Genomic DNA, 47,130 nt, shown 5'->3' with positions numbered 1-47,130 from the left:
CCAGAATGATTGCGCTTATCTTTTTCATAAAAAAGCCCTCCGAAATCTATGGTTTCTTGGATAAACAGTTTGATGCAGTACTTGTGGGAGCGTTTGACCATTGGTGTTGCCTATGATGAATCAAAGTACGCTTGTTCTAGTAATGATTGGAAGATGCTTAAAAGGCATTACACAATTAACAATCGCTGAATTTTGTTTGAAAAAATAATATTCTATGAAATTTATCGGTAATTAAAGAACTATATAATCAGTTTAGTAAAAACATCCAAATTTTACAAATAAATGATATACTTGACTAGTAGTTCTAACAACCTATGAAAGAAGGATTGGAAATGAAGTGTTCAAAATGTGGCACAGAAAATGACGAGCATGCTAAGTTTTGTCGAAACTGTGGTCAATTGCTCAATGTGGAATCGTCCGAATCCACGTCCCGCGTGCAGGAAGAAACTGCGGCAGCAACATCAGCAAAAGGTGGATTGACAATTAGTACGGGTGGGTTCTCCGAGTTCTGGACTTATGTAAAAGAGGCATTGAGAACTCCGGGCAGCTACGATAACCAGTTGAAGAATGGAATTATTTCGCTTATTTTGTTTTCCGTTTTACTGCCGATTTCCATTGTTCACGCACTTAATCAGTTAGTTCACAATTTAAGCAGTTCGATCGGTGGTTCATTAGGTTTGGGCAGCATCGCATCCACAGCATTTGATAATTCTAAAATACTCGGTGTTGAGACGACTGTGAAGTGGATCATTGCACTGGCGGCAAGTCTTGCATTTTATGCGCTGATCATGTACCTCTGTCTGAAGGTTGCCAAAGCGGATGTATCATATAGTACAATCATTGAAGAATTTGGTTCGATGAGTGTTCCATTATTCGTTGGTTCAGTGTTACTATTCCTGCTTTCGTATTTGAATTTAAATCTCTTTTTTGGGGCATTGGTGATTGTTTCTATTGGCGTGCAAGTCATGTTTTTCTTCACGATGTATAAACTGAGCAAGGAAGCGGTCCTTGATCCTTTTTATCTGGCGTTGATCTGTCACTCTGTCTATAATATCGTAATCTATTTTGCATTAAAGTCATATATTTGGAGTTTGATCAGCAATATATCAAATATCCCCGGTTTTTAATCATTTACCCAACTATTATGAAAGAAGGTTGAGTCTCGTTGGCATTACATTGTACACAATGCGGGAAAGTTCTTGAGGATGGGGCCAAATTTTGCACGAATTGCGGCCATCCAGCCGTACAAGTGTCAGAGAATGAACCGGCTGCAGCATTAGCTCAAGCTGAAGTTGCCCCCGTGCCTCAGCAAAGTCCCCCGACTCGCTACGCAGAAACCTCTGCAAGAACGTTAACTATTCGTAAACGCATCTACATTCCAATCATTATTATCGCAATCTTACTAGCTGGTTTATATTATACGGGAAAGGTATTGGCTGATCCGCAGAGAACGGTCGAGTCTTTTAAAAATGCGGTGCGTGATCATAAGGCACATCAGTTAGCTTCAATGATTCATACAAATGAGAACACCAAAGTGACCGATGAACAGGCGAAAGCCATGCTTTCTCTTTTTGAGAAATATCCTGAAACGTATTCGGCATCATTGAGTGCAATGGAAAGCAGTGCCGGGCACTCTGGCAAACAGCCTAATGGTTCTACTGCATTATACCGGTTGAAGAAGCACGGAAAGAAATTTCTGCTTTTCGACAACTATGAAATCAGCACCAAAGTGGTTCATCCCAAAGCGGTTACCAACTTAAAAGGAATGAAGGTCGGTATCAAAGGCATTGGAAAGACGAGAACGGCAGACAAGGCTTCCGGTGATTCACCGGAGACAGTTGTGTTAGATGCTGTCATTCCCGGTTATTATACGCTTGTCGGTAAATCCAAGGATATTAATACATCAAAATCATTTGCTTTTGTATCTTCATCGGGGAAAGTTGATTTCACCGCCATTTATCTTCCTGTTACTGCAAACATACCAAGTGCCGAGCTTTTTATGAACGATCAGGATACAGGCAAGAAACTCGGAGAGCATACGACGGTCGGACCTTTCAAAAAAAACGATACTCCATCCTTTTATGCAGTCTATACAGTTAATGGAAAATCAATCAAGAGCGATACGGTAACAATTACAAAAGATGATTCGGATTATGACGATGGCACATTAACACTGGAAGATGCTCAGGAAGGCGTAGAACTTTATTTTGAAGAAGCCGATAGTGAAGACTTTTATTCGCTTGATCAGGAAGATGCCGATAGTGAGGCAAATCGCGATGTGCTGGAATTCTTTTTCCAGCAATATCTTGACTCACTGGGGAGCGCAATCTCCAACCAGGCTACCGACGAAGTTTCCGATTATTACGAAACAGGTTCGGATTTTACCAAATCTGAGATGAAAAGCATTGAAAACCTTGGCGATAAAGAAATTACAGAATCCAATCAATCGTTTACCATCGATAAATCAACCTATAAAGATTCGGATACATTTAGCGTCGATGTTACCGAAGATTGGAACGAATATTATTATGACGATGATAACAATGAAGTTGACAAGGATTTCACATTAAAAAGCAATTATTCAGTTAAACAAACTGCCCCCGGTACGTTGAAAATTGTCGGACATAAAACACTCAGTAAAAGTGAAAACTGATTCCTCTAAGAGGTGATTCCAAATGGCTGATCGTTTTTGTCAAAACTGTGGTCATACATTGAGGCCCGATCAGAAATTTTGTGGGAATTGCGGCAAGGGGATCGCCGCACTAATAGAACCTAAATCACAGCGTGCAGCAGAGTTCAAAGATTCACCCAATCAAAATACTCAGAAAAATTTTTGAAATTCAGCGATATCCCTTTAGTGAAAATTATCCGAGGTTGATCCCTCGGTTTTTTATTTGCTAAGCCCTCATTTATGATCAGTTATTCCTGATATTTCTATTTGGTTGATTATCCTCTGGATGATCGCATTGGGTTTGGGAGATGGCAGTAACAATAGGAAAACCTCACATTTTCTTTCTTTGACCAGAGAAGCAACATTAAATTTAAAGTAAGCGTCAAAATAATCCACACCGTAAGCGTCAAATAGCCCACCTCTTTGACTGGATGCGGGTTATTTATTTACTGAAATTATCAATTTAACCAATTGCACGGTTAAGGATGCTTTCTAGCATATCGTTAAACCCAGTGTAAGATTTGATGAAATCTCTACTAGGTTTGCATGGCTCTACAAAGTCATCGATTTCAATAGTGCAAACAAACCAGGCAATACTTGATTCAATAAAGTCATTATTTTCATCGTTATCATTTTGAGTTCAACAAATCCGTCAAAATCTAATCCATTTCTTTTCCCTGGAAAGCCTTCATATTCTGTAAATCACAGCACAGACCAACTTGGATGCTTTTTGGTAGCAATCACTGCAACGGGACGATTTGTTTCAGCCACTCCAATATGGTTAGTGCTCAATATGCCACTGCTGCCATAATTTAATAGAAACCATTTATAGTTTTGTGGCAAAGCTACCCCCCAACGCTTGCTCGATTTCACTAACTATATGTTCCCTTCACCCCGCCTGTAAAAAAAACAGAATCGTTATTTTCATGATCTTTCGTTCTAATTCTATTTTATAAGATTTTACTTCTTATTTTTCCACCTTGTCTATTAATGTTTTCAATTTTATGAGATTGGGGTGATTTTTTGCGTTTATTTTATATAAATCATTTAAGTAGTTGAATGAACCTGTTAATAGCTCATCTCTAAATTCAGTGAATAATACAAGCCTTCCGCTCCAAGAAGGATAAGTCACTTTGTTTGGAATAGTGCAGACAACGGCATGGATTCCTTCAGGCTTAGTTGCATGGGCTTCACTAATTAGCAGCTTATCATTGCTTGTTCTCTTTAGCTCAATCCATACATGAGGTGTTTCGATATCACTTATGTATACCTGATTTTCCCTTTGAATAAGGTACAGTGCTTCTAAAAAATAGATAAACCACCAGTATACTGAAACAGAAAAAGCATCTACGTCCTCTGTGAGCATTAGACCATACTCTGCATTACCAATTTGTATTTGAAAGTATCCATCTGCCCCCCTAAGCTTATTTACTTCGTTTACTACATGTTTAAATATCTTATAGTTTATGTGAAACATTTTGATCCCTCCGGTTAATTGTGGATGTTTCTAATTTCTTGAACAGTGAACTTATGACTTCCATACACTGTACCAAAAGTACCATCAGAATGAATATATAAATTCAAAATTTCACCATTTATCTTATAGATTAAATTGCCTGTCTTGCCCTGACGTAACAAATCATTGTAAGCAATCTCCGAATACTTACTTATTTCCTCCATACTCCATTTAGGATTAAAAAATAATCTATTATTAATTATTTTTTTCAATTGAGCATCAGTTAGATAGTTGATTTGTCTTCTTAATATGTTGATATTATGCCTGTTTTGAATGTGTTTTATATTTTCTTGACTCAGAGGATGAGTAATTACTAGTCGGTCATTTTTGTTCGGTTTACTGCTTTTCGTTTCTTGCCCAGAATTTTCAACCTTTCTCGTCGACGCTTGCTGTATCAAGTCCGTCACATGATCAACTTGATTGGTGAGCGAGTCATCACGATCGGGCAGCTTCTGCAATTTGCTTCTCAATCCCCTTGCATCGATAACATTGTAAGGAATCGTACCGTTCGCAAATTGTGTGCGGGGAAATAGAGGAGTGCTCCATTCATTAAGTTTATTATTCATTGATTCAGTGTGCTTTGCCAGTGTTGTTTTTGTTGCCCTGCGTACTTTGCTGGCGGCTTTGCCTATTTTTCCGGCCTTGGCAGCTTTACCAATTTTATCGACGCCTTTGGTTCCTGCAACTGAGGTGACCAGCGTGGCGAATGCGTAGCTGATCCATCTTGATCGTGTATAAGCATCCCCATGAACCATATCTTTGTCATAGGACTCAGCGATCGCTTGGGCGATAAGTGCTGAAGTTTGTCTCCAATTCCATAGTGCCATAACCGTGTTTGCCGCGGCTTTTAGAGGATCTCGGGCCATATCGATAAATCCATAGACGACATCTTTGCCCGTGTCAATTAAGCCTTGTGTAATCCCACGATTAATTCGATCATTTAAAAAATGCATACGAACATCAGGGGGCAGGCAGGCTTCGGCAGTCATTATTCGCGCTTGTTCCTGCTGCTTTTTGATCTCCAGATACTTCTGTGTTTCCTTTTGCATTCCATCCTGAGCCTGATAGATTTTGCTGTCGTGATAGGCGGTGACGTTGAAATGCATCGGTTGGACGTTTGCGCCTTGGCGGGTCGCATTGATGAGTTCCCCATACAGGGCTTGAATGTGCGGCAGATCATCCGCGATTTGACGGTATTCGTTGGTCAAGGACTGATCGAGATCCTGAACGTTGAGAACCATCTGCGCGCGTTTTTTGTCAGCGGCATCCAATGCCTGATCGATGTCATGGCTTGAGAAGGCATTGATCGGTACAAGATCGGAAATACTGCTTAGAATCTTGGCAATGCCATTCCGCTGCTCGCGTACCATTTCCTTGGAACGTGCATAGCCCATGGACAAGTCCTCGTTCAAGAAGGGCACATGAACTTGCGTGCCACTGCCAAGATTTTTATCTTCGATGGTACCGGCAATGCCATGGAAATAGGCAATCTTTTTGTCAATCAGCCGTAACCAGGCGTCGACGACGTTCACCTGGGCAGCGTAGAATGCCTTGAGTGCATCGGCTCCGTGACCTTGAAAATCAGAGCCGAGTCCTGCAATCTGCCGGAATGTGGTTTGCAAGTTATGGAATTGATCGCGCAACGTCTGGTAGTGTTTGGCATGTGCATTTGCCGACTCGATCAGTGACTCGGCATTATAGGTTTGTGTATCGCTGGCGGAGCCTGAGCCATCCCTGTTTATTCTCATTGAATCACCTTCGCAAATAAGAGACATTGAGGGTACGCGGAAATGTGATGTGGCAATAGGAGTAGTTTTTGCGTGAAGAGATAAACTATTTTGGTTTGTTTCTAGTATACAAAATGTGATCAATTCTTGAACACGGCCGAAACTCCTGAAAAAGCAATAGAATTTTATTGATAAGGGGGTTGTCGACAACATGCGACAAGAAATACCCTGCCGACAGGCCTATTAGATAGCTGTTCAGCAGTGGGTGCCAGGGAACATACATCTGTTCCAGTTAGAGGAAAAGTTTTTACTCCTGAAATGAACCGTTCAGCATTGAGCGCGTTAACTCTAAATTGTCTATTCATTTCAACAGTTCAGAGCAAATTTGGACGCAATGACACCTTTCCATACGGTATCCGCAGGGAATGAAGCTGAATCGAATGATTTGTACAAAGATAATGCTTTTGACAATTCGCATTATCCATGCTCCTGCGTCTTCGTTTAAAATGTAGAATAGGGCATTTTCATGTGACCTGCGAGAAAATGAGCGAGGTGATGGACATGAGTTACAAACCAAAAACAAAAGAGACCGATAATAGTGTCATTGAATTTATTGAATCGGTGGAAAATCTGAAAAAACGTGAGGATGCGTATCGGTTACTTGATCTTTTCACTGAGATCACCGGGTATGAAGCGAAAATGTGGGGGCCGAGCATTATCGGATTTGGCTCGTATCATTATAAGTACGCGTCCGGACATGAAGGTGATGCCCCGCTTACCGGGTTCTCTCCCCGAAAAGCGAAGATCAGCCTGTATTTGATGATGGAAAACAACGATTATGAGCACTTTGCACAGAAATTTGGCAAGCATACGCGGGGAAAAGCCTGTATCTATGTGAATAAGCTTGCGGATATTGATCGTGCAATACTGAAAGATATGATCAGGACATCAGTCGCTTTTTCACAAAAACAGAATCGATGAATCGGGCAAATGCTCTGTTTCTGCTTGCGTGCAGGCCTTGTCTGTATTTGCACAATTTACAGCGTCAAGCTGTACATTATTTGATGTGGTCAGATACACTGCAGGAAGCGCCTTTTTGATGGGTAATTATGCAATGCGATATAAAATTAAGGCTAAGTTTACTGTGTAAATTGAACTTTGACAAATCGGCGAATTTCGCTCACACAATTTATAGATCCAGTTGTATTTTTGCTATACTGGATGTACAACCATGGACAGGTGCCATGGCTTGAACACTTTTGGTGAAAGGAGGAAAACGCATGAGCGAAAAAGTGCTTCTGCAAATCTTAGACAAGCTGACAGGCATGGACGCACGGTTCGATCATCTGGAAATGCGTCTGGATCGAGTAGAGGCGCGTCTGGATCAGATAGAAACGCGCATGGATCGAATAGAATCACGCATGGATCAGATAGAAACGCGCATGGATCGAATAGAATCACGCATGGATCAGATAGAAATACGCATGGATCAATTGGAAGAAAAGCAGGATCTGATGCAGGAACAGCTCAATGAAACAAACCGTGTCCTTAAAGCAGTGTATGACCGCCAGGAAGTATCGGATGCGAAACTGGTGGCACTGAGCAGTGATGTCGACAGTCTGCATGGCTATGTCAAGAAGATCAATACAAAGGTAGACCTCAATCAGAAATCGATGGACAAAATGCTCGAAAATCAAGCGGCTATCTTTGAAATGCTTGGCGAACATGATGTCGCAATCCGCACACTGAAGAAGAAAGCAAGATCAACGTAACATGCAATTACCCATAGAAAAATTCCGCCTTAAAGCAAGCGATTTACTCCAGTCCACCGGCAGCGGTGATCAAATTCCAAAATTCAATAGAAAATATAAAATGCCGGTGGCCGCCTGAAGGCCCCGGCTGTTTTCATACTATAAGAAAGTATATAAATTTAAAGAAAATAGTATAAGTGCGACGGCGGCTTTGCCTTCGCCAGAGGCTTGGCAAAGCCAGGTTTTCTAATGACAGCGATCCGTGAGTGTTGTCTGCTGCGAGCTTATCCCGGATCGTTCCCAACTATTGTGTGGCGCATCGGGAAGCACTCTGATTGTTTGATGAGGGAGCTGTTTTCGTTTAATCATCCGGCAGGTGTTCCTCCAGCTCACTCATTTTCATTCATTGGCTTAACCACCCGATACAGCCGCCATTGATCACTGTACGTTTTATCTAATTTGGCAAAGTCTGCCCCTTGCTCATAGAAGCTTTTATAGCGTTCGTTAACGGCATTAAGTGCGGCGACTCCATCTGGTTTCGGTACGAGTATGTAGGTCACATGTTCATTGACCGGATCGTTCAGTTTCTTTTTAAAATCGAGATCGCTGGTGATGATCAGCTGCTTCGTCTGATCCATGTCGAGTATGATTTGAAATCCATTAAATGAATCGAGAAGTAATGAGGCATGGCTGTCCATGCGTAAGCGATCGTCGAGATCTTCGGCGATCTTCTGTGACAGCAGGTTACTTGCGTATGTGGCACTTTTCTTATAATGAATCGCCTGATATTCCTCGGGCGACAGACGCTCATTATTCATGGCGTAGCCCGTTGTATAGGCGGAAGCACTTAAGAGGATCAGCGTGATGCAGCCACCGAGTATATAAAGGCGTCTGGCCTGTTCTTTCAGTTTCTGAAGTTCATAAGGAAGCCAGGCGAGTGTGATGACGAAGGGATAGACAAAAAAACGCAGCCATCCGTATGATGCCCCCTTATGTAGCATGTAGACCTGCATGAGCGGTATCGACATCAATAAGAAGAACAGGCAGAGAAAACCTGCTTTGAAAACCCGCCGCCTCAAAATACGAATGATGAGTACGGCAAGGAAAGGAAGAAGAAACGGGAGACTCCTTTCGGCGACGAAAAGGAGGGTATTTCCATAGTCACCGATGACGGGGCCAATGGTTGGATTTTTACTCAATCCTTCAGACTGCGCCAGATTGGAATAATTGGAACGCAAAAAGAACAGGCCATCACCCATAATGGCCCAGTTGAGCGCCATCCAGATGATTCCGGTATAAAGGGCGGGCAGGAGGGCGATCCATTCACTGGCTTCCCATTTATTATAAGTATAGGCGATTCCATAATGCGCGGCTTCGCCTTTCCTCCGCCTGCTCCAGATGATGATAAAAAGCGAGAGCGCCAAAGCCGCACCGAATACGACGGACTCATAGCGGGTAAGCAGGGCAAGGGCGAGTGCAAAACCAATCATAATCATCGACGTAACACTGCGCTTTTCATCCAGCCAGTCGGTAAAGGCAATGATGCAGAACATAATGAAACAGATGAAGAGCATCTCGCTCATACCGTTGGAACCATATAGAAAAAGAAAGGGGTTGAATGAGAATAAAAGCACAAAGGCGAAGCTGAACAGGAACGGCTGCTTTCTGCGCAACAGGGCTTTAAAAAGCAGCACGGAGGTAAATGCTGCGAATAAAGCAGTAAGTATAATACCGGCAATTCCTTCGGAGGCCAGCACTTTGCACCATGGGTTCAGCAGCAGGATCGGGATCGTGAGCAGGCTGGGCAATGGATTCCAGACGAAACCAATTGCGCCGAGGTGCGGATCTCGGCTGAACAGGACATAATAGCTATTAGCAACGCGGCTGACAGCGTCACCCGGGATAAAATGGTTCCAATGGGCCATCCAGATTCCAAAGGACAGTTCAAGAATAAAAAGTATCGAACCAAAATAATAGGGGATATGCTTATTTCTGGACATGCTGCGCCACCGTTTCTACCGTATTTGCAGGTACACTTGCTTTCTTAGGAGAGAAAGTCCATCGATCATTCATCACATAATTCCAGATCACTCCGGTCACGATTCCCAATAAACCACTGAACATTGGACGAAAGTGAATCATGTAGTAGAGAAAGGACAGAAAACCGCTCGAAATACACAGACCACCGGCGGCAACTGCGGCATAACGAAGAAACTGGATCATTTGCCGGTTTGCCTGACGCACGGATCGTGATTTCCAGGTTAAGGTACTGTTTAGCACATAGTTGGACGCCATGCTGATGATGGAGGAGAGCATAAAAGCAAGCACAACCGGACTTCTCAAGAGCAGCATTACTTTATATATGGCCAGATTAACGATCACACCGCTTAAGCCAATGGCACAAAATGAAAAGAATTTGCGGTCTTCTTCGCTGATCATCACCAATCGCGCGAGGTGAATTAAATAGCGTAACTGTTCACTTCCGCTCATTTTTGAGCTTCCGAGATCTCTTGCGTGGAATTGATAGGGAATCTCCGCAATGGATGTAATATGGGCACGGACAATCAGTTCGATCATGATCTTCCAGCCGATGGGATGATAGACGTTTCCCTGAATGGCGGATCGTTTTACGGCGAAAAATCCGCTCGTCGGATCGGTGATTTTCCGCAGCCTTTTTAATGCCAGACGGGCGATTGTTCGGGCTGTCCAGGATACAAACTTCCGATAGAAGTTAAGCCCGCCGTCACTGCCTCCCGGGACAAACCGTGAAGGGACCACCATTTGGAAGCCCTCACTCAGTTTGTCGATCATGGCAGGAATCAGTTCAGGAGGATGCTGAAGATCGGCATCCATGACGACAAGGTTATCACCGAGAGCGCATTTAAGTCCGTCTGTGACTGCGGTTGCCAGTCCCCGCCTGTTCGTCCGATGAAGATAATCGACAAAAGGGTCCTTATTACTTAGCTGCTCGAGTAGTTCCGGAGTGTTGTCTGTGCTGTCATCGACGAAGAGAATCTCGAACGACTTACCGGTTGGCTGCAGTGCCTCTTCTATGCGCTTGGCAATGATGCGAACGTTATTTCCTTCATTAAAAGTCGGAATGATCACGCTTATGTCCATAGTGCTTCCCTCCCTTATTTATAGACTGTTGCTTTTCGTTGTGTCATAGCGCTCCTGATCGAAACCGTGCACGGTTTTCTCCCAATAGAAAGGCTTCCTGATTAGCTGCCAGAGCGCTTTTATTGAAGCGATGCTCATCATCGCCCAATAGATTGGTGTCAGCAGGGCATAGCGCACGAGACCGTAGGACAGCCATGTTTCTTTTTTCCGGTACAGTTCATGAACGACCCAATAGGTGCCGGCGATGTTCGTGTAGATAAAAAGGAAATTGCCGAGAATCAGCTGGGCGGCCGCTAAATAATAAATGATGCCCGGAAAGAATGCGGTGATCCATCCGGCATGCGTCGCGTACCAGAGAACGAGCAAGGACCAGAAAATCGGATTCAGCATTGGCAGAAGCGGCGAGGACAGAAGCATGAACTGCGCGCCCCAGAACCCCTTGATCCCAAGTTCCTGATGAAGTTTAATTGGATGGCGCATGTGCACCAGCCAAGTCTGCATATAGCCCTTAATCCAGCGTGAACGCTGATGAATCCAGTTCATGAACCGGCTGTTCGCCTCTTCCAATGTGCGTGAGTCGACGACCCGGGTCGTATAATTCTGCTTATATAACCGGATGCCAAGATCAGCGTCTTCGGTCACATTATAAGGGTCCCAGGCACCGAGTTTCTTAAGTACATCCGTTTTAAAATGATTGGATGTCCCGCCGAGCGGTATCGGAATATTGATCTGCATAATGCCCGGGAGCAGCAGTTCAAACCAGTTGCTGTATTCTTGCGTGAAAAACTTTGTCAGCAGATTCTGCCTGCTGTTAAAATAGTTCAGTTTTGCCTGAATGCAGGCGGTATGCTCCGGGCTCTGCTGAAAGGCGAGAAACACTTTTTTCAGTTGATCAGGATCGGGACGATCTTCAGCATCATAAATCACCACATATTTTCCTCTGGCGCGAATAAGTCCGTAATTGCAGGCTTTCGGCTTGGTCTTCGGCTGGCCTTCAGGAATGATAATCATCTGAAAGTAGCTTGGTAAATGAAGCGATTGAATCACTTCCTGAGCTTCAATGTCATCTTTTTCGATAAGCAGCCGAATGTCCAGCTTGTTTTTGGGATAATCCAGTTGATCCAGATTGTGGACTAACTGCGGAACGACATTGCTTTCTTTGTACATGGGAACCAGAATGGTGTACAGCGGGAGTGCACGCTCATCAATGTCCTGGATCTGTTTCGCGTTAAAGCGAATCTGGGCGTTTTCTTTTGTTCCATAGAGAATCATGATGAACTTTGTAACCGTCATCGAGAAGTACATCAGCTGAATGACAACATTAATGATGACAAGCGTATAAAACCAGTTCCATAACAAAGCGGCGGCAATGACGATTCCGATCACGATCATGCAGATGATCTGTGCAAAAGTAAATGTCTGACTGGCTGAATTTTCCGGTTGTTCTTTTTTTAATTTTTCCGTGCTTTCATGAAGCTGTTCTTCCTGATAAATCTGATCCCAGAGGAGTTCCATCTCCCATGGGGAGGCAAGTACCTGGGTGACCGGAGTATCGATGATTTGGGCAAGCTGGTGGATCGCTTCGTCATTGAGCAGTGCGTCAACAGCGATAATACACTGATCAACGGATCGTCTGATTGCAATGGCTTTAAATCGCTGCGCGACAGCTTCGGGAAGCTTGGCGTTCATGACCTCCTGCTTGTTATAAGCCATGAGCCTTCCCGTCTGATTTTGGACGGCAAGTGCTTCTGTGAGCTGTGCAGGCGTAATCAGGTTCATCGAGATCAGGATTGAACCAATGTCTCCTCCGACGGATTGCTGAACACGCAGTGCTTCTTCCAGTTGATCCCGCTTGAGGTATCCGGCACGCACTAGCTGTTCGCCCAGGAGAAGACGTTTGAACGATTGATCAATAATGTCCTGTATCTGTGAGCGGTCCACGTAACCGAAACGCACCGCGATGTCGCCGAGCCTGCCGCCATGAATCCGCTGTTCTTCCAGGCACTTGTTCAGTTGCCTGGCATTGATCAGGCCGAGGAGCAGGAGCCGTTCACCAATCCGCAACGGCGGAAAATCAGGCGGATCAGCGTTCGCATTGTTCCGAATCCATTGCTTGATCAGCGTCCATTTATGCGGCTCCTCGCTTAGTTTCTGTTCAATGCGTTCATAGGCGGCTTCAATTTCAGCCTGCAATTCCTGCACATGCAAACGCTGCTGTTGTTTGTTCTCGTTGTTTTCAATCGTTAGCTGCTGAATTTTCTCTCTGTTCGCTGTGATTTCTGTATCGAGTCTTGAGAGCTGTCCCTTTTTTCGCCAGATCTCTATGTTCATTTTGAGATGTCCTTTGGAAAGTGATCGACTCCGCGCTCAATCTGCAGGAGATGTTCACGTGTTGCCTGCAGCTTTTTTATCGTCTCTTCATAGCGGGCCCGCGCGCGGGCTCGCTCGTTCTTAAGCGCAAGTATCTGGAGTTCCAGCTGCCTGTTTTCATCCTGCAATTGTGCGACTGTCATCTCTTTTAAACCGACTGCCGAATAAGTGAGCAATGATTTCTTTCCTCCTTTTCTATGTGTTCCTGCATCTGTCATTTTGTGAAAATAAACGCTCATGATGATTTGTCTTTTTATTCTAATTTATAAAAATAGACAAAAACTGAACAATTTGGGTGATTAATGTCATAGCTGAAAAGGAGTGGTTTCAGAGGTGCGAATCTAAGGTGAAAGTTAAGTGTTTTTTATAAAAAGTTATGTTTAAATCTAATGTTGTTCTTCTGACCAAAGGCAATGGGCATGTCGCTTTGCGGAACTGGCAACGCTGATTTTTGATTGTTTGAGGAGGCCTGCGGGTACACCCCGTGGCAAGCAGACACAGGGGCAAAAAGTGATGAAAAGTAACAGCAGATTCTAACAAAGCCATATAAAAAAGGAGTCATACACTGGACGAGATATATAATCTCTAATCCAATGAGACTCTTTCAGGCTCTGGCTCCTTTGTAACGAAACCGCTGTTTCACAAAACTGGATAAAAATAGTGTGCCCGGATTAGCTGGGAGACAGGTGTTTTTTATAATGCCCGCGCTTTCTGGAATCCTGAGTGAATGGCATCGGCAATTCGTCCGGGTTTGACAGCATCGCCAATGATTTTTACGTTTGGTAATGTTTCCATTAATTCTTTTGCCAGCTTATTGTGGCTTTTCACGCCCAATGATAAGATCACGGCATCTGCCGCGATGATTTCTCGAACATTGTTTTTTTGGACGGTGGTTACAGTATGGTCATTAATTGAAACAAGGCGCCGGCCCGTCATATATTTGACGCCGCCTTTTTTCAGGCGTTCGGTGACATCCCAAACATTCGGAGCGAAAGCGCCCGGCGCAATATTTTCGGCCATCTCAATAATGGTCACCTGATTTTTTTGCTCGACAAGCATTTCGGATGTTTCCAGTCCGGTCATGCCTGAGCCAACGACTACAATTCTTTTATTGCTGAAGACCAGTTTCTTTTCCAGAATCGGGGTAGTTGTATAAACGAAATCCTGATCGGCACCTGGAATGCCCGGCTTAAACGCAAAGGCGCCGGTTCCTATAAACACAGCATGCGGATGATAGGCAGCGATTTTTGCTTTTGTGGCTTCGGTTCTGTAGAGAATCTCAGCACCGGCATGAACGGCCTGTTTTTCTAAATCGATGTATGACCAGGCGATTTTTTCTTTTAGTGGCGGGGCTTCTGCTAATTTTACCTGACCGCCCGCTGAATTTTCTTTTTCAAGGACCGTCACATCAAAATCTCTCTGGGCCAGTTCTCTGGCGGCTGTTAATCCGGCGGGACCAGCGCCGACAATAACCACCTTCCGCCTCTTTCCGTCTCTGATATTCTCAAGCGGGAACCCTGTTTCGTGACAAGCACGGGGATTCACCGCGCATTTGGAAGGCTGTCCCTTGGTCATGTTCTCTTCGTAGCATTCCTGACAGACCAGACAGGAAATGCATCGTGAAATCAAATCAGATTCACCCTTCTTCGCTTTCTTCATCCATTGGGAATCTGCGAGCATCGGTCGGGCGAGGCCTATAAAGTCCTGCGTCCCGGAAGCCAGTATTTCTTCAGCCTGCTCGGGTGTTCGGATAACACCAACAGCAATGACTGGGATGCTGACGGCTTCTTTGACAGCCCTTACTAAATCCTGCCGCCAGCCTGCAGGGTAACTCACAGGTTCACTGATCAATGCCTGAGTATCTGAATTCGCAATCGTTACATTGATGGCATCCGCACCGTAGCGCTCAATGGCTTTTGCCAGGCGAACGCCTTCGGGCAATTTAATACCTATTTCCGGATAGCCGATTTTTTCATAAAATTCATCTACAGTCAGACGTACGGAAATCGGGAAGTCCTTGCCGCAGCGTGTGCGAACTCCCGAGATGATCTCTTTGATGATTCTGGTGCGATTCTCAAGGCTTCCGCCATACTGATCGGTTCTGATATTGGTATATGGGCTCAGAAATTGGCATAGCAGGTATCCATGGCCGGCATGTAGTTCGACTCCGTCCGCACCGGATGCTTTGACGCGCTCTGCAGCGTCAACGAATTCGTTAATTAAGTGTTTGATTTCTTCGATTTTCAGTGGCTCGATTCTTTGGTTGCCGAAGGGTGAAAAACCTAATCCAGCGGGAACATTGCTTGGAGCCTTCAGTGGTGGCATATATTTATTCATGAAACGAACCATTTTCGGGTCATTAATCGTTGAGCGATTCTGTTTTCCCATGATTTTATAAAAAAGCTTCCAGTAGCCAGGAATCACCTTTGCTAATTTGTTGCCGATCGGCCATAGTGCAGGAAAGACAGGCACGTTCTGCCTTCCGGGATGATGAAGCTGAACAAATATTTTTGCACCTTCCTGATGAACAGCATCTGCCACCTTTTTAAAAGCTTTCACGTGTTTTGCTGAAGCCATCGATAATTGTTTTCCAGAGACAACTCCGTCTTTTTCGTTAATCCGTGTATATTCCGTAATGATCAAGCCGATGCCGCCTTTTGCGCGCTCCGCGAAATAGGCAAGCGATTTTTCACTGGCTGTCCCATCCTCGTTTGCCAGTCCGACACCCATTGCTGTCATGACTCCTCTGTTTTTAATGATCAGTTGGTTGATTTTCATTGGTGAAAAGAGTAAAGGATAATTCATCTTCCCCGCTCCTTTTATGGTTGTTTAAATTTAGACACTTGCAAAATTCACAATTGAATGATAAAGTGTTTTCGAAATTGATGCAAGGTTCATCTTTTTAATAATGTACAAGTTTAGACATTTTTAATGAAATGAGCAGGTAAGGAAGGTCAACCATGAAATATGATTTATCTAAGAAAGTGACACGCGGCGCCCAAAGAACGCTGGACGCTTTTTCGAAGACAATGTTTTCTTTATTGTCTGAAAAATCATTCGAAGAAATCAGAATTAATGAACTTTGTGATATCAGTAATTTTCCAAGAGCCACTTTTTACAATTATTTTGATGATAAATATGATTTGATTAATTATTGCTGGTATGTTTTAAGCCAGGAAATTCATTTGGACGAGTTCACAACGATGAACCCTGATGATTTGCTGACGGTATACTTTGATCGAATCTTTGATTTGCTTCAAAAGGAAAAGAATTTGCTGAACCAAATCATTCGTCACAATTCCTTGACGGGTACCTTAACAAACAGTTTTATTTATTATTTAAAAAAGAAAATGAGGTCTATTTTCTATCGATGTTTGAAGACGCATAAAAGTGATGTCCCCATTGAATTAATGGCCGATCATTACAGTAATACGATGCTGCTGATTCTTGAGTGGATTTTCTTTAAACAAAATATCATCACGAAGGAGGAGGCACATCACTATTTGGATTATTTCTTGGGAGAACTATAGACTGATTTTTCTAGGAGAGGATAGTCATGAAAATAGCCATTATAACAGGCGCATCTGCCGGTCTGGGCAGGGAATTCGTTAGGGCAACGGTTGAAAGAGAGAAGACTGTAGAGGAAATCTGGCTGATCGCAAGAAGAACGGAAAAATTGGAAGAATTGGCCCGCGCCTATCCGCAAACCCGATTTAAGATGCTGCCATTTGATCTGACGGATACAGAATCATTCGCAGTGTTCAGCGAAACATTGGAGAAAGAGCGCCCTTCAATTGAATTGCTTATAAATAATGCGGGAATGATTGGTAGCGGTGCATTTGGCGATATTGATTTAAAGCGACAAGAAAACATGATTGCATTGAATATGAAAGCGCCGATGGAACTGATCTATCGTACCCTGCCCCGCATGAAAGCCGGAAGCCGAATCATCAATGTCTGTTCCGTAGCCGGTTTCGCTCCTACCCCCAATATGATTACTTACAGCGCGACAAAAGCCTGTCTCTTTAGCTTTACGAAGGGTTTGAGGCAGGAACTGAAAGAGCGGAAAATCAACGTTTTGGCATTATGTCCCGGAAATATGAAAACCGAAATGTTTTCGGACCCAACCAGTCCATCCGAGCATAAAAGTATCGTGAATCTCCTGCCGTTTCTGGATATGGAGAAAGTGACAAGAAAATCACTGGAATTAGTTAAGCGCGGCCGAGGCATCTATACACCGCACATTGTCTATAAATGCTATCGATTGATCGCCAAATTCATCCCTCATGAATGGTTGATGAAGATCTCAAAAGTATAGGTCAGTGAGAAAAGCGAACGGCTTTTCAGAGATTAAAAAATCGCGGAAAGTATGAGCTTAAATGAGAGCACTGTTGACTTGCTGAATTTAAGTGCGGAAACGAAAGTCCTTCGGCCCCCTTCAGCAGATCAGACTCATGCCAAATCCTCGTTATAAATGATTAAAACTGCTCTGATGAAGAACAGTATGTTTCACAGTATAGTGTTATTTTTGAGCATTCATTGTCTCACTTTGTCTTCATTAAATCTTCCTTCAGCGGCGCGAGTTTCTTTCGCAGTAGGGGTATAGTACTATTTATTCGGGATTTCCTGCTCACCAGTTGTTTGAATCAGTGTCTTGATACACTTGACACCTCCATTCCATTGCGGTATTTTGACAAATGATACTGATAAAACTTTGAGATTGTTCGAAGATATTATTAAGATATTGTGTTTTTTTGACGTGATCAATGAGTGTAGATGAATGATTGCTCAGCGGACCTCTATCATATGCGTGATGTACGTTAAAGGAGAAATGGACAGAATGAGTAGGTTGAAGAAGATTATAAAAAGAAGATTGCGTTTTATATTTAGTCCACTTCTAAATGGATTAAAAAAAAATCATAAAATAAGAAGAATTTATGCGAGATATTATGATCTGACCACCATTAAAAAGAACTTTATTCTCTATGAAAGCAGAGATGGCCACAGCATAACAGATTCTCCGTATGCGATTTTCAAATATTTATTAAGGCATGATCCCGAAAATAAATATACGCATATTTGGAGTATCACGGAAGGTGATCCAGAACTAAATGAGGTGGCGAAAGAATATTCTACGCTGCCGAATGTTCATTTTGTGGTGCGAAATTCACGTGACTATTTGAAACTATTGGCGGAAGCAGAGTTTTTAATAACAAATTCGACCTTTCAAACCTTTTTTGTACCTAAAAAGGGCCAGAAATATATTAATACATGGCACGGAACACCACTGAAGACGATGGGATTTGATATTCCTGGGAATCCGGCACACTCACAGAATGTACTTCGAAATTTTCTGGAGACGCATTATCTTCTGAGCCCAAATGCGCATACAACTCAAATGTACGCGAAAAGTTACAAGTTGGATGGATTGTACAATGGAGAGATTCTGGAAAGTGGATATCCACGGATTGATTTGACACTAAATATGTCTAAAGTGGAAGTTTTGGCGAAATTAAAGAAAATGCATGTGCACATTGATCCAACCAAGAAGATCTTCCTTTATACACCGACTTGGAAGGGGTCAAATGTTAATCACGCCCAAGGTAACATTCAACAGATCATTGCTGAGCAAAGTTTTTTGGAACAAAAACTCGGTGATCAGTATAACGTACTCATTAAAGTGCACCCATTCCTGTATCCGAAAATCAGAGATCAAAAGGATTTGCGGGGAAAACTGATTCCGGATGTCACTGATACGAATGAACTGCTCAGCATTGTGGATCTGCTTGTCACCGATTACTCAAGCATTTTCTTTGACTATCTGGTTACCGATAAACCAATCATTTTCTATTGCTGGGATAAAGATCTTTACGATACTGAACGCGGCATGTATATTAAGGCGGATCAATTACCCGGACCAACTGCATATAACGTCTGGCAATTAGTTGATCTGGTTCAGCATGTTAAGGACATCCAGGAAAAGTATAAAGAAGCTTATCAGAAAATGAAAGATCGTTTTGTCAGCTATGAAGACGGACATGCAACCGAACGCTATGTGACCTACATTTTTGAACATAAGCATGCGGAACGGATCAATATCATCCGTTTAAACAGCAATAAGAAGAAAATACTGGTTTATCCTGGCGGCATGAAGAACAATGGGATTACCTCAAGTTTTATTAACCTGACGAATAATATAGATTACAAAAACTATGATGTGACGCTGTTCATGAATACGCCGCGTCGCGCTGAAGTGCTAAATAACCTGAACAAGGTCAATCCAAATGTGCGTATGCTGTTCAAACCAGGGATACCAATTTATAAACTGAACGAGATTTATCGAGACAAGCTGATACAGAATCGCTCTTTAAAAGGTTACTTGAAAATTTTTTATCCTAAGAAAGCATATAAACGTGAAGTTAATCGTTTAATGGCAAATCAAACGTTTGATATCAGCATTGATTTCAGCGGTTACAGCTATTTTTGGGCAAAGTATATTGTTGAAGCTAAGGCATCAAAAAAGATATGTTTTATGCACAATGACGTTAAAGCAGACAGTGAACGAACGATTGGAAACAGGCATCCTCACTTAATAAATTTGCGGGGCATTTTTTCACTTTATGATAAATTTGATAAGCTGTTAAGTGTATCAAAAGCAACAATGGAACTGAACAAGAAAAAATTGAAACAATATGCTCCTGCGAGCAAATTTGACTATACAGTGAATACAATTGATCCTCAGAAAATACTGAATTTAAGGGTACAGAAAGAGGCATCTACCGCAGAGGCTCTGCATATTAAAACGGTCAAATTTAATGCTCAATTCACAAAAAATTGTTCGGAAATCAGTATTTGGCCGGAGCTGGACAATATAGCGCAAACTTCTCCGGTGACACATCGTGTTCTGAAAAATGACTCTGTGTTTGTTATTGCAGAAGCCGTGGAAAATGATGAACCGAAATACTGCAAGATATTGATCAATTCAATTTATGTTGGCTGGATCGAAAAGCGCTGGATTAATTATCTTCAAGATGAAATTCTTGATCAGCGAATACGCCATGCCTATGGATCGATTCAATGGCCGGGAAATAACTATTTGTGGTCCAAGCCATATGACGTTCCGGGGTGTACACGCATTTCCAATGTGAAATTTTTAAAGAATGTGCTGGTGCGAATTAAAGAAGAGGCTATTACGACAACGTCAACTTACAACCTGATCGCGGTTAAAAATCAAGAACTGGGCTGGCTGGATGCGAACTCGATTCAGTATCTGGGTGAAGCGAAGAATGTTAAGGAGCGTTTGCAAAGGACAGCTAGAGAATGGATCAATCACATAAAACATCATAAAGTGATCACTGCTTTGTCGAATCGTACACTTGAAGAAGAACGCCTGTCTCTTTATGGCAGAGTTGTTGAGCATTCGGATCGCTACACGATTTGGAATAAACCCTACCCGAACTATGGCTATAAAGAAGTGTGCAATGCAGCTGATTTTGCTGGAGTAATCGTAAATATCACAAAAAAATGCATGACCAGAGCGGGAATTTTCTACTTTTGTAACTATGGTCAGAAAACACTGGGGTGGCTAGATGCGCAGGCGATTCGAACGTTTGATGAATCTGAACTGATTGATGTTGCAATTGAGGAAAAAGTTGTGCATTATTCTGTAAAGCCAAAACGAGAATCCGATCATCTTGCTTGGGCAAAACCTGTAGGATTTACAAAAAACGAGAAAGTCACTTTATTAAGTGATGCAACTGATTATCTCGTCAGGAAAGAAATTCAGACAAATGAAGGAACAAGTCTTGAATTGTATGATGAGGGCGGTTTGGAAAAAATTGGGTATATTCAAAAAGATGAAGTAACGATCAATGAAAACGAATTGACCGATATTAATGGTGAGTTTATTGGTAAAATTGACTCCAATGCTTTCAACTTTATTTCAATGGGACGTTTATCACCAGAGAAAAATCAAAAAGAATTAATTAAAGCTGTTGCGAAACTGGCAAAGGAACATTCAAATGTTCGTCTCTATATTTTAGGCAGTGGACCTTTAAAAAACGAACTGCTTTCACTTATTTCGGAACTTAGTATGGAAGATAAAATCTTCTTATTGGGTCAAGTTGATCAGCCATTTAGAATTATGCGACAATGCGATTGCTTTGTATTGTCTTCTATTTATGAAGGTCAGCCAATGGTTCTTCTTGAAGCAATGACGCTTGGAATGAAAATCATTGCTTCGAACATTGTTGCCAATGCCTATGTCCTGAATAATGGGACCTATGGATTGCTTACGGAGGGTACCGATGCTGAAAGCATCTATAAAGCTTTGAAAAAATTGTATGATCATCCATCAATGAAATTTCAGTCATTTGACTATAGAGTGTATAATAATCAGGCAATTAATGAATTCTATAAAAAAATTAATGAATAAATGAAGAACGCGAATAATCCATTTACGATTAGTAATAAACTAAGGACGGAATCGCTAAATTACTTGCAAGTTATTCGTTATACCTAAGAAAACCATAAAAGAAAAAACTAATAAGTAAGTTTAAAGTTGCGGTGATCGGACACGGTATTTTGCGTGCTCATCTTAATCATCAGGTATAGGATTTCGCAGAATCAAGTATAATCCATTCTGCGAATTTTTATTTTATAATTATATGCAAATCACCTACTGATCTGGCACTTTAAATCATATGCAGATGTTTTTAAGAACGGAATATTAATCCATTATCTCCTTACTTTCAACTCTTCCTTCAGCGGCGCGAGTTTCTTTCGCAGTTCTTTTTTCCATGAGCGGACGGTGTGTTCGGAGACTTGCTGGGATGCGGCAATTTGCCTGGTATCCCAGTCATCGAACAGGGTAAGTTTGAGGTAAAGAGCCTGGCGGGGACTGAGGCAGGGGAGGTAGTCTTCGATGAGGCGGAGCATCTGTCGGTTGATTGGTTCATGAGTTTCGTCGGGAATGTCGTAATCGTTTTCTGTGTCGCTGACGGAATAGTCTTTGCTGGTTGTCCTGTAGTATTTGCGAAGATAATCAGAGAGGCGGCCGCTCATGGTCTTGGCGGCAAAGGCGATGAAGACGGACTCGGGATTTTTCTCGTGATCGACTTTTGCCATATCAAAATGCTGATTGGCTTCAAAGAAGGCAAAGCTTGCGATCTGGATCAGATCGTCGTGATCAGCGGGGCATAGATAACGGTTGTACAGACGGGCATAATGGCTGACTGTTTTTAGAATTTTCGGTTCATATTTCTGCATCAGTCTTTCGAAGGCGCAGGACTCGGACTCGAACGGGACGGCAAAGTAGTCGGTAAACGGCATAATGGTGAGGCTCCTTTCGGGGATTCAGTTTTTAATATGGCTGAACGTGATGAGGGATGGGATGGTGCGAGGGTTAGCGAAACATGGTGAACGCTTCTATATGTTATATAGGGGACGCAATAACTAAATGGTGATCAAATAAAAAATATATAATCAGAGTGAGCCGATGGTCGGTGCGGATGCTGTTTGCTTTTTATTTCATTTTGGCGGTTCACAGGGAAGGCCCGAATTCATGCCAACGAACTGAGCGGAGTGGCGAAAACATCCATTCCATAAAAGCGATAGAATTGATGCTTAAATCCGGTCACTTGAGAAAGAGACATACAAAGTGCCTTCTGGCAGATACAAATGTGTACCGTGCAGATCAGAAGGTGTGTGCTTGCTTTTTGATGTTTAAGGTAAGGCCAATCTGCAGCAAGATGAAAAGTCCAGGCATTCTCCTCAGATGATGATTTACCATGAAATGTTTTTCGGAGCGAAAGGAATAACCGGGCACCCATAAAGTGGTGAATGCAGTGCATCCGGTCGAGGGTGGTCCTTCAAAACATATATAAATTATATATGGAAACGAGAGGGGGTGTATATCCTTTTAGTAATGGAATTTATGGCTATTTTTAAGTATTTTCGCAAGACGATTGTTTCAGCAAACAGCCCGCATCAGAAAATGATGCGGGCCTGAAGTGTTTTCGAAATTGGACAAGACCTGGGCGCGGGGCGTTCCGTGCGTTCATTCTGTTGCAGTCATTTTTTGCTGTTCATATAAATGAATCAGTCTTTTTGGATCAAGCAGCTTCAGAACCTTGCCTGGCACATCGGGGTGCTGCGCGGCTAATGTATGGATCGACACACCGGTGTCCATGGATTGCTTGATCAGTCGGCAAGTTCGGCTGTAACCGATATATGGAGTCAGAGCAGTTGCGATCATGGCGCACTGATTCGCTTCTTCCGCGCATCGGGCGGTGTTGGCTTGAATGCCGTCAATACAATTGATGCGAAAGGTATGCAACGTTCTCATCAGAAGTCTTGATTCGGCGGTTAAGTTGCGCACAATGATCGGTTCGAAAGCGTTAAGCTCCAACTGACCGGATTCGGCGGCAAGCGTGGTAATCGTGTCGTAGCCGATGACTTGGAAAGCTACCTGGTTGACGAGCTCGGGGATGACGGGATTCACTTTGCCGGGCATAATTGACGAACCCGCCTGCTTTTTAGGCAATATCAGTTCGTTAAAGCCGAATTGGGGACCGCTTGAGAGCAGGCGGAGATCGCTTGCCATCTTGGACAGTGTGATGGCGAGTAATTTATACGCATGTGAAAGCTGTGCAAAGGCGTCAACATGCTGAGTGGCGTCAATTAAATTGCCAGCTTGCCGGAGCTCTTCCTCGAATAGTCTGCTGACTTCAGGAACAATATGGTGACAATAGTATTCAGATGCATTGACCGACGTGCCAATGGCCGTGCCGCCAAGATTCACGGTTTTCAGCGCGTCGCGGCTATGGTTGATTTCGTTAAGATTGCGGGCGATGGCGGAAGCAAATGCTTTAAATGTATCGCCGACCGTAGTAGGCAGCGCATCCTGCAGCTGAGTCCTCCCGAGCTTGACTACCTCTTTAAACTCATTTGCTTTGTGATTCAGACTGTCAAGCAAGTGCCCCGTCTCTAAGACAAGGAGGCGGCTCAGGCGCAGCAAGGCTAGCTTGCCTGCTGAAGGAAAGACATCGTTGGTCGACTGGCATCGATTGACATCGTCATTCGGATGCACAAGCGAGTAGTCACCCTTCTCGCCGCCAAGGATCTCGATGGCCCGATTGGCAATCACTTCGTTGGCATTCATGTTTATTGAGGTTCCGGCACCTCCCTGAATGGCCGGGACAATGAATGCATGATCCAGTTTTCGCTCAAGCATCTCACCGCACGCCTGGCTGATTGCTCTGGCCTTATCTTTGCTCAGTGTCCCGTCTTCGTAATTGATGATTGCCGCAGCTTTTTTTATAATGGCAAGGCCATTAATCAGTTCTGAATCGATCATCTCTGAAGTCACATCGAAGTTCTCTTTTGCCCGCAGTGCATGAATACCGTAATAAGCAGATTGAGGGATCACTCTTGTACCGAGTGCGTCCGTTTCCTTTCTCACAGTTGACGGCTCCTTTTTGTTCATTTTCTGGATAGCATTAAGATAATCCGAAATGAATGAAAAGGCGACGCTTTTCGGAGAACTTGTTCGATAAAAATTTTTTCTCATACATATTCTTAATTAAATCATTTAATTGGTTAAAAAAAATAACAAAAACAAAATGCAAGTGTAAGATAATCTAACAATACTTTTTGCATTCGATGAGCATGTGTCTATAATAATAGTCGAATGATGAAGGAGTGACTTGTTTAAAAATGGATTCCATTGATCGGAAGATTCTTAACCGGCTCCAGCAAAATGCCCGTGTGTCGCTTAAAGCGCTGGCCAAAGAATGCTACATTTCCTCGCCAACCATTTCTGCGCGCATGCATCATATGGAGCAGTCGGGCATGATTAAAAACTATTATACATTGATTGATTATAAGAAAGCAGGATACCCTATTAAAGCATTCATTAATATCAAGGTGGATCCGGTGGACAAAGGTGAGTTCTATAAATATATTGAAGCGGTTCCGAATGTGCTTGAATGCAATTGTGTTTCCGGTGAATTTTCCATGTTGATTAAAGTCATATTCGAAAGTACGGAATTACTGGATACATTTATCAATTCACTGCAGCGGTTCGGCAAAACCAATACACAAATTGTGTTCTCGACACCAGTGGATGTACGTGGTATGCGTTTGAACGAATAAAACAGTTTCACGACGATGATGGATGACCAAATAAGGAGCTGAAATCCGAACAGGGTTTCAGCTCCTTATTTGAATTGGTTCATTATGCCTGAAGCAAGGGCATCACTTTCCGAATTTTGCGTCCTGCAGGGATTCTTCGTACATGGCAATGTATTTTTCAGGTCGCCAGTCTGTTCCCTGGACAGAAGGATTGTCTTTGAACAGGAATCGGGTCGCCAGTGACAAGTCGATGGTTGCCGTGAACATTTCGGATTCACAGGCGATGCCGTCCGTGAATTTATGTCCGGCAAAATAATAAGGTTCCCACGTTTTTCGACTTGGGCCGATGATGCTGCTGCCGCCCCAGAATTCATTGTAAAGATCCGTACCGCCCAGGTTGGCGGAAGCGATATATATGCCTTCTCTGATAACCGCGGCCTCGAGAGTGGCACTTCCCAATGCTCTGCCATGACATTTGGCAAGAGCTGTACTGTTGATGTAAAGCCGGCAGCCTTTTGACGCATAATAGCGCATCAGTTCAGGAAAACAGTAGGAGTCGTAACAGATGGCGCATCCGACAGGACCCCATGGGGTTTCAAGAATGAACGGTTTGTCACCGCGCTTTGCCCAGTTCGGTTCAGGAGCTGGCAAGTGCATTTTTCGATAAGAGCCAACCAGGCCTTCGGGGGAGAAAATGGCTAAAGAATTATAAAGAATCGTTGGACTTGCGGCATCTTTTTCAGGCATGCCGAAAACAACATAAACACCATACTGCTGTGTCAGTTTTTCGATTTCATCTGTTGCCTCGCCGGGAATCGTTTCCGAAAGCCTGAACTGCATTTTTTCTTCAAACGGCTTTTCCGCTTCATCATCGTAACCGGTCAGTGCCATTTCGGGGAAGACAATAAAATCACTGCCTCTTTTTGCGGCGCTTTCGATATAGCCCTTAATCCGATTCAGATTCTTTTCCTTATCGCCCCAGACCGAGTTGAACGTAACAACAGAAAGATTCAAAACATCCCTGTACATGCATAAACGCGCTCCTTCGTAACTGGATTTTTTTCAAGTTAAGTATAGCACATATAATTTTGAATAGACGGAAAATTTTATTTAGATTGAATAATCCGATATATTTGTGCCGAACTTTTCTCTGCTGCGCATTCAGTCTGTTTCACAAACGCGAGAATCCGTATCCATACGTTTGCGTGATCATTGTTTTTTGCTTTTTATGAAAAACCATGGATACCAGTAGGCCCCGATAAGATTCACAATGAAAAAGTCCATTAAGAGACCTGCGGCATAGTATGCGGGCTTGTTTCCAAATATATAGTATGGAATGATCCAGATGAAAATGGCCATGATGAGGAGATTGACAAAGCAGGAGTGCCTGGGATGCTTACGGAAGTATTTTTTCGGTTTTTTCACTTACGCCGCTCCTTTTTGCTGAATAAATTCTTTCACTCTATCATTCTATCAATGATTTTCTTCCATGTCTTTGAAGGTCAATCTAAATACCGCGATTGCTCATGCATTTAAAAGAAACAGGGCCATTTGCCGATAAGAAAGCGAACGCTAAATTAAGGAGGCAACAGAAGGGTTTTGCAAACGAGAAAGATAACAAGTCATCTAAGTCTTAATGTTTTTCTGTCTATTTTCCTGATTCTTGTCGTCATTATCCCTGATTTGCTGATTGGAAGCATTATCTATTATGCTGTGAAGCAATCCAGTCAGACGCAGCTGAACGAAAGTACGACAAACAGTCTGAAGATTATTGATAAGAATCTGACCCAGTTTTTTGAGGGGAAGACGGAAATGATCACAACATTAAGCCAGAGGCTGTCAGGAAGCACCGACAGGGACGATGCACAGATGGTGCTGGATGCGGTCCAGAGTGGGGACAAGGATGAAGCTGCCCTGTATCTGGCAGATACTGAAGGTAACCTGACCTTCCTGCCAGCATATGTTAAGATTCCGAAAACGCTGGATCCGCGTACACGTCCATGGTATAAGCTGGCGATGAAAAATCCCGATCATCCGGTTATTACGCCGCCTTATCAATCTTCGGACGGGTCCAGGGCAATGACGGTCACGATTGCCCAGACAACTAAGGATCATAAAGCGGTCATCGGCATGGATCTTGAACTGGGCAAGCTGAACGATCTGGTCAACCAGGTGAAGCTTGGACAGTCTGGCTACGCCTTCCTGCTTGATTCCACCAATAAGTGGGTCGTCAATAAGAAGGCGAAAGCAGGCGGAAAAGCGTCTTCGCAGCTGGCCAGGCAGCTTACGGGCAGAAAGGCTCGCCTGCTCACCTATAAGGATCAGAATATCCACAGAATCATGAATACGTTCACCGGATGGACAATCGGTGCAAGCATTCATCGGAATGAGGTCAATCGAACGGTCAATCCGCTCATGATCACGATCCTTCTGATTATCGTGATCAATTTAATGATCGTCATGGTTTTTGCGGCATGGGTCAGCAGAAGATATATACTGAATCCCTTTAAAAAGATGGTTCAAACACTGGATCAGGTCAGCAGTAATGATCTAAGTGCGGGTGTAGACGCGAGCGTGCGGATGAATAGAGAATTCACACAGCTGGGCAATAGTGTGAATAAAATGATTGATTCTTTGAGAAGCGTGATGAAAACATTAAGCAGCAAATCTGAACTGCTGGCCGCTTCCTCAGAGGAGCTGACGGCCTCCACCGAGGAAAATAAAGCGACGACCGATGAGATTGCGCATTCCATTGAAAAAATTGCCACAGCTTCGGATCAGCAGGCAACAGGAATCAAAAAACTGACGAGGAACGCTGAAGAAATCAATCAGGCGCTCGTGTCCGTGACCAAACAGACGGATCATCTGGCACATCAGTCCGAAGCGGCAGGTCAGGTGGTTAAAGAAGGCCGGCAGAAAATCGCATTCACATCGGATCAGATGGTGACGATCAGAAAAACGGTTGCCGACCTGTCAAAGGTAATCGATAAACTGAGTCGGCAGTCTGAAGAAATCAGCGGTATTATTCAAGTGATCAATGACGTTGCGTCACAGACTCAGCTCCTGTCGCTGAATGCATCGATTGAAGCTGCCCGGGCAGGAGAACATGGCAAGGGATTTGCAGTGGTTGCACAGGAGATTCAGAAACTGTCCGCAGAGTCTTCGGGGAATGCCGATAAAATCAGTGTTATTGTCTCAAACATTCAGAAGGATACGCAGCAGGTTGTCCGGTCAATGAAAAACGGCCTGCAGGAAGTTGAGAAAGGAATCGGTGCTGTCGACGAAAGCAACCAATCGTTTGAGAGTATTCAATCTTTTGTAAATCAAACGATCGAAGAAATCGAAAAGATGTCACAGTCCATTCAAAAGGTCGCCGATTTTACGGAACAAGCGACATCCGCGTATCATCCGATTGAGTCACTTGCCGAGCAGACCTCTGCACAAACGCAGCAGGTGTCAGCAGCGACGGAAGAGCAGGCAGCATCGATCGAAGAAGTAGCAAACAGTGCGGCTGAACTGAGTGCAATTGCTGATGAACTCAATCATATTGCTCAAGCATTTAAATTAGAAAAATAAAGAAGTAAGTGGACGCATCCCAAGAGGCTGCTGTATGAGAAAAAGGCAGCCGATTTTCACTGTGACTTGTCCGGCAAGCAAAAAGCAGCCATCTCTGAAAAGGGACGGCTGCTTTGTTTTTTCAGTCGAACGAGAGATGTACGGTCTTACGAAACCGTCTGATCAAATGGAATGCATGAAAAAAAAGGTGACTGACCAGGTGCAAGCGATGATCCGGGCGTATACCGTTTTTCTCGTCCGGAGAGGTTGGGTCAAGGCAGGGAGGCTTGTTTCGAGGAACCAGACGTGTAGAGCGGCCGGTTGACGGAGAGTAACTTTTTTGCGTTTCGAAGGCTTGCGAACGTTTTGCGAAGACAATGGGAATCAATTCGGAATGATTCGCCGGGGATTCATTGATAGTTTATTGCGTTAACGCTTTGACTTACCTCCTTGAACCAATAATACTAAATATTTTTATAAATAGAAATATTTATTTTGAAAATTTATCCAATAATTACCGTACTGTTCACAAAACAGACAAAACAGGTCTATATTCGTGTATCCAAAGACCTTCATCTGGCGCGGGATTCCACCCTAACTTCATGATTAATGCTGCACGCTTTTTCGTTTTTCATTCAATCTTTATTGATATTTTTGCTTGTGATATTTGTTCACAAGACTTGCAACGTGGGCAATGACTGTTTGGGATTGACTGTATGAATAACCATTTGTCATGATTGCGAGCGTGTACGGATGACGATCATATACAATAGCGACATCATTGGATACCCCGAGCTCCGGCATCCATCCTGCCTTATGGGCAACGGGCACTTCTTTAATACCTGCGGGAATGGTTTCGTTGTATTTTGTATGCTTCAGATAGTCAATCAGCTGACGGGCATTGGCATCCGTCTTTGCATCATTGTACAATCTTTCAGCGTATGTGCTCAAATCTCTGGCGGAGGTTACGTTAGCGCCGCCCGGGTATGCATACTGCCCGCCGATATTTTTTATGTATTGAATGAAACTTGCTTTGCCTACACGGTCCCGGAGCATGACAAACGCGATGTTGTCACTGTAAATGACGGCCTTCTGAATCAGATCGCAGATCGTAAACCGGGTGCCGACACGCTGATATTGAATTACGCCGCTGCCGCCATTGTATTGGTAACCGTGATAGGCCAGTTTCTCGTCAGGATCCAGTCGATGTCTGGAAATAAGATCCATGACCTGCATGACGAGCGGAAGCTTTATGGTGCTGGCCGCCCGTCTTGCACGATCCGGATTGATCAGATATTCTTCACCGGTGATCAGATCATGGTAGACAAGCGTGACTTCACCGCCCTGTGATTTTATATACGCTTCAATACTTGTGCCGGCCGAATGGCTGAGCTTAGGCTGCACGTAAGCCGGCATCAGATCAATTGCGAAACCGGACAGAAGCCAGAATGTGGCCAGCATCAGACAGATTAATAGTTTCAGAGACTTTGCTGTCTGCGTCATAGACATCCCTTCCTTAGCAATACACCAGATAATTCCATTTATACACTATTTTTTCAGCTCGCTCAATTGCTTTTTAAAAGATTCACTGTTAAAAATATATAAATTTTAAGTATAGTATGGGTTTCACCAGTTTCGCTGAAGTATCTTTCTGTGTACAGTCATCCCCAAATATGAAAAGGCGTATCTGCTCATGATGCGTGATTTGGGATAAAAAAAGATGGGTGAGCTGTCTGCGTAGGGTCCTGCCTAATTCGGCTTAAGTCACGCGGTTTGGCGTAACTTTTTTGAGATTCGGTAGAAGTTTTGTGGCATTCGGAGGAAGTTCTGCGGATTTCGGAGTAACTTTATCATAGTTCGGAGGAAGTTCTGCAGAGTTCGGAGTAACTTTATCACAGTTCGGAGGAAGTTCTGCGGTTCGGAGTAACTTTATCACAGTTCGGATGAAGTTCTGCGATGTTCGGAGTAACTTTATCACAGTTCGGAGGAAGTTCTGCGGTTCGTAGTAACTTTTTCGTAGTTCGGAGGAAGTTCTGCGGATTTCGGAGTAACTTTATCATAGTTCGGAGGAAGTTCTGCGGTTCGGTGGAACTTTTACTGTTCGGTGGAGCTTTTTCACAGTTAGGTGGAAGTTTTACAGTGTTCGGTGGAACTTTTTCACAGTTAGGTGGAAGTCTTGCGATGTTCGGAGTAACTTTATCACAGTTCGGAGGAAGTTCTGCGGTTCGGAGTAACTTTATCGTAGTTCGGAGGAAATTCTGCGGATTTCGGAGTAACTTTATCATAGTTCGGAGGAAGTTCTGCGGTTCGGAGTAACTTTTTCGTAGTTCGGAGGAAATTCTGCGGATTTCGGAGTAACTTTATCATAGTTCGGAGGAAGTTCTGCGGTTCGGAGTAACTTTATCGTAGCTTTCGTGTTCTTGAATCATCAATCTGATATTTTTTGTCTCAATTTTGTTACCGCAACGCATGAGACTGACATGATTCTGGCTATTTCTTCATCAGTCAAAGGATGATGAGCATCTTCATTTTTTATAATCTCAGAAATAAGCATCATTCGTTCGCCGTCCTTAATAGGGAATTAAGTGAATTCAGGTATCTTTTAGTGACCATCAGATCGCACAAATGATGGATGCCATCATTTGAAGTATGTTAAACGGCTAATTAAAAAGGGATACATCTATCCTCATTCAAGGATGTAACGGTTTACATTAAATAAAATAAAAAATGTTAAAGACTCAATTTAATTTTAACTTTGTTTCCATTGAAGCGAAATGGTGAGTATATGGCGGACATTTTTATACTTGATTGATTGGTTAATTATTTGTGACGAAAATCACTGAATGGTCTTGTCATTTTTGGCATGATCGCGTACAATTTAAGATAATGATAATCATTATCAGTTAAATAAAGACGGTGAGGTGATTTTCTTGGTCGGGCGCGAAGCAAATCGCAGTTGGATCGGGCGGTTTTATTTGCCGGTTCTGCTGCTGCTTCTCTTTTTTATTGCCGTATCGACCGTTTATTCGGTATCTATCGGGCAGGTACATATTCCGTTCAGGCAATCTATGAATATCTTGCTTCATGTGCTGACCGGCGGCAGGCTGGGGTCATTGAACGGAATCGAGGAATCTTATTTTAATATTATCTATCAAATCAGAATGCCGCGAGTGATTTTTGCTTTGCTGATCGGCATGGGGCTTTCTTTGTGTGGAGCGGTCATGCAGGCAACGGTGCAGAATCCGCTGGCGGATCCGTATATTATCGGCATTTCGTCTGGTGCGTCGCTTGGCGCGACAGTCGCCATTTTAATCGGGTTCGGATCAGGTACGCTGTTCGCCAATTTCGGCATTGCCTTTGGCGCTTTTGCGGGTGCCGCAGTGACATCCGTGGCGGTGCTTTTGCTGTCAAGTATCGGCGGCAAAGCGACATCGGTGAAGCTTATTCTGTCCGGTGTCGTTGTCGGCGCGTTTTGCAGTTCGTTCTCCAATCTGGTCATTTATTTCGCTAACAATGCTGAAGGCGTTCAGCAGGTGGCGTTTTGGTCGATGGGAAGTCTCGCACAGTCGAGCTGGGAGAAAATTCCTATATTGTCCGTTGTCGTTCTGATTGGCTGCGTTCTTTTCCTTTTTCAGCATCGTGTACTTAATGCCATGCTGCTCGGAGATGAGTCGGCAGTGACGCTCGGCATTAATCTGAGTGTCTTTCGCAAGCTCTATATGATTCTCGCGGCGCTGATCACGGGAACGATGGTGGCTTATGCGGGCACAATCGGCTTTGTCGGTCTGATTGTGCCGCATATTTGCCGAGGGCTGTTTGGCGCGGATCATAAGCGGCTGATTCCGGCAACGCTGCTTGTCGGCAGTCTCTTTTTGATCTGGGCGGATATCCTGTCGCGTATTCTGATTCATAACGTTGATCTGCCGATCGGGATTATTACTTCGGTCATCGGTTCCCCACTCTTTATCTATATGATTGTGAAAAAAGGTTACAATTTTGGAGGCTGAGCAATGAAACTTGCGGCAAAAGAACTGCAGGTGAGGCGTGGCAAAAAAGAAATTATCAAAAATGCTTCTGTATTTGTGAAGGATAAACAGTTTGTTGGGTTGATCGGGCCGAACGGCTGCGGCAAATCAACATTGCTGAAGAGCATCTATAAAAGCCTGACACCTCATAGTGGTACGGTTTTTCTGAATAACCTGGATGTCCTGAGCAGTTCGGAGAAAAAGGTATCGCAGCACCTGGGGGTCGTCGGGCAGTTTAATGAAATGAGTTTTGATTTAACGGTTGAACAGATGGTACTGCTTGGGCGAACACCACACAAAAAGTTGCTGGAGCCTGATCAGTCGGCTGATTATGCGATTGTTGAAGCGGCACTTCGCCGCACACGGCTGCTCGACTACCGCACGCGAAGTTATCTGTCGCTGTCCGGCGGAGAGAAGCAGCGGGTCATTCTCGCACGGACGATCGCACAGCAGCCGGAATTGATGATTCTTGATGAGCCGACCAATCATCTCGACATCCGTTATCAGTTTGAGATCCTGTCCTGCGTGAAGCAGCTTGGCATCAGTGTCCTGGCTGCGCTCCACGATCTGGATCTGGCGGTTATGTACTGCGACTATATCTATGCTGTCAAAGACGGTGAAATTTACGCGCACGGGAAACCGGAGGACGTACTGACCCCGGAAACCGTTGAAGCCCTGTATCAAATCAAATGTCAGACATATATCAATCCAGTAACGCATCGACTAGGCTTTGCCTATGGAATCTGAGGAGGAAGAGATCAAATGAAAAAGAAGAGCCTTATTGCCGGATGTCTGGCAGCAATCATGCTGCTTGCCGGCTGCGGAAGCAATGCATCGGATGGAGCGGAAAAAACAGCTGAGAGCAGCAAATCACATTATCCGCTGACGATCCATAATTATGCAAAAGCCGAAGGCGGGACAACGTGGAAGAAGAAAGACGAAGTGTATAAAAAAGAGCCTAAGCGTGTGATGGCAACCACCAGAACGGTGGCTGAACTGCTGCTTCATCTTGGACTGAAGGACCGAATTGTCGGTGTTGGCGGTGACTTCGGCATCGGAGATTCCTCGGTTGAAAAGCAATATAAAACGCTGAAGAAGCTCAGCAGCTCCTATGTCGGCAAAGAGGCGGCGATTGGCACGAATCCGGACGTCATTGTGAGCCGCGGCGATCTTTTTGACAATGCAGACTGGGGCGTTGGCACAGTTGATTCACTGAACAGCATGGGCGTCGGCACCTATGTTCTGGAATCCTCGATTCCGGGCGGTTCCTATGATTCGATCTACAAAGACATTGATCATCTTGGGGAAATTTTCAACGTTCAGGACAAAGCCAAGGCATTTGCCGGTCAGTTAAAGAAGAAACAGAAGAAGATCACTTCGGAACTTTCTAAAATTAAAAAGACCCAGACATTTGCCTATCTGCACATGTCTGACCCGAAGGAAGTCTATGTCTATCCGGCAAGCAAAGAAACATTCTTCAACAATGCCTTTAAGATGGTCAAGCTTGACAATGTCTTCAAAAACGAAACCGGGAATGTCAGCGTGGAAACACTGGTTAAGACGAATCCGGATGTGCTGATTGTTCTGGACTGGAACAACGACGGAGACAAGATGAAAAAGGCGCTTTACACCAATCCGAAACTTGCCAGCATGAAGGCGATTAAAAACAAAAAGGTATACACCATGGATTATAATTATCTGTTCAGCTACAGTTACAATACGCTGGACGGGCTTGAAAAACTGGCAAAAGAAATGTATCCGAATTTGTATCAATAATCAACATTTATTTGCACGAAAACCGTCGCACAAATCAGGCGACGGTTTTTTTCTGGTTGAAGGACATCATGCTGTACGGCACGTCCAGGAAAGAGTGAAGAGAAGATATGGAATGATCGAAGCAGGAGAATCCTGGCGTCTCAATGTATTGATATCGGGCGCATCGGGTCAAGTATTCTCCCTTTCCGTCACATGTATGAATCCTCAGGCTTTATGGTAATAATCAGGAATAATGACATGTCTTTGGAAAAGGATGATTCGGTGATCTATATTTATAATGACTTTGGTGGAACGCATACAACAGCATTGGCCGCAGCCTATCATCTAAAACAGATTCCCAGTGATCGCAAGCTCACGACTGAAGAAATTCTGCAGGTTCCGTACTTCAATCAGCTGAATGCGTCGGATATGGGCGTGATTTTTTTCCACGGCACTGACGAAGATGGCAATTCAGTTTACACTGTAGGACGTGGGGCATCGAAGCATTTGCTGCCGGCCATGAAAAATATCAGCACCTTGCTGCAGGAGAAATATGGAGGCGATGAAAAAATCATTTTTTCCAACACATCGCCGACGGTGCCATTTACCATGACTGTCGGCGGTCTGCTATCCCGCTGGCTGCATCTCGATTTTCTCGGCGTTCCGCTGCTTGTTATTGGTGCCAGGCAGTGCTGCCAGAATGTGCTCCGGCTTGTTGCCTATACAAAAAAAGAAGCGCGCACATCTCAGAAAAAAATCATTGTCCTCAACAATGATTCATTCAAGCCATAAACAATACATTCTTTTTAAAGATCCAAGTGCCTGTGTGACGGGAAGTTGACGTTGCTCTGCAATAAATCAACAGAACAATGGCCTGACTGAGCATCAGAACGGAGGTGCGCTGGCATCCGCGGCAACTATGCGGCTGCAGCAACGATACAGTCCAAAAGATACAAATCCAAATCATGATCGGAGATTGAGAAAGGGACGATGACCGGTAAATCGCGGAGGAATGACCGGTAAATTGTGAAAAATGGCCGGAAAACTGCGCTGAATAGCTGATGGGCCGTGAGGGATCTGATAAACCGCGCTAGATGGGATGGACCGGTAACTCATACTGGAACGACGCTATTGTGCCCAAAAATCCGGATGCACGCCATATGTAATGATCGATTTTCTAAATCAATTGGACTCATGCTCAAGATTAGATCGCGCAGTGCCCGATTGGTCCAAAATAAGTGCTGCCTGACGAATAAGGCGCCGTTTGACTCTAAGCGGTGCTCTTTCTATAATCAATTCATGGACATCATTTGGGGAGGGCGCTTTATTGAATCCGGCTGGTCTTTTAAATAATCCTTTTTTGAATAAGGGCACTGCATTTACTAAAGAAGAACGAAAAAAATACGGCCTGGAGGGCCTGCTTCCGCCACGTGTGCAAAGTCTGGAGGAACAGGCTGAACAGACATACAGACAGCTGCAGACAAAACCTTCTCAGCTGGAGAAACGCCTCTTTTTAATGGAAGTATTCAATGAGAACCGTGTGCTGTTCTTCAAACTGTTCAATGATCATGTCGTTGAATTTATGCCGATTGTGTACGATCCAACGGTTGCGGAGACGATTGAAAACTATAGTGCGCTGTTTGTTCAGCCGCAAAATGCCGTGTTTCTGTCAATCGATGATCCGGATATGATGGAAGAAGCATTGAGAAATGCGGCGGATCATCGCAAGATTCGCCTGATCGTCGTGACCGATGCGGAAGGCATTCTTGGAATCGGCGACTGGGGCACTCAGGGTGTGGATATCTCAATCGGCAAATTGATGGTTTACACCGTGGCGGCAGGCATCGACCCAAGCCAGGTGCTTCCAGTTGTTCTCGATGTCGGAACTAATAATCGACAGCTGCTTCGGGATCCTCTGTATCTTGGCAACCGCCATGAACGGATTAAAGGAGAGCGCTATGTTGCATTCGTTGATCAGTTTGTTGAAACGGCAGAGCGTCTGTTCCCTAATTTATACCTGCATTTTGAAGATTTTGGCCGTGATCACGCAGCCAGTCTTCTCAACAAATACAAAGATCAGATCACGACATTCAATGATGATATTCAGGGGACCGGCATTATTGTGCTGGCCGGTATCCTTGGAGCGTTAAATATTTCCAGACAAAAAATGACGAATCAAATCTATATGTGTTTTGGCGCGGGTACGGCAGGCGCCGGAATCACGAAGCGCATCTACGATGAATTTTTGCAGCAGGGGTTGTCTGAGGAAGAGGCAAAACGGCATTTTTACATGGTTGACAAACAGGGACTGCTCTTTGATGATGATCCAACATTGACACCGGAGCAACGGCCATTTGCTCGAAAACGTTCCGAATTCAGCCATCCGGAAACGCTCACCAGTCTGCAGGCAGCGGTTGAAACGGTGCATCCGAGCATCCTTGTTGGCACATCGACGCAGCCAGGTGCGTTTACCGAAGCGATTGTCAGAGAGATGGCTGCGCACACCGAACGACCGATTATTTTCCCGCTCTCTAACCCGACAAAACTGGCCGAGGCAAAGGCGGAGCATCTGATCAGGTGGACGGATGGAAGGGCGCTTGTGGCCACGGGCATTCCTGCGCCGGATGTTGTCTACAAAGGGATCACGTATCAGATCGGCCAGGCCAACAACGCGCTTGTCTATCCCGGTCTTGGACTCGGTGTGCTTGCATCGGCCGCTAGAGTGTTGAATGATGAAATGATTTCAAAAGCGGCCCACTCGCTTGGCGGTATCGTCGATCCGGACATGCCAGGCGCGCCTGTCCTGCCTCCGGTTTCCAAACTGGCAGCATTTTCTCAAACCGTTGCGCTTGCGGTTGCCGAGAGCGTCGTCGAACAAAAACTGAATCAAAAACCGATCTCCGATGTCAGGCAGGCGATCGAAAATGAGAAATGGATACCCCAATACGCGGATCTTGACGGGAAAATCTGATCGAACAAGTGCCGTTGAATCTCCTTCGATGATTCAACGGTTTTTTTGATGCGATCAGCCAGAGCGGAGGTGCGCGGCTGGCTGCTGACGAATGAACCCTATCCCTAAACTAAATACGTGCCTCTCCTCCGGAATCCTTCCACGCCTTCTGCGGATGACTCAAATCCTTCTGTTTTCCTGAACATTTTTTCAAAAATCAATACAAGCGAGTGATAACGTCTCAATATTGTCATGAAAAAGCTATTGCTGAATGTGTTCATTTATATTACAATGATAAAACAATTAAAACATATCAGTTAACTCGGAATAAGGGAGGCTATATCATGCGGAGAAGGCTATTGTCCTTTAATAAACTTGTTCAGCAGAATATTTCAGAGATTTTAAACGAGAAATCCACGCTGCAGGCATTGGAAATAAAACTTGATCAAAGATACACGGATAAAAGCAAGGCTTCTGAAAAACAAAAATCACTTTTTCGATAAAACAGTTGTACGAAGCCTCTGAAACTGTTAACGAAGAGTTGAAGATTCGTAGCGAAGCAGCTGGAATTTGTAACGAAGCCCGAGAAAACAGTAACGAAGTATCGAACGGAACGACGCGCAGCACTGCTGCGGTTCTTTTTTCTAATCAAGTAATTTTATATGGATAATTATTAATAAAACAAGAGAGACATAGGGGGAAGAATAATGAGTAAAAAGATGGTGCTTGTTTTTTTGACGTTAGTTTTGCTGCTGACAACGGCTGCATGCGGAAACGGATCCGCTTCATCCAAGAAAAAGGCAGAGAAGGTTACAACCGTGAATGTAGGGACGGAGGGTGCATATCCGCCATACAATTACGTAGATAAGAACGGCAAAGTAGACGGTTATGATATTGCGGTCATGAGAGCGGTTGACAAAAAGGTTCCATCGCTTAAATTCCATTATGTTCCGACGGCCTGGGACAGTATTTTTGTCGCTCTGGAATCCGGTAAGTTTGACATTATTGCAAGCGACCTTGGCAAGAACCCGGAACGCGAAAAGAAATATCTGTTCTCGGAGCAGCCTTATCTGTATGGCAATTCGCAGATCATCTATAAAGCTGGCAGAACGGATATTAAATCGTTGAAAGATCTCTATGGAAAGAAAGTGGCAGCGGGTGTCGGTACGAACACGACCACTGCTTTGGAAAAATTCAATAAGGCAAACGGTAATAAAATTAAAATTAAATATACGGACGGCAATATTAACAATGCACTCCAGGAAATCGATTCGAAGCGTGTGGATGCAACAATCAGCAGCATCATTACTACAAACCTGACGGCTAAGAAACTGGGCATAAAGATTAGCGGAACAACAGCTCCTGAACTTGGCATCAGCCCAATCCATCTGCTTTTTGTAAAGAATGACACGGGAAGAAAATATCAAAAACTGATTGACAAGGCACTTGTTGCGCTGCGCAAAGATGGAACATTGAAGAAGCTGTCTATTCAATATCTAGGAAAAGATTACACGACCAAAGCATCTGCAGAGGAGCAGTAAGCGAACGCTGCGTTCTTTTCAATACGGGATAATGAGATCCAAATGTGATAATAACTTACCTTGCAGGCAATTTTCGCCTTCCCGTTTGATGGTATTTACATTGTAAATGTTTATAAAAATAACGGCGGGATACGATTAACTTCATTGATCAGATGATACAGAGGGGCTGTCTCAAAGTTTTTTTGCGATGGGATAGGCTCCTTTGATGTGAAGATTGTGCTGATACGGAAGACGGGAATCCCACGGGACTTTGTTCTACTATAAGTATATAAATTTTAAGGAAAATAGTATAAGCGCAGGCGGCAGCTTCCCCCGAAGCCAGGTTTTCTAACAAGTAAAGAAAGTATAAGATTTTGACCCATATAAAAACCAATAACCAGTGTCTTGTCGAGAATCAAAGCGGAGGTGCGAGACGCCTGCGGGATCAGCGAGCCAGGGGAGACCCCGCAGACACGAGTCTGCTCGAGGAGGCTCCCGGATCGCCCGCGGCAAGCGAGCAACTGAAGCGCCGATTCAGTACCGTAAAGACACGAACCCAGTTCGATTACACAGAGTAAAAGGAACTTCCACTAAAGGCGTGCATGTCCTGTGCACAATGTGGAAATCACCGCATCCTGCGGAAGTAAGGATCGGGCTATGTCCGGTTTTTCTAATACTATAAGAAAGTTTAAAGTTCAGTGGATTATAGTATAAGTGCAACTACGGTCTTTGCCTTCGCCAGAGGCTTGGCAAAGCCAGGTTTTCTAATGAATGATTTCAGATCGCCACGGAAAGATTATTGCGGTGTGGCATGAGGCACAGGTAGGCGCCTGGCCAATCTGCACCATTTTTTTCAAATTTTATCGAGTCAGAGGAATCAACCATATGGGAAAAATTTTTGATCCGACATTTATGATCCATTCTTTTCCGGAAGTGCTTCAGGCATTGCCGACGACTTTATTTATCGCTTTTGTTTCCGGAGTGATCGGACTTGTGATCGCGTTCATTATTTCGTTCATTCGTTATGCAAACATCAGAGTGCTCAGCCCGATAGCCCGGGCGTATATTTCATTCATCCGCGGAACTCCGGATTTAGTACAGATCATGCTTGTGTATTATGGCATTCCGCTTCTTCTTAAGGCACTCAATGAGAAATTCGGCACATCCTTTGATGTGAACGGTGTGCCAAGCATTGCCTTTGCTATTATTGCACTGGCCATCAATGCGGGTGCCTACATGTCGGAAACGATGAGAAGCTCGTTGCTTGCGGTTGATCCGGGACAGCTTGAAGCGTGCTATAGTGTAAATATGACCAGGTTCCAGGCACTCCGGAAAGTAATTATTCCGCAGGCGATCGGCATCGCCATTCCACCGCTGTCCAATACGCTGATCTCGCTGATTAAGGAGACGTCGCTCGTCTTCACAATTTCGATTGTCGATATCATGGCGCAGGCCAAAATTGTTGGCTCGCGATCTTTTCGTTTCTTTGAAGTCTACATTGTCGTGTCTGTCATTTACTGGGTCGTCTGTGCCATTGTCGCTTTCGCGCTTTCCAGAGTAGAGATTTACGCACGTCGGTATGAAAGGAAAACAAACTCGTGATTCAACTGGAGAATATTTATAAATCCTATAAAAACAATCGTGTGCTTAGCAATATTAATCTTACCGTGAATAAGGGCGAAGTGGTGACCTTAATTGGTCCGAGCGGTGCGGGCAAAACGACCTTGCTGCGTTTGCTTAACTGGCTGGAAGTGCCGGATTCAGGGAAAATTTCGATTGGTTCGGCAACCATTGACGCTTCAAAATATACGAAGCAGGAGATTAGAAGACTGCGCAGCCAGAGCTCAATGGTTTTTCAGCATTATAATCTCTTTAAAAACCGGACGGTGATTGAAAATGTTGCGGACAGCTTAATTGTCGTGTCAAAGATGAAGAAAAAGGATGCCGACGAGAAGGCGGAGGATTTACTGAGAAAAGTGGGTATGGCTGATAAACTGCAGGATTATCCCGCTAATTTATCTGGCGGGCAGCGGCAACGTGTCGGCATTGCCCGGGCGCTTGCCGTTGATCCGAAAGTCATGCTTTTTGATGAGCCGACAAGTGCCCTGGACCCGGAATGGGTCGGCGAAATTCTTCATCTGATCAAGAAAATCGCAGCGGAAGGTATGACCATGATTCTTGTTTCCCATGAAATGCGCTTTGTGCGCAGTGTTGCTACGCGAATCATTTTTTTGGAAAATGGAGAACTGGTTGAGGACTCCAATCCAAAGGATCTTTTCGAAAACAGCAGGAATGTGCGTACCCAGGCGTTTTTACATAAATTAACCTACGAGGAGGAATGAACAAAATGACCGTTCCATTCGAACCCGCTTCTGAAACACTGCAGGCAGCACATCAATGGTTTGCCTGGTTCCACCGGCATCCGGAGCTTGCACTTCATGAATTTGAAACGACCAGGAAGATCATAGAGGTATTGCAGAACTATTCGATTGACTTGCTGCCAAACCCGCTTCAGACAGGTGTGTTTGCCAGAATCGGCGGATATCGCCCTGGTCCTAAGATCGCCCTTCGTGCTGATATTGATGCACTGCCGATTAATGAGGTCACGGGCCTGCCATATGCATCTGAGGCACCGGGCCGGATGCATGCATGTGGCCATGATTTTCATCTAACGAATCTGCTGGCTACAGCAATTGAACTGAAGAAAATCGAACGGGAGCTGGAAGGGACGGTCCTGCTTATTTTTCAGCCGGCCGAGGAGGCGGAGCATGGGGGAGAGCAGGTTGTTGACACCGGGATTTTAAATGGTGTTGAAGCGATTTTCGGTCTCCATGTTAAACCCGAGCTGCCTACCGGCGTTGTCGGCATCAGATCCGGAAATTTTAGTGCGGCGGTTGACCGCATTTACGTGACCTTCCATGGCAAGGGGACACATGCCGCCCACCCGGACAGCGGGCGTGATGTGATTGTGGCTTCGGGTGAATTTATTGTGTCGGCACAGTCGATTGTCAGTCGAAATATTGATCCGTTTGAGCCCAGTGTTGTTTCGCTCACACGTATTGAGTCGGGAACAACTTGGAATGTACTTCCCGATACGGCGTTACTTGAGGGAACAGTCCGCTCTTTTCATAAAAAGGTTCGGGACAAAGTGAAACAGCGGCTTCAGGAAATAGTCAGCGGAATTGCCGCGGTTCACGGAATCAGCGGCGAGCTTCGCTGGGTGGATGGTGCACCGGCGGTTGTCAATGATGAGCGGCTGACAAAGCTTGTGGAACGTGTGGCGAAGAATCAGGGAATTAAAGTGACTGATGTGGCGCCAAGCATGGGGGGTGAAGATTTTTCCTGTTACCAGCAGGTAATTCCAGGCGTTATTTTTAACATTGGGGTTGGCTGTCCTTACCCTGTTCATAACAGCAAATTTAAGGCGGATCTTCGTGCTCTTGAGGCCTCCGTTCCATTGTTTGTTTCACTTGTTCATTCCTATTTTGAAGGGAGTGCTTCTGATGGACAAACGCTTCTATCCTGATTTCTTTAATGATGTGTTTGGACCGATCATGCAACCGGGATCAAGCGGCAGCTTCGCGGGCACAAGCAGAGTCGGAAGAGTAGCACGTCGTACGATCAAATCGCCGCTTCGTCAGGTAACGATTGCTTTTAACCCGGGTGACAGGCGCCACCTGCGCAATCTTGGAAATATGATGGATGACCGCGGTTATCTAGGTGGCTTGCAGGACTTTGCAACGGATGATGTCCGCCTTTTTGACGCACACAGACTTGCAAGGAAACAACAGATTTCGTATGAATTTACGGCATTGCCGGAAGAAAACGGTTATCCCGGCAGTGTGCAATTTGATCTGGTCAGTGTGGGCGGAGAGACAGGTCAGCTGATCGGACAATCTATTGGCGGCGGAATGATCATGATTTACGAAATAAATGGTTTCTAGATTCATTGGCAGGCGGATACGTTCGGACTGCTCATTTTTGATTCGGGCAGACGTTATGGTGAATCAGTTGCCTGTCTGGTCGAACGTTATCGCGAACTATTTGTTGCCCGTAAGGAATTAACCAGCAAGTCTGGCGATCGTGGGTACTTTCTTGAATTCTCTGCACCGCCTTCTGATCAGATGCTTCAGTCCTTACTGGATGATCGGGACTTTCTTTTGCTGCCTGCACTGCTGCCTGTGGTTACTACACTGAAACGCAAACCGCAATTGTTTCATACGGTCGATGAGTGGATCAGCATTTCCCGTGAACGCAATCAAAGTTTCGTGCAGACGGCCATTGATTACGAGCATGCTTTTTCCGGATGGAATGAAGCAAAGATTATGGCTTACTTTGAAAGAATTGCCGATATTCTTGATCATCAGATTCATGCGCTTGAGCGGCTCGGCTATGAAAAGGTTCAGGATACGCCGATGCTGCCAATATACGGAAAATTATGGCACCGACACAAGCAGAAAACGCTTCCGCTTGTTGATTCGCTGACATCGAGAATTATGGACTATGCTTATTCAACGAATGCTAAAATTCCCGGTGTTGTGATTGTGCCCGGGCCGATGGGTACCGGCGGCGGTTATTTGTATTCGGCGCTGGAAGCGGTTCGTGAAGTACGCGGCTTCACTCATGAGAAACTGATCGAGGGACTGGTCGTTGCCGCGGGTCTGGGTGCGATTGCTTTTACACACGCTCATGCTTCCGGTGAATCGGGGTGTGTCGGCGAATCGGGGATCTGCTGCGCGATGGCTTCCGGGGCGGTGACGTGGATGGCCGGAGGTACGGGTGAACAGGTACAACATGCGGCATCCATGGCATTGCAGGCGAATATCGGCATTCCGTGCGATCCAATTCCCGGAGGGCTGGAATTTCCGTGTCTGACGCGCACCGTGCGGGCTGCAGTTACCGCACCGATGTATGCCGATATGGCACTTTCCGGAATAGACCCGCTAATTCCTTACCATGAAGTGCTTTTTGCTATTGAAAGGAATCGACGGGAAAACGGCAAGGCGGTCAACGGGCCGTTATGCGGCGTTAATTGCACACTGACAGCACAGAAATGTGCTCTGTTTCTCAAGAATGAGGTGATGGGCGACAGGTTTAAATATACAGCGCCTGCCCACTAAGGTTCCACCTTTCATTGGCCGGAAATGAACGAGAATTGAGACTGCCGAACGGCGTCATTGTTGCCGTGATTCTGCTGCTGTTCATTGACAAACTGCACATGCGAATCTGCGATTAACTATGAAAAGAGCAAGCAAAAATCCCAAGTGATCAGAGAACACTTGGGATGTGATGGACCGCACCGGCGATGTCTGCAAAAGTTTAACGAATGACCGACATGCAGCATGTCCTGCCTGAACATGCTGCATGTCACGTGTCTGAGATCAGCTGCCCGCTGCAAGCAGTGAACGATAAAGCCCGATAATTTCTTCAACAGTTGTTGCTCTTGGATTGCCGCCCGTACATACATCGGCAAGCGCGTCTTTGGCGATTAGTGGAAGATCTTCTTCTTTTACGCCAAGTTCCGTAATATTCTGCGGAATACCGACGTCTTTGCCAAGCTGGCGAACGGCGGCCACCGCAGCGTCGCGCACTTCTTCCAGAGGCAATTCACGTGCGTCCGGGACACCCATTGCAATGGCAATGTCGCGGTACTTTTCACCCGTATAATCTTTGTTATATTCCATGATGGTCGGGAGGAGCGATGCGCAGGCAACACCATGCGGCACGTTGTACCATGCACTAAGCGGATGGGCCATACCGTGAACCAGTCCAAGACCTACATTGGAGAAGCCCATGCCGGCGATATATTGACCAAGAGCCATTGCTTCTCGGGCTTCATGATCACCTGCAACGGAATCTCTTAAGGAGCGTCCGACAATCTCAATGGCTTTGAGATGCATCATATCGGTCAGTTCCCATGCACCTTTTGTGATATACCCTTCGATGGCATGAGTTAATGCATCCATGCCTGTCGCCGCGCACAGTGATTTCGGCATGCCCATCATGAGATCACTGTCGATGAAGGCAGCTACCGGAATGTCATGCGGGTCAACGCAGACGAATTTTCGCTGATTTTCTTTATCGGTGATTACATAATTAATCGTTACTTCTGCCGCTGTTCCGGAAGTGGTCGGGACAGCTAAAATTGGAATGCTCGGTTTCCGAGTACCCGGTTCTCCTTCGAGACTGATAATATCTTCGTGTTCGGGATTTGCGGCGATAATGCCAATCGCTTTGGCTGTATCGATTGATGATCCTCCGCCGATTGCCAGTATATAATCAGCACCAGCTTCTTTGAAGGCCGTTAATCCGTTCCGCACAACGTCCATGGTCGGATTAGCGACAATCTGGTCGTAAATAGAGTAATCCAGCGTCGACTGATCCAGCAATTCGGTGACTTTGGTCGCGACATTGAATTTAATTAACGCTTTATCCGTGACAACAAGCCCTTTTTTGAACGCACGCTTTTTAACTTCTTCCGGAATTTTACTAATGGCACCGCTACCAAAATAGGATGTTTCATTAAGAATCATTCTGTTGACAACCATACTTACTCCTCCTCATTGTGATTTCATTCACAAAAATATGGACAGAGAAACTTAAAAATGCCAGATTGACACATGAGCAAAACAAAGGTCAAAAATCATGAAGTAACTCAATCGGTAATCAACCCACTTTTTATTGTGGACTATTTTTAAGAGGAAATCAACTCCTTTCAGTGTTTTGATAAAAAATGATAGTTGGTCATCCCTTTAGAATTTTTTATACCTTGAATTTACACTTTAAGTGCAACCAGGACTTCGCCTTCGCCAGAAGCCTGGCGAAGCCAGGTTTTCTAATACTGTATGCAATGCCCAGGTCTGTCTGAAGAAGGGCACATGCTCTGCAGACTATGATAGATGCTGCTTCTTTTCCTCGCTTGGCAGATAACCGAATGCCTCTTTAAACACTTTGTAGAAATGCGTTTTGTTGGAAAATCCCGATTCATGGGCAACGTCACTGATTGGAAGATCGGTTGCATTCAGAAGCAGCCGTGCCTGGTAAAGACGGCGTCTGGTTACCAGCTGCGTGAAGGTAACGCCTAATAACCTTTTGATTAAATTGCCAAGATAGGTTTTATTATACCCAAGAAGATCCGCAGCTTGCGCTAAAGTGATGTCCTTGTAATGATCTTCAATGAGCTGAAGGACGGGAATCATTTTCTGATTCTTCAGGGGAAGCCCTGAGAATTCTGAAAATGCATGCTCAGTCTGGTCAAATGTCCGTGCCAGCATCGTAAACAAAATCGGCAGGTACAGCACGGCAAGCGTACCTGAATACTGATCGGCTGAATAGTACTCGGAAATTATTTTTTTCAGGATGGCCTGCACTTCTTCCAACGTACCTGTATTGAATACGATGGATACATTGGTGTTGCTTTTTCCTAATGCCAGGTTGAAAAGATACTGAATAAGCGGGCTTTGATTTGATTTTACCTGGTTCAGCCAGTCAACAGTGACAATGCTTTTATTGAACAGAATGTTGATGAGCAGATCACCTTCACCGAGTGGTTTAATCTCATGTCCTGTACCTACACCGATAAGGAGCAGATCGCCTTGTCTGAGTGTGACTGGATGCCCGTTGACGATCTGCTGGCACGAACCATGCAGCATGTAATTCAGTTCGGTGAACTGATGTGTGTGCAATGGATATTCTGCAAACCGATTATGCTTACTGATGTACAGATCCTGTTTTCTGAAAAAAAAGTTGTTTAATAACTCTAACTGACTGTTGACGATTCGTGTTGAAGAGGCAGGAATATCGGGTACATATTTCCCGCTTTCTTTCTGCAGTTTCTCGATGTCAGTCATGTGCAGCATTTTGTGCCTGATTTCTGAGGCTTTTGGTTTGTTCATCTTTTTTTACACCTGTTTATGTTTATTTGATACGATTTACCTTTGATGTTGTTATTGTACCACATTGGAAAGCAGTGTTTAATAATAAATGTAAGCGCTTGCTAAAATTGATGTATTGGGAGGAAGATTTATATGAGCGACAA

35 protein-coding genes are annotated in these 47,130 nt (G+C 44.5%); 22 read left to right on the top strand and 13 right to left on the bottom strand.

The window, feature by feature from the left end; all coding sequences use genetic code 11:
- Positions 1 to 332 precede the first annotated feature (332 nt).
- Genes M3N64_RS12640 through M3N64_RS12630 form a run of 3 tightly spaced genes read left to right on the top strand, consistent with a single transcriptional unit; the run spans position 333 to position 2,837 of the window.
- Positions 333 to 1,127, top strand: a complete 795-nt coding sequence (locus M3N64_RS12640) for a zinc ribbon domain-containing protein (protein ID WP_249102885.1) — start codon at positions 333 to 335, stop codon at positions 1,125 to 1,127.
- Positions 1,128 to 1,165: 38 nt separating this feature from the next.
- A complete protein-coding gene (locus M3N64_RS12635; RefSeq protein ID WP_249102863.1) occupies positions 1,166 to 2,653 on the top strand; it encodes a zinc ribbon domain-containing protein in 1,488 nt (495 codons plus the stop codon).
- Between the two features lie 22 nt (positions 2,654 to 2,675).
- Complete coding sequence (locus M3N64_RS12630) at positions 2,676 to 2,837, top strand: zinc-ribbon domain-containing protein (RefSeq protein WP_249102861.1); 162 nt, start codon at positions 2,676 to 2,678, stop codon at positions 2,835 to 2,837.
- 801 nt (positions 2,838 to 3,638) lie between these two features.
- Here M3N64_RS12630 and M3N64_RS12625 read toward each other — a convergent pair.
- Positions 3,639 to 4,148, bottom strand: coding sequence for a hypothetical protein (locus tag M3N64_RS12625; RefSeq protein WP_249102860.1), 510 nt, complete (start codon positions 4,146 to 4,148; stop codon positions 3,639 to 3,641).
- Between the two features lie 14 nt (positions 4,149 to 4,162).
- A complete protein-coding gene (locus M3N64_RS12620; RefSeq protein WP_249102859.1) occupies positions 4,163 to 6,127 on the bottom strand; it encodes a ribonuclease YeeF family protein in 1,965 nt (654 codons plus the stop codon).
- Between the two features lie 348 nt (positions 6,128 to 6,475).
- Here M3N64_RS12620 and M3N64_RS12615 point away from each other — a divergent pair, with 348 nt between their 5' ends.
- Both M3N64_RS12615 and M3N64_RS12610 read left to right on the top strand, forming a co-directional pair.
- A complete protein-coding gene (locus M3N64_RS12615) occupies positions 6,476 to 6,895 on the top strand; it encodes a DUF1801 domain-containing protein (RefSeq protein WP_249102858.1) in 420 nt (139 codons plus the stop codon).
- A gap of 299 nt (positions 6,896 to 7,194) precedes the next feature.
- Complete coding sequence (locus M3N64_RS12610; RefSeq protein WP_249102856.1) at positions 7,195 to 7,686, top strand: coiled-coil domain-containing protein; 492 nt, start codon at positions 7,195 to 7,197, stop codon at positions 7,684 to 7,686.
- Between the two features lie 368 nt (positions 7,687 to 8,054).
- On the opposite strand, the gene M3N64_RS12605 is transcribed toward M3N64_RS12610, so the two are convergent.
- The 5 genes from M3N64_RS12605 to M3N64_RS12585 form a co-directional block, all read right to left on the bottom strand.
- A complete protein-coding gene (locus M3N64_RS12605) occupies positions 8,055 to 9,665 on the bottom strand; it encodes an ArnT family glycosyltransferase (protein ID WP_249102855.1) in 1,611 nt (536 codons plus the stop codon).
- On the bottom strand, positions 9,652 to 10,785 hold the full coding sequence (locus tag M3N64_RS12600; protein WP_249102853.1) for a glycosyltransferase: 1,134 nt from the start codon (positions 10,783 to 10,785) through the stop codon (positions 9,652 to 9,654). Before M3N64_RS12600 ends, M3N64_RS12605 begins: the two co-directional genes overlap by 14 nt.
- Positions 10,786 to 10,803: 18 nt before the next feature.
- Positions 10,804 to 13,116: a cyclic di-GMP-binding domain-containing protein, MshE-related gene (locus tag M3N64_RS12595; protein WP_249102851.1), complete on the bottom strand. Its 2,313-nt coding sequence runs from the start codon at positions 13,114 to 13,116 to the stop codon at positions 10,804 to 10,806.
- Complete coding sequence (locus M3N64_RS12590) at positions 13,113 to 13,331, bottom strand: hypothetical protein (RefSeq protein ID WP_249102849.1); 219 nt, start codon at positions 13,329 to 13,331, stop codon at positions 13,113 to 13,115. Before M3N64_RS12590 ends, M3N64_RS12595 begins: the two co-directional genes overlap by 4 nt.
- 517 nt (positions 13,332 to 13,848) lie before the next feature.
- Positions 13,849 to 15,960: an NAD(P)/FAD-dependent oxidoreductase gene (locus tag M3N64_RS12585; RefSeq protein WP_249102847.1), complete on the bottom strand. Its 2,112-nt coding sequence runs from the start codon at positions 15,958 to 15,960 to the stop codon at positions 13,849 to 13,851.
- Positions 15,961 to 16,115: 155 nt separating this feature from the next.
- Here M3N64_RS12585 and M3N64_RS12580 point away from each other — a divergent pair, with 155 nt between their 5' ends.
- From M3N64_RS12580 to M3N64_RS12570, 3 genes are all read left to right on the top strand, one after another.
- On the top strand, positions 16,116 to 16,685 hold the full coding sequence (locus M3N64_RS12580) for a TetR/AcrR family transcriptional regulator (RefSeq protein WP_249102845.1): 570 nt from the start codon (positions 16,116 to 16,118) through the stop codon (positions 16,683 to 16,685).
- A gap of 26 nt (positions 16,686 to 16,711) precedes the next feature.
- Complete coding sequence (locus M3N64_RS12575) at positions 16,712 to 17,473, top strand: SDR family NAD(P)-dependent oxidoreductase (RefSeq protein ID WP_249102844.1); 762 nt, start codon at positions 16,712 to 16,714, stop codon at positions 17,471 to 17,473.
- A gap of 522 nt (positions 17,474 to 17,995) precedes the next feature.
- Positions 17,996 to 21,589 carry a CDP-glycerol glycerophosphotransferase family protein gene (locus tag M3N64_RS12570; RefSeq protein WP_249102843.1) on the top strand — a complete coding sequence of 1,198 codons (3,594 nt, stop codon included), beginning with the start codon at positions 17,996 to 17,998 and terminating at the stop codon, positions 21,587 to 21,589.
- A gap of 302 nt (positions 21,590 to 21,891) precedes the next feature.
- Here M3N64_RS12570 and M3N64_RS12565 read toward each other — a convergent pair whose 3' ends face one another.
- Together M3N64_RS12565 and M3N64_RS12560 are read right to left on the bottom strand one after the other, a co-directional pair.
- On the bottom strand, positions 21,892 to 22,485 hold the full coding sequence (locus M3N64_RS12565; protein WP_249102839.1) for a sigma-70 family RNA polymerase sigma factor: 594 nt from the start codon (positions 22,483 to 22,485) through the stop codon (positions 21,892 to 21,894).
- Positions 22,486 to 23,212: 727 nt separating this feature from the next.
- On the bottom strand, positions 23,213 to 24,616 hold the full coding sequence (locus tag M3N64_RS12560; protein WP_249102836.1) for an aspartate ammonia-lyase: 1,404 nt from the start codon (positions 24,614 to 24,616) through the stop codon (positions 23,213 to 23,215).
- A 254-nt stretch (positions 24,617 to 24,870) separates the two neighbouring features.
- On the opposite strand from M3N64_RS12560, the gene M3N64_RS12555 reads away from it, so the two are divergent.
- On the top strand, positions 24,871 to 25,308 hold the full coding sequence (locus M3N64_RS12555) for an Lrp/AsnC family transcriptional regulator (RefSeq protein ID WP_249102835.1): 438 nt from the start codon (positions 24,871 to 24,873) through the stop codon (positions 25,306 to 25,308).
- A 102-nt stretch (positions 25,309 to 25,410) separates the two neighbouring features.
- On the opposite strand, the gene M3N64_RS12550 is transcribed toward M3N64_RS12555, so the two are convergent.
- Positions 25,411 to 26,316 carry a carbon-nitrogen hydrolase family protein gene (locus tag M3N64_RS12550; RefSeq protein WP_249102833.1) on the bottom strand — a complete coding sequence of 302 codons (906 nt, stop codon included), beginning with the start codon at positions 26,314 to 26,316 and terminating at the stop codon, positions 25,411 to 25,413.
- A 570-nt stretch (positions 26,317 to 26,886) separates the two neighbouring features.
- Between M3N64_RS12550 and M3N64_RS12545 the strand changes: the two genes are divergently transcribed.
- On the top strand, positions 26,887 to 28,863 hold the full coding sequence (locus tag M3N64_RS12545) for a methyl-accepting chemotaxis protein (RefSeq protein ID WP_249102831.1): 1,977 nt from the start codon (positions 26,887 to 26,889) through the stop codon (positions 28,861 to 28,863).
- Between the two features lie 621 nt (positions 28,864 to 29,484).
- On the opposite strand, the gene M3N64_RS12540 is transcribed toward M3N64_RS12545, so the two are convergent.
- Positions 29,485 to 30,345, bottom strand: coding sequence for a serine hydrolase (locus M3N64_RS12540; protein WP_249102827.1), 861 nt, complete (start codon positions 30,343 to 30,345; stop codon positions 29,485 to 29,487).
- A gap of 1,457 nt (positions 30,346 to 31,802) precedes the next feature.
- On the opposite strand from M3N64_RS12540, the gene M3N64_RS12535 reads away from it, so the two are divergent.
- The 12 genes from M3N64_RS12535 (at position 31,803) to M3N64_RS12480 (ending at position 44,212) form a co-directional block, all read left to right on the top strand.
- The gene (locus M3N64_RS12535; protein ID WP_438271022.1) at positions 31,803 to 32,849 is read left to right on the top strand and encodes a FecCD family ABC transporter permease; all 1,047 of its coding nucleotides are present in this window, start codon (positions 31,803 to 31,805) and stop codon (positions 32,847 to 32,849) included.
- A 3-nt stretch (positions 32,850 to 32,852) separates the two neighbouring features.
- On the top strand, positions 32,853 to 33,614 hold the full coding sequence (locus M3N64_RS12530; protein ID WP_249102824.1) for an ABC transporter ATP-binding protein: 762 nt from the start codon (positions 32,853 to 32,855) through the stop codon (positions 33,612 to 33,614).
- A gap of 15 nt (positions 33,615 to 33,629) precedes the next feature.
- Positions 33,630 to 34,643 carry an ABC transporter substrate-binding protein gene (locus M3N64_RS12525; RefSeq protein ID WP_249102823.1) on the top strand — a complete coding sequence of 338 codons (1,014 nt, stop codon included), beginning with the start codon at positions 33,630 to 33,632 and terminating at the stop codon, positions 34,641 to 34,643.
- A gap of 261 nt (positions 34,644 to 34,904) precedes the next feature.
- Entirely contained in the window at positions 34,905 to 35,414 is a 510-nt protein-coding gene (locus M3N64_RS12520; RefSeq protein ID WP_249102887.1) for a DUF3189 family protein, read from the top strand.
- A 535-nt stretch (positions 35,415 to 35,949) separates the two neighbouring features.
- Positions 35,950 to 37,593 carry a malolactic enzyme gene (locus M3N64_RS12515; RefSeq protein WP_249102821.1) on the top strand — a complete coding sequence of 548 codons (1,644 nt, stop codon included), beginning with the start codon at positions 35,950 to 35,952 and terminating at the stop codon, positions 37,591 to 37,593.
- A 323-nt stretch (positions 37,594 to 37,916) separates the two neighbouring features.
- The gene (locus M3N64_RS12510; RefSeq protein ID WP_249102820.1) at positions 37,917 to 38,075 is read left to right on the top strand and encodes an FbpB family small basic protein; all 159 of its coding nucleotides are present in this window, start codon (positions 37,917 to 37,919) and stop codon (positions 38,073 to 38,075) included.
- A 204-nt stretch (positions 38,076 to 38,279) separates the two neighbouring features.
- Entirely contained in the window at positions 38,280 to 39,113 is an 834-nt protein-coding gene (locus M3N64_RS12505) for a transporter substrate-binding domain-containing protein (RefSeq protein ID WP_249102816.1), read from the top strand.
- A gap of 864 nt (positions 39,114 to 39,977) precedes the next feature.
- Positions 39,978 to 40,694, top strand: coding sequence for an amino acid ABC transporter permease (locus tag M3N64_RS12500; protein ID WP_249102814.1), 717 nt, complete (start codon positions 39,978 to 39,980; stop codon positions 40,692 to 40,694).
- Complete coding sequence (locus tag M3N64_RS12495; protein ID WP_249102812.1) at positions 40,691 to 41,434, top strand: amino acid ABC transporter ATP-binding protein; 744 nt, start codon at positions 40,691 to 40,693, stop codon at positions 41,432 to 41,434. Before M3N64_RS12500 ends, M3N64_RS12495 begins: the two co-directional genes overlap by 4 nt.
- 5 nt (positions 41,435 to 41,439) lie before the next feature.
- Positions 41,440 to 42,618 carry an amidohydrolase gene (locus M3N64_RS12490; protein ID WP_249102811.1) on the top strand — a complete coding sequence of 393 codons (1,179 nt, stop codon included), beginning with the start codon at positions 41,440 to 41,442 and terminating at the stop codon, positions 42,616 to 42,618.
- A complete protein-coding gene (locus M3N64_RS12485) occupies positions 42,596 to 43,036 on the top strand; it encodes an L-serine ammonia-lyase, iron-sulfur-dependent subunit beta (protein WP_249102810.1) in 441 nt (146 codons plus the stop codon). Before M3N64_RS12490 ends, M3N64_RS12485 begins: the two co-directional genes overlap by 23 nt.
- Before the next feature lie 180 nt (positions 43,037 to 43,216).
- Positions 43,217 to 44,212: an L-serine ammonia-lyase, iron-sulfur-dependent, subunit alpha gene (locus M3N64_RS12480; RefSeq protein WP_249102809.1), complete on the top strand. Its 996-nt coding sequence runs from the start codon at positions 43,217 to 43,219 to the stop codon at positions 44,210 to 44,212.
- A gap of 261 nt (positions 44,213 to 44,473) precedes the next feature.
- On the opposite strand, the gene fucO is transcribed toward M3N64_RS12480, so the two are convergent.
- Both fucO and M3N64_RS12470 read right to left on the bottom strand, forming a co-directional pair.
- Positions 44,474 to 45,640 (bottom strand): lactaldehyde reductase, encoded by a 1,167-nt coding sequence (gene fucO, locus M3N64_RS12475; RefSeq protein WP_249102808.1) that lies wholly within the window; start codon positions 45,638 to 45,640, stop codon positions 44,474 to 44,476.
- A 342-nt stretch (positions 45,641 to 45,982) separates the two neighbouring features.
- On the bottom strand, positions 45,983 to 46,987 hold the full coding sequence (locus M3N64_RS12470; protein WP_249102804.1) for an AraC family transcriptional regulator: 1,005 nt from the start codon (positions 46,985 to 46,987) through the stop codon (positions 45,983 to 45,985).
- Between the last annotated feature and the right edge of the window lie 143 nt (positions 46,988 to 47,130).

Origin of the sequence: Sporolactobacillus mangiferae, assembly GCF_023336505.1 — a bacterium.
Lineage (GTDB): Bacteria > Bacillota > Bacilli > Bacillales > Sporolactobacillaceae > Sporolactobacillus > Sporolactobacillus mangiferae.
This window is presented reverse-complemented; position numbering and strand designations above follow the sequence as displayed.

Bases quoted from the DNA above. Each gene is read 5' to 3' on its own strand.
- M3N64_RS12640 (WP_249102885.1), top strand. From the start codon at position 333: ATGAAGTGTTCAAAATGTGGCACAGAAAATGACGAGCATGCTAAGTTT.
- M3N64_RS12630 (WP_249102861.1), top strand. From the start codon at position 2,676: ATGGCTGATCGTTTTTGTCAAAACTGTGGTCATACATTGAGGCCCGAT.
- M3N64_RS12625 (WP_249102860.1), bottom strand. From the start codon at position 4,148: ATGTTTCACATAAACTATAAGATATTTAAACATGTAGTAAACGAAGTA.
- M3N64_RS12620 (WP_249102859.1), bottom strand. From the start codon at position 6,127: ATGTTGTCGACAACCCCCTTATCAATAAAATTCTATTGCTTTTTCAGG.
- M3N64_RS12615 (WP_249102858.1), top strand. From the start codon at position 6,476: ATGAGTTACAAACCAAAAACAAAAGAGACCGATAATAGTGTCATTGAA.
- M3N64_RS12610 (WP_249102856.1), top strand. From the start codon at position 7,195: ATGAGCGAAAAAGTGCTTCTGCAAATCTTAGACAAGCTGACAGGCATG.
- M3N64_RS12605 (WP_249102855.1), bottom strand. From the start codon at position 9,665: ATGTCCAGAAATAAGCATATCCCCTATTATTTTGGTTCGATACTTTTT.
- M3N64_RS12600 (WP_249102853.1), bottom strand. From the start codon at position 10,785: ATGGACATAAGCGTGATCATTCCGACTTTTAATGAAGGAAATAACGTT.
- M3N64_RS12595 (WP_249102851.1), bottom strand. From the start codon at position 13,116: ATGAACATAGAGATCTGGCGAAAAAAGGGACAGCTCTCAAGACTCGAT.
- M3N64_RS12585 (WP_249102847.1), bottom strand. From the start codon at position 15,960: ATGAATTATCCTTTACTCTTTTCACCAATGAAAATCAACCAACTGATC.
- M3N64_RS12580 (WP_249102845.1), top strand. From the start codon at position 16,116: ATGAAATATGATTTATCTAAGAAAGTGACACGCGGCGCCCAAAGAACG.
- M3N64_RS12575 (WP_249102844.1), top strand. From the start codon at position 16,712: ATGAAAATAGCCATTATAACAGGCGCATCTGCCGGTCTGGGCAGGGAA.
- M3N64_RS12570 (WP_249102843.1), top strand. From the start codon at position 17,996: ATGAGTAGGTTGAAGAAGATTATAAAAAGAAGATTGCGTTTTATATTT.
- M3N64_RS12565 (WP_249102839.1), bottom strand. From the start codon at position 22,485: ATGCCGTTTACCGACTACTTTGCCGTCCCGTTCGAGTCCGAGTCCTGC.
- M3N64_RS12555 (WP_249102835.1), top strand. From the start codon at position 24,871: ATGGATTCCATTGATCGGAAGATTCTTAACCGGCTCCAGCAAAATGCC.
- M3N64_RS12550 (WP_249102833.1), bottom strand. From the start codon at position 26,316: ATGTACAGGGATGTTTTGAATCTTTCTGTTGTTACGTTCAACTCGGTC.
- M3N64_RS12540 (WP_249102827.1), bottom strand. From the start codon at position 30,345: ATGACGCAGACAGCAAAGTCTCTGAAACTATTAATCTGTCTGATGCTG.
- M3N64_RS12530 (WP_249102824.1), top strand. From the start codon at position 32,853: ATGAAACTTGCGGCAAAAGAACTGCAGGTGAGGCGTGGCAAAAAAGAA.
- M3N64_RS12525 (WP_249102823.1), top strand. From the start codon at position 33,630: ATGAAAAAGAAGAGCCTTATTGCCGGATGTCTGGCAGCAATCATGCTG.
- M3N64_RS12510 (WP_249102820.1), top strand. From the start codon at position 37,917: ATGCGGAGAAGGCTATTGTCCTTTAATAAACTTGTTCAGCAGAATATT.
- M3N64_RS12505 (WP_249102816.1), top strand. From the start codon at position 38,280: ATGAGTAAAAAGATGGTGCTTGTTTTTTTGACGTTAGTTTTGCTGCTG.
- M3N64_RS12500 (WP_249102814.1), top strand. From the start codon at position 39,978: ATGGGAAAAATTTTTGATCCGACATTTATGATCCATTCTTTTCCGGAA.
- M3N64_RS12490 (WP_249102811.1), top strand. From the start codon at position 41,440: ATGACCGTTCCATTCGAACCCGCTTCTGAAACACTGCAGGCAGCACAT.
- M3N64_RS12485 (WP_249102810.1), top strand. From the start codon at position 42,596: ATGGACAAACGCTTCTATCCTGATTTCTTTAATGATGTGTTTGGACCG.
- M3N64_RS12480 (WP_249102809.1), top strand. From the start codon at position 43,217: ATGCTTCAGTCCTTACTGGATGATCGGGACTTTCTTTTGCTGCCTGCA.
- fucO (WP_249102808.1), bottom strand. From the start codon at position 45,640: ATGGTTGTCAACAGAATGATTCTTAATGAAACATCCTATTTTGGTAGC.
- M3N64_RS12470 (WP_249102804.1), bottom strand. From the start codon at position 46,987: ATGAACAAACCAAAAGCCTCAGAAATCAGGCACAAAATGCTGCACATG.